This window comes from Mycobacterium sp. NPDC048908 (assembly GCF_043197955.1).
Taxonomy (GTDB): Bacteria; Actinomycetota; Actinomycetes; order Mycobacteriales; family Mycobacteriaceae; genus Mycobacterium.
Map to the genome: position 1 here is coordinate 57,672 of NZ_JBICUE010000002.1, position 57,671 is coordinate 115,342.

Below are 57,671 nucleotides of genomic sequence, written 5' to 3' on the forward strand. Positions count from 1 at the left end.
CTCATCGCTGTGGCGGTCGGTGACGAGAATCGGTTCCGCTCGATATGGAATTGGACGAAGACGCACCTGCGCCGCGCCGACGGATTGCTGGCGTGGCGGTGGGCCGATACCAAGATCACCGATGTCAACAGCGCCGCGGATGCCGACCTCGATGCGGCGCGGTCGCTGCTGTTGGCGGGCCGACGCTTTCAGGCGCCGCAGTTCACCGAGGACGGCAGACGACTGGGGGTTGCGATCGTCGAAACCGAGACGGTTGCCGTCGGCACCGGGACCGCCCCTTCCAGCGATGTGAACCCGCCTGGTACGTGGGTGGCCGGATCGGGGCGCACGCTGGTCGGCGGAAACTGGGCAACGACGCCCCCGTATCTCGTCAATCCGGGGTACTTCAGTCCTCGTGCCGAACGGGAACTCTTCCAGGCATCCAGCGACCGACGGTGGATCGACATCAAGCGCACCCAGCGGATCTTGGCGTGGCAGCTGATCGGGACCGGGATGCTGCCGCCGGACTGGACCACTGTCACTCATGTGGGCCATGCCGTGCCCGCCGCACCCCCCTCCGGGGGGCAGATCCGTTTCGGTCTCGACGCCGCGCGCCTACCGGTCCGGTTCGCTGAATCCTGCGATCACGAAGATCGAGTCGTCGCGGGTGCCATGCGTCCCATCCTGACAGCGCATGGTGACGTGCCCGCGTTGCGGAACCTCGATGGGTCGCCTGACGGCACTTGGCAACATCCCGTCGCCCTTGTCGCCACCGCGGCCACAGAACAGGGCGCAGGCGATGCCGACGGAGCCGTCAAGCGCCTTGACGCAGCGGCGCAAATGCAACAGCGGTCGCCGACTTATTACGGCGCCGCGTGGGTGGCGCTGGGGCGCATCATGCTGACCACGTCGCTGCTCGGCGACTGCTCAGGACCGGGCTGAGCAAGCCTCGAGGACTGGCGAACTAGTCACCTCCGTGGCCATGCCCGCCGCCGTGGCCACGCCGCGGCCCCTTCGGTCCTGGGTTGATGAAGGGCGGTGGTGGTTGCCACTGAGGCTGAATGATCGACGGTAGCCACTGGCTGATCAGCGGCGGAAGCACAACCAGCGGCGGTGGGGCCGGTGCGGGCGGTGGCGCGGCTGGGGCGGGCGCGGCTGGGCCCGGCGCGGCGGGAGCCGGGGCCGCGCTGTGCACCACAACTTCTGGCGGCGGGGCGGGCACTTCCATCAGGTGTGCCACCGTGGTGCGCGCAGGTGATTCTGCCGCGGCAGGGGGGACAGGCGCCGGCGCCGGCCGCGACGGGGTGGGTGGCGCAGGCCGCAACTGCGGAGCCGCGGCACCCGGATGCAGCGCCGCATTTTCCGAATCCTGCTCGGCCGTCGGCTGCACACTGACCACGATTGCGATGGTCAATGCCATCATTCCTGCTATGAAAATGGCAGCCAACGATGCGCCCACGAGCAGGAACGGCTTGCGGCGTTCGGGCACGTCGGCGTCCGATGCGACGCGCGCTGCGTCCGTGATCACGTCCGCGTGGCCAAGGAACGTGGTGGGCACATCGACCAGGCTCGTCGAGTGGACCCAGGTCTCGTCGGGATCGTTTGAGTAGGCCAGTCCGATGGTCGAGGTGTCGTAGCGCGGCGCACTCGCCGACGCCAGCGCGGCGCCGCGCGCCAACGCCAGTTGAGGTTCTTCAGCGGCGATGACCGGCACCGAGACAAGGTTCTGCAAATGTGCTTTGATCGCGCCGACGTCGACGGCGGAGACGACGACCATGCCCTCGACAACCGAATCGTGCGCCTGCAGGCCGGTGATCAATTCGGCCACGGCGACGATGCGATCGCCATCGTGCGCACTTCGGCTCAAAACCGTCACGACCGAACTGTCGACGGTGTCGACGATCGCCAGCGTGGCCTTGTCGCGCTCGACGAACATCAGTGCGGTCTTGTCATATCCCACCGCCCGCCCGATCCTCTGGGCGACGGCCGCGGCGGCCTGAAGTTCCGAGACCAGAAGCACATCGTCGACGTCGTGGGCAATCAACGCCTGCCGCAACTCGGCCGCTTCGGCCTGGTCCGTGCAGGTCAACCCAATCGATACCAGATGATGGCCGGCGGCGAATGCGCCCTCCTGGGTACCCAGGATCGCGGCGACCACGTGTTCGGCTGCGCTCGGAGATGCCGAGCCGTCGGCGGCAGCGATGTCGAAGACGTCCTGCTCGATGATGCGACCCTCGGCCTTGCCGCCCTCAACGAGTGCGATGCTGACCTTCGTGGGTGTCATCGACACACCGAGTACGATCTCCACCCGCCCCCCAGACGATTGCTAGGCGTGTTCAGCTGTCGAGGGGCGCTCTCTTAACGAGCCTGGTCGTCGCATTACCCGTCGTCGCCGACACTTTCGAGCGGGTCAATCCGGAGTGGACTCGCGCGCTGCCTCTATGCGAAACGGTACTCAGCTCAGTGCGCCCTGGCACGTGATCCCGCGAGAATTTTCAGTTCTGGCGAACGGTACGGAGCAGCGCAGTCGTTGAAGTCGCGGACCTGCCACCTACGGTGAAGCTGTCATCCTGAGTTTGCCTGCCGGGCAGGCTCTTCCGTGCGACCACACGAGTGCGGCGACGATTGACTTGTCAAGTTTTCAGCGCGCGAATAACGGCCGGTTACGGATCAAAGTCAAGTCTCGTCGGCGTACCGTTGACTCTGCCTACGCGGTGCCATGGAGCCAGTGGTCTCGGTGTTTTGGCGATCCGGACAAGAGTCCGCCTGCTGGTTTAGTAGCGGCCGCTGGCAATCGTTAGACCGTTGTAGCGCAGGCGTTTTGATCATGAAGGACTGACCGGATGTCTCTAACACATGGCTGGGTACCGGTGACGGTGCAGGTGATCACCGCGGTGGTGCTGGTGGTGGCGATCGGCTGGCGAAGTCGCCGGTGGCGCATGATCTTTGTTCCGGTGGCGCTTGTCGTCGGCGCTGCTGTGTCCCTAGCTGTGTTTTGGTTCATAAATGATCAAGGGCTCGCCGATGATTCGGCCCCGCTCGGCCTTTGGGTATGGATCACGTTGAGCGGGCTGGCCGCGGTGGCGGTCGTGCTGGGATGGCGCGGCGTCCCCTGGTGGCGCCGCGGTGTTTCCGCCGCGGCGGGTCTCCTGTGTGTGCTTTGCACGGCACTGACGGTGAATTCGTGGGTCGGCTACTTCCCCACGGTAAGTACGGCGTGGGACCGACTGACCGGCGCGCCGCTGCCCGGGCAAACGGACCAGACCACGGTCACTGCGCTACAGCAGCAGCACCGGGCGCCGGATTGGCGAACCATCGTGTCCGTGAGAATTCCCGATCATGGCTCGGGATTCAGACACCGCGACGAACTCGTCCTGCTACCGCCGGCGTGGTATGCGAGTACGCCACCACCGCCGTTGCCGGTGGTGATGATGATCGGTGGTGAGTTCGGCAATCCGGCCGCCTGGCTGTATGCCGGCGATGCCCAAAACACGATCGTCGATTTCGCGGCGAGGCACGGCGGCAATGCGCCGGTGCTGGTGTTCCCCGATCACAGCGGAACTTTTAGCAACGACACCGAGTGCGTGAACGGTGTACGTGGTAACGCCGCGGATCACCTCACCAAAGATGTAGTGCCGTACCTGATTTCCAACTTCGGGGTCAGCCGGCAGGCAGCCAACTGGGGTATCGTCGGCTGGTCGGCGGGCGGCACCTGTGCGCTGACATTGAGCGTGATGCATCCGGAGCTATTCGGCGCGTTTGTTGACATCGACGGCCAGCTGGGTCCCAATGCCGGCAGTAAGGAGCAGACCATTGCCCGGCTGTTCGACGGGGACGCGAGTGCCTGGGCTGCTTTCGATCCTCGGACTGTAATTGCCAAACACGGCACTTACAAAGGACTTTCGGGCTGGTTTGCGGTGTCGGCCGACACCCCTGCGGTTTACCGCGCACCCACGGACACCGGTCCGCTTCTCGTACCCGACGCGGACCCGAATTCCGAAAACCATGCCGCTATCGCCAACACTTTGTGCCAATTGGCCAGCAGTCACGGAATCGAGTGCGCAGTGGTGCCCAATCCCAGTAGGCACGACTTCTCATCCGCCGCGTCGGCGTTCGCCGCGTCGTTACCCTGGCTGGCCGGAAAGCTTGCCACACCCGGGGTCCCGCCGGTCGCAATGCCGGGCGCTTCTCCGCCCCGGTGATGTGGCCTCTGGTCAAGAATCACAACAACATTGAGCTTTCAACCCGTTTGGCACCCGAGTCGCGCAGCTGTGATCACGGATGTTGGCGAGGCGGCGGTTGCGGTGGCCATGGTCCTCGGGGCTGCGGTGGCTGCCGACGAAATTGAGGATCCTCACGTCGAGGCCATGCCTGTGCCGGTCGGTCCCCGCGTGTGTCATCGGTCTCCAACCGGTCATCGCGGACCGGGCGCCCAGCGAGTTGCTCCCGCCTGCCGAACAGGTACGGGTATGCAAGTCCGGCGATCGCACCGCCGACGAGCGGTGCGAGCCAGAACACCCAGAGCTGCGCGGGGGCGCCGTCACCATTGAAGAACGCGACGCCCGTCGACCGCGCCGGGTTGACCGACGTATTGGAGATGGGAAGCGAGACCAGGTGGATCGCGGTGAGGGTTAGGCCGATGGCGAGCCCCGCGAATCCCTTGGGGGCCCGGTCATCTGTGGATCCCAAAATGACGAGCAGGAACACAAACGTCAGGACGACTTCGGTGAGAATGACCGCCGGCAGTGAGTAGCCACCAGGAGAGTGCGCACCGAATCCGTTGGCCGCCATGCTCCCGGTCGCGGTGAAGCCTTGCTTGCCCTTGGCGATGAAGTAGATCACCAGACCGGCGAGTAATCCGCCGACCACTTGAACAGTCCAGTAGGCCGGCAGTGCTTTCCACTCGACCCGTTTGGCAAGCGCCGCGCCAAGCGTGACCGCGGGGTTGAAGTGTCCGCCGGAGATCGTCCCGAACGCGTAGACACCGGTGAGAACGGTCAGACCGAAAGCCAGCGCCACTCCGAGCAAACCAATCCCTACCGAAACACCCTCGGGTAGGAACACCGCGCTGGCGAACACGGCGCTGCCGCAACCGCCCAACACCAACCAGAAAGTGCCGAGCATCTCCGCTGCCAGTCGATGAAACATGGTTGGAGCAATCATGTGCGGTCGCCTTCGCTGTTGATTGGTGTCGCCGCTCGGCAGTGTGATCCGCACGCCGGTCGCCGCGTCGTACAGATAATCGGCCCGCCAGACCCCCGAACACCTAGCCGCCGTTACAGATTATCGACGAGACGCTCTCACCCGTGCGGGAATCCTGCTGTGGAAGAGCGACGATTTCGGGCATGGTCACTTTCGGTGAACGGGCGGCCCAGGTGCATCACGATCGCATTTCGCACCCTCGTTCTTGGGGTGGCGCACCATTGATGGTGATGGAATCGGTGGCGAAAGGCACCTCAAGAGCAGGGCGGGTAGCAAGATGACGCACGGCGGGTACGGCGGCGGTCAGCCCGACCCGTTCGGTCCTGACCCGGTCGGTGGTCCGCCGAGCACGCAGGGCTATCTGCCGCCGCTCACCCCGGGCGCTCCCCCCACGACGGGTCCGGTGTTCCCGGCCCCCGGTAGGCCAGCCGGTGAGGTCAACACATTCGCGACCTTGTCAATCGTGTTCGCGTTCGTGTTCGCCCCCGTCGGCGCGGTCCTTGGCCATGTCGCGCTCTCACAGATCAAACGACGCGGGCAGCGCGGCCGTGAACGCGCGATCATCGGCCTGACGATCTCCTACGTGCTGATCGTGCTGGCGGTGATTGCGCTGGTGATCTGGCTCCTCATGTCCGACGCCTCCAAGCCCCCTTCATCGCCCGGTCCGACGACGGCGACGACGACACCGCGCGCATCGCCGCCACCTCCACGGACCACTGTCTTCACCCCGCCGCCCGCGCAGCGGCCGACGGTCAGAGTGGAGCAGCTTCGGGTGGGCGACTGCGTCGAAGTCCAGCAGACGCAGCCCGACCCCACGAAAGGGCCCGACACCAACGTCATCCTCATTTTTCCGGTGCGCTGCGAGGTCCGGGACGGCGTATTTCGGGTAGACCAGATCTTGACGACCAGCGCATGCCCTGGCCAGACACTGTTCGACAGGGGAGAGACGGTATTCGCCTGTATCTCGGATTACCGAGGCTGATGATGATGAGGGTGTGTTCACTGACTGCCCATAGCCCGCCGCTGACGAGGTGCTCCCATGCGTCCCAGCGGTAATCCGTTCGAGCCGCCGTCGGCCGATCCGTTCGGGACACCGTACGGAGACGCAACCGTGCCACCGAGCACCACCCCACTCAGGCATGGGGCGCCGTACGGAGCACCGCCGTCCACCGACTACAACACCTTCGCGGTGCTGTCGCCGATCTTCGCGGTGGTGGTGCCGCCGGCCGGGGTCGTGTTGGGGCACCTGGCTCTGCCGCAGATCCGCCGCACCGGTGAGCGCGGACGCAACGCCGCGATCGTCGGACTGGTGATCGGCTATCTGATGTGCCTGGTGCTGATCGCCGCCCTCATCTGGTGGCTGACCAGTGATTCGAACCCTGGCCAGGGGGCCGCCCAGTCATCGACGAGCGCCACCCCTTATCAGGCCCCGCCGCGGCCATCGACCGTGACCTCCGTTGCCCCGCCGCCAACCATTCCGCGGATCAAGCTCGACCTCGCCACCGTGCCGGTCGGTACCTGCGTCGAGATCCAACTGCGCAGCGACGAAGGCAACGACGCTTTGGACCTGTTCAAGGTCGATTGCGCGCACAAGGAAGGGGTGTACACCGTCACCGCGCGGGTCTCCGCCAATTACGACTGCCGTTCCGTCTACGTCGCCGCGCCGCGCGACCACTCCTTCGCCCTGTGCCTGAACCCCTACTGATGCCGATGAGTCAACCGGATCCGTTCGATTTCAGCGACTTCGGCCCGTCCTCTGGCGGTCCGCCGCCACCCCGCACGGGTTCGCGTCCCGCCCCCGACTTCTCCACCGGCTTCGATCCATGGGCCAATCAGCCGAAGACCCGGGCGCGACATCAGGACGCCTCCGAGCGCGACGCCTTCGGCCAGACGATCGCGCCGGGGACGCTGGCGACCGCCGGGCCGCCGCTGAAGTGGTTCGGCGTGGCGCTGGTGATGGCCGCGGCCGGGGTGGTCCTCGCCGTGGTCAGCGCCACCGGCGGTGGCGGCGTCTTGGCACCCGCGCTGGCCGGGTGGCTGCTCGCGGGTCCGCTCGCAATCGGCGCGTTGGCGGTCTACACGCGAATTGACACCCGCCGGCGCAGCGAGTCGATCTATTCGGCCCCGCGCTGGGCGGCAAGGTTGTACTGGGCCGTGCTGGTCGTATGTCTGGTGGGCATCGCATTGGGTGCCTGGCAGATCGCGCTGTGGGCGGGCAGGCAGTAGATGTCTACGCGAATTCCATTGTCGCTCAGGCGGATTGGTCTGCTGTTCGCCGTTGCGTTGGCGATCGTGGCGCTGGCCGGCTGGTCGACTCCATCCGCGCATGCCGAGCCGTCCGGTGGCGGCGCGAAGCGGTTCGGTGCTTGTCTGGCGTCGCAGAAAGTCGGCGATCTGGTGCTGTTGTTCGACGAGTCCAGCAGCCTGCAGGGCAGCGACCCTCAGGCAGCCAGGGTGCAGGCGGCGCGCTACTTGATGCAGACGCTGGGCAGATACGCCGACCGTGTCGGCGCGAATCTCGAGGTTGCCACCGCGGGGTTCTCGGACACGTATACGCGAGAACAGGACTGGACGAAGCTGACCGCGTCCACCGCCGATCAGGTGAGTGCGCAGCTGTCGAGCATCGCCGGCAAGAACAGCGGCATCGACACCGATTACTGGCTGGCGCTCGACGGGGCCCGCCAGGAGTTGGCGTCACGCGGGCAGGGGCCCAACGGCGGACAGCGCTGCCAGGCGATCGCGTGGTTCTCCGACGGCAAGATCGACTTCACGTCGCGGGCAACATCCAAGCCTTACGCCGACGGCGTCACGCTGGACAGCCCGACCGGCGTGGAGGACACCACCAGGAGGGCCGTGGAGTCGATCTGCCGGCCGGGCGGCGTCGCCGACCAGTTGCGCAGCAGCGGCATCATCATGCTGGGAATCGGCCTGGGCGCCAATAAGACTCCCGGCGACTTCGACGTGATGTCGGCGATCAGCACGGCCCACGGACTCAACGGCATGGCGTGCGGGAACATCACTGACCCGATACCGGGCGACTTCTACCCCGTGTCCAACATCGACGACATGCTGTTCGGGTTCGACGCGCTCAACCCGGACCCGGCCACTACCGGGCAGGGCCCGGTCTGCCAATTGCGCGTGTGCCCGGAGGCGCGGCACAACTTCACGTTGGACCGCTCGATCAAGTCTGTGAACATCCTCGGTTCGGGCGGAGCGGCCGGTGTGGTGCCGTACCTGATCTCGCCATCCGGTAAGACGTTGGAACTGCCCAAGAAGGACGGCCGCAACACTGCCGACATCGACGGTGTGCCGGTGACATATGAGTGGCAATCCGATTCGGCGCAGACGATTTCGCTGCAGAACACCGGTGGCCCGCAGTGGCCGGGGCAATGGGCGGTCGTCTACGTCGACACCACGGGCCAGCACCCCGACGCGGTGTCGCGGGTCAGCATTCACATCACCACCGACATTTTTCCGGCGCTCACCAACGCCGACAAACGCCCGTGGCGCAGCGGGCAGGTGGTGAAGGGTCTTACGTTCGGTCTCGTCGACGGGCAGGGCAAGCCCATGCTTCCGACCGATCTTGCAGGCACCGCGACGATGTCGGCGGCGCTGGCGCCCGACGGCGCGGCACCCATCCCGCTGCTTGAATCCATCGCCAAAGACGACATCGCCAGGCCGGTGGACGCCGACCTGACGAAGGTGAATCCCGGGCGCGCGATGTTGCGGATGTCGCTGGTGATCACCACCGCGCCGGCCACCGACCCGTCCGGTGCTCAGATCGCCCCCGGCACCCAGCTGTCGCCCCAGGACGTCGAAGTCCCCGTGCAGATTCTGCCCAAGCTCGGCTTGCCTGTCCCGGGCGAGCGGATCGACTTCGGCACTGTGCAGGCGGCGAAGGGGGCGTCCGCGTCGCTCAACATCACCGGCCCGGGCTGCGCCTGGATGGCCGATACCGACGCCGCCAAAGTGGTGGCCGCGCCCGATGACATCGGTGCCGCGCGGCTGTCCTCCACCGCGAATTCCCCGCAGAATTGCGTGAAGGTGCAGGCCGGGCAGACCGGGCAGCTGCCGGTAGCGCTGCGCACCGACCGCGACGGGCGCGGCGGGCTGACTGGAACCGTGCCGATACACGTTGCGGCGCTTGACAACCCGGGTGATGCACAGGTCGTCGATGTTCCGTTCGTCGCATCGCTGATCAAGCCGTTGAACACCACAAACTTCGTGCTTGTGTTCTTGGCCGCGCTGCTGCTGGGTCCGGGTATTCCACTGGCACTGCTGTATGCGGCCAAGTGGTGGGTCAGCAAGATCCCCGACACGCCGATGCTGGCCGATCGGATCCCCGTCGAGGTGAACAACGACGTGGTGCTGCGTGACGGGCAACCGTTCGCGCTGGCCGACACCGACCTGATCCGGCCGGTGCCCGGGCTGGCCGGGGGCGCTCGCCGAGTCTCGCTACAGGGCGTCACGCTGACCACGACCATCGGCCGTAGCCCGTTCGGCCCCGGTTATGTCACCGTCGACGCCGAAGGTCTGGTCGGTGTCGGTTCGGCGCTGCCCGGAACCGACCGCACCGGACTGCGCGCTGTGCTACCACTGGCTGTGCACAACAACTGGGTGGTCCTGCACGATCCCCGCGGACCGGCCAACGTCGCCGATGTGCTGTTGCTGGTCGGCGGACGCACCGACGTCGCGGCACGCGAGCGGATCTACGAAGACGTCGGCCGTCGACTGCCCGAGCTGCTCAACGGGCTGCGGCTGCGGGCGGTTGAAGCCGGGCTGGCTGTCTCCGGTGACGAAGCGCGACAAGCGGTTTCGCCGTTCGGTGAACCCGCGAAGGGCGCGCAGGCCCATGACCAAGATCCGTTCGACCCGTTCAGGGAAGGAAACTGAATGCGACGATTCCTCATCGTGGGATGCGGTGGTTCCGGCGGTGCCACGCTGGCGTTCATCATGGATCAGCTGCGCTCCGAACTGCACTCCGCGGGCATCGAAAAGCTGCTGGGCGGTTGGCAATTCGTTCAGATCGACGTGCCGAGCGCGCCCGAGACGGGCCCTGAGGGGCTGGCCAACGTGCCGGAGCAGGGCGGCACCTACATCGGCTGCGGACCGCAGGGCAGCAGCTACGCCATCCTCGACGCGGCAGTGTCGCAGCGGCTGGCCGCCGAATCGGCGTTGGACACCACGGCCACCTGGGCGCCGCGCAACCCGCAGGAGGTTGCCATCCCGATCTCGGCCGGCGCTGGGCAATACCGGGCCATCGGGCGGATGATCACACTCAGCAAGGCCACCGAGATCCACACCCGCCTGCAGGCCTCGTGGGATGCCCTTTTCCGAGTCGAGACGATCTCTCAGATGTCCACCGCCGACGTGCCGGGCATGGGCAAGTTCGACCCCAACGAGCCGCCGCTGGTTCTGGTGGTGTCGTCGATGGCAGGCGGGGCGGGCGCGTCGATGGCGTTGGACGTGTGCCGGTTGCTGACCTTGGTGTCGGGTCTGGACCCGAAACTGATGGGCGTCTTCATGGTGACGCCCGACATCTTCGATTCGCTTCCACAGAGCTCCATCGTCGGGGTGCGCGCCAATTCGCTTGCCATGCTGGGGGAGATCGTGGCCAGTCAAGCGGGGTCGGCGCGGGAGCACGACGTGCGGCTGATGCGGGCGCTTGGCCATCAGCACGGCGAAGGCGAGCCGATCCCGTTCGCTCGGGTGTTCCCGGTGGGCCGGTTCATCGGCGCAGACCGCACCCTGTTCGGAGACGGCTCCCAGTGGGCCGTCTACCGTGGACTGGCACGCGGTCTCGCGGGGCTGATGATGAGCGGCGCGGCAAGCGACCAGTTCGTCTCCTACGATCTCGGCAACACGGCCTCGCCGGAGGGCGACCGCGACCTGCTGGGTTGGGGCATCTCCGCATGGGACGTATTGCCTTGGGGCACCTACGGTTTCGCCAGCTTGAGCATGGGCCGCGACCGCTACGCCGAGTACGCCGCGCAGCGGCTGGCGCGCAGCTGCGTGGACAAGCTGCTGTACGGGCATCTGCAGGCGGGCAACCCGGCGTCGAGCACCGAGCAACTCGATTCGCTGCTGAGCAGCCAGTGGCAGGCACACTGCGCCGAGCTGCAACTGCCGGCGAACCCGGGCGACGAGCAGACCAGGACCGGCATTCTCGGCCGCTGGATCGGCTCCGACGCCTTCGCCCCGGACACCGTCGCCGCTACCGTCAACGGGCTGATCGACCGGCAGCTGCGCGGGTATCTGCCCAACCCCGAGGGCATGACCGCCGAGCAGTGGGTGCCGATATTCCGTCAGGCCCTTCGTAACCGGGCCAGCGAACTCCTGCGGGCCTGCGACGACGCTGCCTACGCAATGGCGTTCAGCTGGCACCGCGAGTTCGCCGGGCGGGTCGAACAGGGAGTTGGCGGGACGATCGCGACGATGGGCCTGCCGTATGCCCGGGAACTGGTCGACCGGTTGCGCCGTCACATCGACGACGTGCTCGCCCCCGGGGTGGCGCAGCTGGGGACGATGGGCCCGCCTGACATCGTCGCGGTGCCGCCGCAGGTGGATGCCGCGCTGCGCTCGATGCGCGGGGTGATGACCAACGCCGATCAGGTGATAGCCACGGCGCTGGACGGGTTCCGGGCGGGAGTGCGACGCCAACTGTTCGCCGACGCCGCCGCGCGCATCGCCGATGTGATGAGAGTGATGGGCGCGGAGATGCTGCGGCCACTGCGCGACGCGCTCGGCGAAGCCATGGTGCTGCTGGAGCAGGCGCGCGCGGAAGTGCCGACCGATGTCGGGCTTGCGCGGCTGACCACCGACCAGTACGCGGCCTGGCCCGCCGATGCCGACGAGCTGGTGCCCGCACGGTTCGCCGAGGCCAACAACGAAGTGCTGCTGATCAGCTCGTCGGCGTTCAAGGGCCGCTACGAGCTCGATCTGCCCAAGGCCGTGGCAGGCGCCAATGCCATGGTGCCGCTGCGCACCGCGATCGACGACGCGACGACCCAGGTGATCCTGGGCCAGTGGCGTACCACCGGCGGGGTGTCCGCGCCAGGCGGCCTCATTGAACGCACCGCGACCTGGGTGACCCGCGCGTTGGGGACCGACCCGGAGACGAGTCGGCCCCGGGTGCCTTCGATGGCGCAGTTCGATGTGCACACCCGCCCCGCGGAGCTGTTGACCCGGGCCCGGCTGTACGTGGGTCGGCCCGGGGAGTCCTTCGACGAGTTCTGCAAGGTGTCGCTGCGCGACTTCGTGCAAGGCGCAGGCGCCGCGGAATCGGAATTGGTCGTGCGCCGCCGGGACATCACCACCAAGTTCGCCGAGGCGCTGTCGCTGGCTCGACCGCTGGCCAGCGTGAACGACGAAGCGCTGCAGCGGGTGCATCCCGGCCAGCAGACGGAGTACCGCTACAAGTTCTCCGAGGTGCCTTTCGCCGGCCAGCCCGTCGCCGAAGCGCTGTTCGACGTGCTGCGCACCAATCCGCGTATCGACCAGGCCACCAAGGACAACTACCACCGGTCGCTGTCGGACGAGGACAGCGTGACCCGGGTGGACATCTTCGGGTCCTACCCCAACTACTCGCCGCTGGCGTTCGACTCGGTGCTCAAGCCCGCTGCCCAGCAGTGGGCCCGGATCGCGGGGCCGGGCCGGGGGACGTTCTGGCGCTATCGGCGCGCACGACCCCTGCCGGCGTCGCTGCCGATGACCGACGACGAGCGCCGCGCGATGACCGCGGGATGGTTGCTCGGGCAGATCGTCGGCCGGATCCACATCCCCGAGTCGCCGTACACCGACGCGGTGCGCATCTACGACGCGGATGCCGGGCACTGGCTGAATTTTCCCAACCCGCTGCTGACCCCGCCGTCGGCTTTCATCGCCACCTACGACTGGCTGCCCGCAGTGCTGGAGAGCATCCTGCTCGCGATCGCGCAATCGCACGAGCCGCCGGTGATGCATACGCTGCGGCCCTACGGCGTGCTGCGAGAACTCTACGACGCCCATTCGCAGGACCCGGCCAGCGGCATCGTCGAGTTGTCGGCCAGTGACGTGCTGCGCGACTTCCTCACCGGCAGCTCTGCCGCGCCCGGCGTGACGCCGCGAATCGAGACGATCGCCGCGGCCCGCAGTCCCGAGGAGCGCGCCGCGGCGGCGCAGGAGTGGTTGACGAATGTGCGCGACGTCGCCGCACAGTATCTGCCGGGGGACATGCCTGGTGCGGCCCCAGGCGGAGTGTTCACGTCGATCCCGACACGGTCGACGGCGTCGAAGACGCCGATCTTCCGCGACCTCGCACCTGACGTGTTCTGGGCCACCGAAGCGCTCGCCCGGTTGTTGCAGCGCGAGGCCGCGGCGCTGGAGCGGGGCGCGGCGACCGCCGGGACCGGCCATCTCGACGACGGGCCTGTGGTGATCCCGGAGGGCGGCACGTTCTGACCATGTCGATGCCGAGCAGTTCGCAGCAGGCGCTGACGGTGTTGGTCGCTCCGCACGCCGGAACGGAGGAGATTTTCGCCGTCTTGGCCGATTACTCCGCTGTCGAACTGCTTGCCGTGTTCGCGTGGGTCGATGCCGCCGACGTCGGGGGCGCGTCCACCCCGGCCACCGTGTTGCGCGACGGCCGCGCCGAACCGGCGGTGTTGCAACAATTGCTCACCGCCGAGCGCTACCCGCGGATCCGCGTGGTCATCCTGGTGCCCGTCGAGGCGCGGTCCGTTGACCGCGTGCCCCTCGCGGTCGAACAGACGGTGGAGCAGATTGTGCGCAGCAGTTCGATGGGCGCGCGCATCAGCCTGCTGCGTGTCCTGCTGACCCGTGGAGACGCCGCAGGGGCGGACCCGGATTCGACGATGGTGCTCGAGGGATGGCACAACCTGCTTGTCGCACCCGAGGATTCGGCGGCACCCGGCCTGGGCGCGGTGCCGAGCGGCCCCCTCACCGATCCCCTCGAATTCGCGCAACGCGCCGCACCGGTGATCGCCGGGATCGCCGGCTTGTGGGCGGGATTGGAGCAGACCCCGTTCGACACGTTGGAGATCCTGCCCGGGCAGACTGTGCGCGCGGTGCGGGCGTTCTACCGGCGACTGGACAGCAGCGAGGTCGAAGAGCGCCTGCGCGCCGAGCTGTTCGACCCCTCGGGACGGCTTCCGCTGCCCCGCGGCGGCGAGGTGCCCGTCGTCTACGTGGAGAACGTCGTCGGCGCCACGCAGACCATGGCCAGGGCGTTGTGGACCAAGCACCGCGACCTGCTCCGCGGTCCGCGGCTGTCGGTGGGTGATGTTGGTGCTCAAGCAATTTCGATCTGGGCCGCATTGCGGATGTTCTTGAAGTTCATGGGCGCGGCACTGCGGCAGGCGCCGGGCGCGTGGTGGTCGGCGGTGACGGGTTCGGTGTCGTCGGTGTTGGCCAGCACGGTGCAGGGCACGGTGTTCGGCGGCAGAGACTCCGCTTTCGCGGTGGTGACCAATACCGAGGTGGCCAACTGGCAGCACGTGGGTCGAAGCGCCGACACGCTGAACACCGCGCTGGGCGGGGAGCCGCCGCAACATCTTGCGCAGCGCGACCTGAGCGCGCTGTGGATGGATTTCGTTGCCGGGGCGCTGACGCTGGCCGACGGCGGCCGTCGCGCTGCGGGGTTGGAGCCGGTGCCGGTGGGTTCGGGCGTGGGGGTGCTCGCCGCCGCCTCTGACGTGGTTCCCAGTGCCACTGAATCGTTTTCGTCGATCCCCACGTCGCTGTCCGCCGTCATCGGGCTCAGCTCGGTGGAACCCGCCGATGTGCTCGGCGTCGCCGACCTGCGGGAGCGGCTGCAGCGCGCCTATTCCGACCCCGCGGCCGGGGTCGAGGCGCGTACTGCGGGCACCGCGTTGGAAGACTGGCACCGGTTCGTGTCGAAAAGCTATGCCTGGCAGGTCGGTTCCATCCTTGCGGACTTTCTCCACCGGGCCCGCGGTGAGGTCGCCCAATTGGCGGGTGAGATCCAGCGGGCCGCCACCCGGGTGTCGGCCGACGAGCGACTGCAGGCTCGCCAGCGGGCGATCGGCGTCATCCTCAAGACATGCTTCTGGGCACTCGTTCTGGTGTTCCTCGTGCTCGCCGGGATCACCGCCGCGGGATGGGTGCGCTGGCCGTTCGCGCTGTGGACGGGCGGCGTGATGCTCGGCTTGTACATCCTGTCGTCGCTGGCGTTGTTCTTGTTCTCGCAGCGGGATCTGTTCGCCGAGACGCACTTACGACAGTCTCAGCTGGGTGAGCTGGAGACCATGCAGGCCAACCTGCGGGCGGCGCTGCAGGATGTCAGCAGGTTGTCTACCGCGTATGGACAGCTGCTGTCGTGGTGCCGGGTGCTGGGCGCGGTGCTGCGGGCGCCGTTCGGGCCCGCGCCGGCGGCGCGGCCGTCACCCGGCCGGATCTTCGACGGCCTGCCCCGCTCGACGCAACTCGGTGTCGCCGACCCCGACGAGCGGCAGGCCGCCGACGCCGCGCATGCGATTCAGCGGCGCCTCTACGCATTTGGCTGGCTGACCCAGCCGTGGCAGGACATGATCAACGAAGTGGCCGCACGGCTGCGTGAGGAACCGGAGATGCTGTTCCGGATGCCGGGCATCGGCACGCATTCCGGGCTGGACCAATGGTCGTATGCGGTCGCTTCCGGGCAAGTCCAGCCCACCGGCGCCGACGCACTGTGGGGGCGAGTCGAGCAGATGTTCGCCGACGGGCGCGGCGACGTCGCTGGCGCGCTCACCGGCACGGTCCTGTTACCGGGCGACGACCGGCATGTGCCTGCTCGGCAATTCGGCGCGGGCATCACGGAGCACGGCGACGGGCGGGCGGCCCCGTTCGACGCGGCGCTGTTCACCCACACCGCCACGACAGCGGGCCGCTCGAGCGTCGCGGTCGACGAGGCCGCGGTGGCGCGCTCCGGCTTGGGATATCGCGCCGTGGTGGTGCAGGCCAGTGATGGATTGCCTCCCTACGACTTTGCGCTGTTTGCACCCGGTGTCACCGCGGCATCCGACGGTGAAAAGGACGCGACAGTGCCCAGCGCGCGGGAGCGCCGTGACGTCCCGCCGCGTCAGGACATGGTGTTCTAGCGATGCCCGACCCGCAGCACATCGACGCGGCCGACGATCCGCGGCTGCCGGCACTGATGGCGTGGCGACAGCGGCTCATCGACGCCGGTGCGGTGTCGCGCACCAGCTTCAAGGAAGCCCATCTGCGTCTGGTGCTGCGCTCGGGCCGCACCGAGGTCGCGCAGATCCGGGCCATGCTGCCGCCCTCGGTGGCCGAGCACGCCGAAGAGATGGCCCGACTGCTGGCCGAGCTCGAAAACCGAAGGGACGGTGGCGGATCAGAAGTCGTTGCCGCCGACGCGCCTCGTACCGATGCCCTCTTCGAGGAACTCCATTATCAAGCAGGTGATTTCGCGCCGTTCCAGTTGGGTGAGCAGCGCAGTGACGTGCACCCGATTGGGTTGCGACGGCGGCGCGACGACGCGCAGTCCGGTGCCCTCGAGTTGACGTGGCCCCCGGCTGGCTCTGACACCGTCGTCATCTACCGGATCGTCAGCGATGAGGACGACCCGCCGTACTCACCGGATCGGGCGTATCTGCTCGGCGCCACTACGGCTACGTCGGCGCTCGACGAACGGCCGCCGGACGGCGCCGTGCGCCACTACCAGGTGTGGGTCAACAGTGGACCCACCCGCGCTCAGGCGTTGTCCACTCAACCGGTCAAGCACGCCGAGGCGGCGTTGGTGAGTCCCGTGCGCGACTTCGCAATTCGAGAGGACAGCGGCCAGGTCATCGGCAGATGGAACGTCCCCTCGGCGGTGAGCGAGGTATTCATCTACCGCATACCGGCCGAGGAGGCCGGTCGTGAGAGACCCGAGCACCGCATCCTGAGGGGAACTGACACCCGTCGCGGGTTCGTCGACACCGAGGCGTCGCGCGGACAGCGCTACACCTACCGCGTGCGCTGCGCGGTCACCGTCGGCGGTGTCATCCGGTTGTCGGAGGCCACCGAAGCCACCGTCGAAGTGTCGGCGGTGCTCGCGCCGGTGACCGATCTGTCGCTGGGCGCCTACAGCCAGGACGGGTCGCGGTTCCAGCTGACGTGGACGCCGCCGCCGACCGGCACAGTGGTCATCTATCGCAGCCAAAGCGCGCCCAACGCGGGCGCAGAAACTGTCGAATTGCCCGAGACCACGCTCGAGCAGATCGGCCTGCACCCCGTCCATCGACTGACACAGCCGGTGTCGCAGGGCCGCGACGAGCACGGCCGTGACCGTGCGGTGATGGCGGGGGTGTCGTGGCCGGACAGCTGGAGCAGGGCCTACTTCACCCCCGTGACGGTGTTGGCTGGGCGTGCGCTGCCGGGCACCACGGTGTCCTCGGTGCGCACGGGAGGCATCCGCGACGTCAACCTGGCCGAATACTGCAACAAGCAGGTGCTGACCTTCGACTGGCCTGCCGGTGCCGCGGCAGTGGTCACGCACCTGGCCCCCAAAGGCTACGATCCCCGAAATGGGTTGACCGGCAAAACATTCGAGATCTCCCTCGAGGAGTACGAGAAGTACGGCGGTTTGCAGCTTTCGCAGCAGGAGTTGCCTGCTGCCGGATGCTCGCTGCACCTGGCCCCCGTGGCGTTTTCGGCGGGGCGCCGCGTCGTCGGCGCGATCCGCAGCGTCGAGTACGCCGGGCTGCTGCGCCTGCAATACGCGGTGCGGATCACCCGGGACCCCGACGGCAGGCCCGGCTACGCCACGGTCGCGTTGCGATCCCAGTACGACCTCCCCGGCTCTCCCGCGTTCGTCTTGATCAACAATGCGCAACGCATCCCGCTGTCGATGCACGACGGGCAGGCCGTCGATGCCGCGCCGGTCAATGAACACGGTCAGGTCGTCGGGGAGGCGTCGAAAGAACTGCGGTGGTCGGCGCTGACCACCCACGGCACTGGCGAGATGTGGACCGCCAACGTGCATGGTCTACACGGCTGGATCCGGCTGTTCGTGAACACGCCCTCGCCGGCGCGACTGCGCACGATCGCGCTGCTGGACCCCCCGGTCGAAAATCTGCGGCTCTCCACGGTGACACCGTGACCGCCCGCTACGGCCAACTGGCGTACACGTCGTTCGACCCGCCCGGGTCGGCAGGCGGCTGGCAGATCAAGCAGGTCGCAGGCGGTTTGACTCCGGCAGAAACGCAAACGCTTCTTGCCGGAATGCGTACCGCGTTCCACGCCGTCGAACCGCTGCCCGCCTATCCGACACCCGAACAGCTCGAGCGCGGCCCCCGGCGGCTGGCTTATCGACGCATCGATGCCCGAAGCGCCGGTTACTGGCATACGGCTCCCGCCGGACCGGACAGCACCGGCCGACCCGGCAACGTGTTCGCCCATGCGGTGCTCGACCGCGCTGCGGACGCGCAGCTACAGCAGCGGCCGATTCAGTGGTGGCGGTCGCCGCGATGGGTGTGTCCGTACGGGGCAGCCGCGGTGGCGCGCGCCGTCCTGCCCGACGAAGTACCCGGCCCGGCGGCCGCGGTGACCAAGGACAGCGTGCTGAGGTTCGCATTGGACACCAGCACATGGCGGCTGGCCACCTTGTTCGGCCTGCTCGACGCGGTCGCCGCCGCGCTCGACGGCGGCCCGCCGGTGGTGCTGGGTGTCGAGTCCGTTGATGTCGCCGCCCAGTGGATCGGCCTGGTGAGTTTCCTGATGTCGCCCGGCACGGCCGCGCGGCTGAACTTCTCCACCTTTGATCGCGCCGACCAGGTGGCGGCCGCGCTGCAGAACCAGCAGCACCTGACCGCGGTGCCGGTCGTCGACGTCACCGAGGTTCCCGCCGGGGTGGTGGTGATCGATGAGACCGCGACCTTGTCGCTGGGCGAACTCGGGGGAGAACCACATCGCACGTCGGCCGGGCAGCCCATCGCGGTGACGCCGTGGTCGGCCATGGCGCAGGTGGTGCTGCTCGAGCCAGGCCCGGCGCGCGCGGTGCTCGATGACATCGACGGCTATGCCGCCCAGGTCGACGACACCGTCGTGGCACCGGCCTGGCCGATGGCGATGGCGGTGGCGAGCACGGAGACCTTCGCCGACGCTCACCCCGAAGCCCGCAGCGTCATCGCGGCGCACACCCCCGGCGGGGTAGACCTCGGCACGGCGGTCGGTGCCACCGTTTCAGCAGTCATGACGCAATTGGTCGGCACCAAGACCGCCGACGCCTGGGAGGCGGTGCAGCACGCGCCTGCCGGTCTGGCGGCAGAGCATGCCGACCTGACGTACGCGTGCCGCGCGATCACCGACGACACATGGTTGAGTCAGCTGGGGCCAATCCCCGTCAGCTCCAGGGCATTTCGCGGCAACGCGGTGCCCGCGCAACTGTCCGCGGCGATCGGGCCTGCGCTGGAGCGGGCGGGTGACGTCGGCCCCGAGCAGGTGCTGCGGTTGGTCGATTTCTTGATGCGTGCGGGTGTCGATGACGACCGGTTGTCGGCGGCGCTGCGCCGCGACGTGGCGCCGTCCCTGACCGACTCGCAATACGGCCCACGGCTGGTGCATCGGCTGGGTCAGCGCACCGGCACGCAGGCTCGGCTGGTGCTGGCGGCCGAAGCGCTAAGGGCAGCAAGCGATGACACGCAGCTGGACGAAGACGTGCTCGGTTGGCTCGCCGAGGGAATCACTGCGCCAGCTCCGTCCGAGCTGGTGCACGCGTGCCGGTGGGACGACGCGTGGACCCGTGCGGCGCTTCGCGGCGCGCGCGCCCAACGCGCCGGGGCGGCCGACACCGCCGACCGCTGGCTGCTGCTGTGGTGGTTGCGCGTCTGTGGGTCACCGGTTTTCGAGCAGATGGCCGCGGCCCAAGTGTGGGAACCGGCAGCTCTGCTGGCGGCCGCCGGTGGCGCCCCGCCCGGGCAGTCGGCGCTGCCGACCCTGGTGGGCGCACCGGACTCGGCGGCTCTCCGAGAGCTGGCCGACGCGGTGATGGAGGCCAAAACGGACGATACCGCTGTGGCGTGCGCGGCGGTGCGGTTGCTGGAACCGTGGATGTGGGTCGAGGAAGGCCGCACGGAGACGTACCTGTCCACCTGCAGCACGCATTGGGACACCGCACTTTCCATGGTTGCGCCCGATCGGTTGCATCCGGACTTCACAGTGCGCCTGTTGGCGTTGGCGGTGCTCGCGACGATCACTGGCCAGCCGTATCCGGCGCGATGCGAGGCGCTGGCCGAGGACCCCGCTCTGGCTGCCCAGGCGGCATCGCAGGTGCTGGCGTTGACCGAGCATCACGCCTTCTTGGTCCCGGTGGTATTGGCGGCCGGTCTCGTGCGTGCCGCCCGCGGTGTCGACCATGTGTTGGCGCAAGCCGCCCAACAGCTCGCCGCCACCAGAGTCTTCACCGACCAGGAGATCGAGGACACGGCGGTGTTGATGGCGAAGATGTCGGGCGCTGAACCGGACGGCTCGGCGCTGCGCCGAAACCGAAAGCTGCTGACCCGACTGCAAGTGCGGCCGTGCTGATGCCGATTTTCGTTGTGGGAGAGCGCAATCAGCGCGTCAGCATTCCGAATGAGGCGCTGGCGGTGTCGATCACCGGTTCGCTGGCCGAAGCCGAGTTGGATGTGCGCGCCGGTGCGCAACAGCTGGTGGTGCGCCCGACTGCCCATCGCGCGGTGTTGCCGGAGATCGCAGGCGAAGTCACGGTCGGTGTGCGGCCGGTCGGTGCGGGGAGATTCGGCGCAGGGACCGTCGTTCATCTCGAAATCGCGCACGACAACCCCTCCGAGGTCGACCCGGTGCAGGTGCAGTTCGATCCGGTCGACGTGAGCGGCGAGTCGGCCGTGGTGCTCGCAGCGCTGCGCCCACTCGGATCTCACGTCGAGGTGGGCGTCATCGCGGTGGCCGATGTGCCGCTGAGCCCGTTGGGGTCCGCGGCGCGCAGTTCAGCCCGACAGCTGATCGGCCGCACGCCCGCGCGCTCCGACGAGTCGGTTGTGGTGGCCCTGGACGTGTCGGCGTCGATGCGGCCGTGGTTCGCCGACGGCAGCGCCGCCGCGGCCACCGACGTCGTGGTCGGCGTCGCGGCCGCGGCCGGCATTCGCAGCGTGTCGGCGATGCTCGTGGGAGCGGAGGTCACGCCGGTGGTTGTCGGCGGGCGCCACAGCGCGGACCTGGCCGACGCGGTTCGACAAGCCCGGCCGCGGTGGTCCGCCGGTGCGCGCTGGTCGAAACTTGCACCCGGCGCCCGCACCATCGCCTGCGCCGACTTCCCTACTTCACCTGTGCAACAACGCTTTCCGCTCATCATCTTGTCCAATGACCGCAGGTTCGATGCGGTGGGAGCGCGGTTGCCGTCACCCCGGCAGGGCCGCGACGCATCAGCCGAATTGCTGGCGCACCCGCACGTGCTGGAAAGGATGACGGCCGCTCTGGTGGGGGCACTGACGTGACGAAGTGCCCGCGGTGTTTCTCCGTGCTGACCTCCCGGCAGCACCTGTGGATGGTGCCTCCGCAGGCCGCGTCCGCCCGCTACTTCGACGAGGTCGCGTCGGCGTTCAATGGCGCGCCCGCCGAGAGCGGGCCGTTCTACAAGTGGGACCGCCCGGCGGGCTACCGCGGCCCGCCACCGCCGGCGGCCGACGCCAGCAGCGCGCTGCAAGGCCCGGTGGTCGAAGTGTGCCCGCTGTGTCACTACCCGTTGCCGGAGGGCTGGCGCGACGGGCATGCCGTCTGCATCGCGATGGCCGGCGCCCGCGCCACCGGCAAGAGCCTCTACATCGCCGTGCTGGTGAAGCAACTTGAGCTGCTGTGCGAAAACCTCGGCTTCTCGATGGAACCCGCGACCCGAGCCACTGCTACGGCGTATGCCACCCACTATGAGACGCCACTCTTTGTGCAGCGCGGACTGATCCCGCCGACGCCGACTGTGCACACGCAGGCGTCGCTGCAGCGGCAGCCGTTGATTTTCAGCATCGGCATCTGGCACGGCGTCCGGCGCTACCTGGTGTTGCGTGATGTGGCGGGAGAGGACCTCGAGGCTGGCGACCTGAGCGCGCCGCCGTTCCGATTCTTCGCCAACGCCGACGCCGTCTTCTTCATGTTCGATCCGCTGCGGGTCAAGTCAATTCGTGATCAGCTGCAGGATCTGCTGCCCGCGCAGACCGTCAGCGGAGGCGAGCCGCGCAGCGTGCTGAACAACGTGCTGCTGGCGACCGGGCACGGCCACCCGAAGCTGGCGGTGATCCTGTCGAAATTCGACGCACTGCGGATACTGCGCGATGTCGAGGACTCTGAATGGAGCCTGATCATGTCGAACGCCGGCGCGGCGTATCTGCGTGACACGTCCGACTGGCCGCGCTACGACGAGGCGGGCGGGCAGTTGCTACACGAAGAAGTGCGCAGCCTGCTGACGCGGCTGAATGCGGGCACGATGGTGGCGGCCGTCGAAAACCCCTCCAGCGGAAAGCGGTTGACGCACCGCTATTTCGTGGTGTCCTCACTCGGGCAGCCGCCCAGCGGTAATCGCCTGCATCCGCGCGGTATCGCCCCGTTCCGCTGCGCGGACCCCGTACGTTGGATCACATCGGGGTCCGGCGTGCTGTGAGGGGACGGGGATGACGCACGGCTACCGCGGCGAACGTCCGTCGAGCGGAGACCCGTTCGGTGCCGATCCGTTCGATCCCTTCGGCGCAAGTCCTCCTGATGCTCAGGAGACGCCGGCAGCACCGCAGCAGGAGACCCATACGCTTGCCACGTTGTCGGTGGTGTTTGCGTTCGTGTTCGCGCCGGCGGGGCTGATCCTCGGCCACCTCGCGCTGTCGCAGATCCACCAAACCGGGGAGCGCGGGCGGGACCGGGCGTTGGTCGGCGTGACGCTGTCGTACGTGTTCATCACCGCCGCCGTGGTGGCGTTGCTCGTAGCGGCGGCCGGCGTTCACGTCAGATAACCCGCGGTAGCCCTACAAGGGCCGCTAATGTCGAGGCGAGGTGCGCTGCAGATGAACCACGGCGGGTATGGCGGCTCGGCTGGCCGCGACGATGACGAGTTGTTCGGCGCCGATCCCTATCCCGCGCCTCCTGTCATATCGGCGCCGCCACCGCAGCCTCGTCGGCAGACCAACACCTTCGCGACTCTGTCGGTGGTGTTCGCGTTCCTGTTCGCCCCCGTCGGTGCGGTGCTGGGTCACCTCGGTCTGTCGCAGATCCGGCGCACCGGGCAACGCGGCCACGACCGTGCGCTGGTCGGGTTGACGCTGTCCTACGCATTCATCGTCATTGCGGTGGTCGCGGTGGTCGGCTGGCTGGTGGTCCGTACCGATCAGGGTCGGCCGTCGACAGTTGCGTCGCCGCCTCCAACTGCGACGAGTCCAGCCGCACCGGACGAGCGGCTCGTCAAGGCCGCCCAGCTGCCGCAGCTTCTGCTGGGCCTCGACGAAGTCAAGCAGGCGGTCAACGCTTCGGTTCTCGGGAAGGTCGAGGAAGGGCCGGGTCTCAGCAGTGACAAAAGCATCAACGTCACGCCGCGGGAGTGCGTGAGCGCATTGTTCGGCGGGGGTGCCTCGGCATACGAGCGCGGCTCTTCTCGCGCGTCCTTCACGCGTGCGCTTTCCGGCGACGGGGATAGCGGCATGATCTTGCTGAACGAAACAGCCTCGACGTTCGAAAGTACAGCCGCCGCAACAAATCTCGTTTCAAGAACAGTTGGCCAGTGGCGTGGCTGCGCGGGCAAGTCGGTGACGCTGATCGTCGACGGCAACCCGCTCGTGCTGGACGTCGGGGAGCCGATGCAAGACGGCACGGTGATGGTGTTGCGAAACACGCTGCGCGGCAGCAAATCCGGGTTCAGCACCGACCGGGCCATCACTTCCCAGGCCAATGTCGTCATCGACCTGGACGCCCAGGGCTTCGACCTCGGCGACAGCGTGCAGACGATAGCGAAACGCATCCTGGACAGGGTGCCCAGCTGAGCCCTGCCGGATCGGGCACTCAGCGGGCTGACGACGGCGGCGGCGCGGTCACGACATGCACGCGACGGCGTTTAGTCACGGCGACGATCAACCAGATCCATGCCCAGCCGCCGCAGGCCCAGAAGCTCAGCAATGTCAACACGGCGTGCAGCGTGTGGTTGGGTCCGGTGATCACAACGCTGGTCTGCATGGGCAGTGGATGCGGCGCAGGTGGAGCCATGGGCTGTGGTGGGACGGCCCGATGGTGTGCCGTCCAGACACGCCCGTCGAAGTAACGTTGTCCGGGTGCGCCGCTCGGATTGGCATACCAGCCGGCAGGCGGCAGGGAATTCATGTCCTCCCTTTCTGTCACCGCGCTACATTGCGGCAAGTCAATTGAGTTGACCATTGCAACGCTAGCTGTACCCACCTCGGCAATGCAGTAGCTGTGCCGCTCGCCCCTGAGGCCACCGGTGCTCGTAATCCGCCTCAGACTCGTCGGCCGAAATTTCCGAGTACCAAACGGTGGTTCAAGTCTCGTTAGTTCTCGAGCATTCTCGAGATGCTCGCATCATCATCCTGTAGGTGGAGCTCACTTATCTCCGAGCCCTCTCAGCGCATGCCGCCCTAGTTTCCTGGATCGGGGGCTAGTCGAGGTCGACATTCTTCTGGTCGGGAGCATCGCCAGCGGAGCCAATGAAGGGCGCAAGCCGACGTGCGGCAATACCTATCAAGACACGATTCACCGACGAGTAAAACGCGCGCATAACAACCGACGGTCCTGAGGAATCAACGGCCAACGACCACGTCAACTCGGTGGAATCATGGCCCACTGCTCGCACCGACCACCGTTCTGCCATGCCCCTGACAGCTGGCCACGCGCACCGGTCCACACGGAAGGCGAACGCATCGTCGACATTCCAAGCCAACACGGTCTCTTCGAATGAAGATCCGAACGCCCGCATCGTGCGCCGGCTCCCGACGCCGTGAGGTGGTGCCGACACCCATTCGCTCGCCGTAGAGAAGCCCGGAAGCCAGTGTCCCCAGCCGCTAGGGTCAGATGTGATCGCGGTGAAGGTAGCTCCGACAGGAGCGCGGACAGTCTTCGTGAGGTGGACCCGAATCGGGGCGCTGTCTATGAAATCAAGGTCGACTGCGCTGAGTTCCCTCATAATCAGCCTCCGTTGGGATAACCGTTCGATGGCGGTTCACGGTTCAGACCTCGCGGGCCAGGGCCGCCTACGGTGGAGCCTAGTAGGCGGCCTCGTACTCGTTGGGGCGCACGTAGTTGAGCAGACAGTGCAAGCGGCAATTGTTGTACCAGTCGACGGCAACCTCGGCTCTTCTTCGGGAGACAACGAAAGTTGGCATAGGAAAGATGCAATCTGACGGCGTACTCGATTTGCACCGACCGCAGATTCTTCCCGGGCAGTCCTAAGTCCATCGCGCCCAGGCTTTCGGTATTGGGAACGGATCGTCGGGGTGGCGAGGTATTTTGTGTTAGCGCGTGTGCGGGCTTGCTATGCAGAAATACGCCGATCACTCAATAACCAGCTACGAGCACGATAACCCCCGTAGCCGGCTTCTCAGCGACTGATTAGCGAGCGACCCGGTAGCGGAGGTGAGCCACGCCGGGGGCTTCGAGCACGCGAACGATGTCCATCTTCGGTATGCCGGGCTGAAAGCCGTCGAACAACCGCTCGCCCGACCCGAGGATCACCGCCGACACCTGCAGGTCGATCTCGTCGACCAAGCCCGCCTGGATCGCCTGGCGTGCGCACGACGCGCCACCGGCGATCGAGATGTCCTTCCCGCCGGCGGCGGCCTCAGCCTGCGCGAAGGCGGATTCAATGCCGTCGGTCACGAAATGAAAGGTGGTGCTGCCCTTCATCTCGATCGGGTCGTGGGCGTAGTGAGTGAGCACGAAGACAGGGCAGTGATACGGCGGGGTGTCGCCCCACCAGCCTCGCCAGTCCGAGTCGCCCCATTCGCCCCGAACAGGTCCATACATGTTGCGGCCCATGATGGTTGCGCCCATGCCGTCCAACATGTCGGCCATGACTTGCCGGTTGACGGGGTGATCCTTGTTGGGGCCGATGTGCCAATCGTGCACCGCGAGGCCACCGACCCCTAGCGGATTCTGCTCGCTCTGGTTGGGCCCTGCGACGTAGCCGTCCGCGGAGATCGACATCGAGAGGTTGGTACGCGCCATGTTGATAAGACTGCCTCACCGCTAGAAACTCATCGCGTCGGTGTTACCGCGCGCCCGAGCACGCAAGGCCAAGCAGGCCCGACGCGACGCGCGGCGCTCACTGGCGAAGATCCGGCCGACTGGACGCTCAGGGACGCCATACGCCGTGCCCTGGCCGGCGCACATCCTCTCGCCCTGCTCAGCGTGGCGTGCGTCGTGGTCAACGCGGCGAAACCCGGCCACTCCGATGAAAGCTATGGGAACCGAATCCTTGACGCTGCTAGCCCGGTGGCGAACGCCGGTCACCAGGCGCGGCCACGGTGTGCAACGAAAAGGTGTGCGACAAGTTCTTCGCGACCGACTCCGCAGCGCCATTCACCGACCCCGACCATCGCGAACTGCTGCTCGGGCTTCTCGAGACTGATTCCGTTGACCCTCTGCGGGGGAGTGCCACACGCGTCGAACACGCGATTGGTCGTACGCCCTATAAGGAGCACAGCATGCCGTTGGAGGTCGCGCTCCACGCACCGGATCTGCTCCGCGCCCACGTCCCATACGCACACGGGCAGAGCGGCTTTCGAGACGAACTGACGTCTCGAACGCTCGCGAGAATCGACGCGTTGCGGTTGCGCTACAAGCGGTTGCTGCTACGGGAGTACGACGACGGGTATCTCGACGACGCTGTCTGATTTTTGTCGGACCCGGGTGTCATGATCCTGTTATGTCCTCGACCTCGGCGTCTCCGGTGGGTACTACCACCAGTGATCGTCTTGAGGTGTTGTTTGAGGAGTTGGCGGAGTTGGCGGGGCAGCGCAACGCCATTGACGGGCGGATTGTGGAGATCGCGGCGCAGATCGACCGCGACCAGTTGTGGGGCGCGACCGGGGCACGGTCGCTGGCGGCGTTGATGGGCTGGCGGCTGGGGTTGTCGACGGGCACCGCGCACACCATCACCGCCATCGCCGACCGACTCGAGGAATTCCCCCGCTGTACGCAGGCGATGCGCGAGGGCCGGTTGTCGTTGGATCAGGTGGGGGTGATCGCCGCCCGCGCCGGCGAGGGCTCCGATGAGCACTACGCACAGTTGGCGTCGGTGGCCACGGTCAGCCAGTTGCGCACCGCGGTGAAGTTGGAACCGCGCCCGAAGCCTGATTCCAAGGCTTCGCCGGAGGCGTCGTTCAGCAAGACGGCCGATGACAAGTGCACGAAGTATCGGATTACCCTGCCCTCCGATCAGGCCGCCACCTTCGACGCGGCACTGGCCTCGCATAGGGATGCGTTGTTCGCCGAGTGGAAGCAGGCCCACGGCGACAGCAAGTCGGAGCAGCGGCCGCCGTTGCCATCCGCCCCGCAGGCATTCATGCGGTTGGTGGAGACAGGCTGGGATGTCGAGGCGGCGCGGCGCCCGCACGGGCAGCGCACCACCGTGGTGGTCCACGTCGATATCGAACAGCGCATCGCCAACCTGCATCTGGGCCCGCTGCTCTCCGACGCCGACCGGCAGTATCTGACGTGTGATGCGACCTGCGAGACGTGGTTCGAGCGTCACGGACAGGTGATCGGCTCCGGGCGAACCACCCGCACAATCAATCGGCGGCTGCGTCGGGCGTTGGAGCATCGTCACCCCACCTGCGCGGTGCCCGGCTGTGGGGCCACAACAGGTTTGCATGCTCATCACATCATCCATTGGGAAGACGGCGGGCTGACGGAGTTGGACAACCTGGTGCTGCTGTGTCCGTATCACCACCGCATGCACCACAACGGCGGCATCACCATCACCGGACCCGCCGACCGATTAATCATCACCGACAGCGACGGCCGAAGACTGACCTCCGCCTCACTGGCGCGCCCGCCCACCGGACCCCCACCCGACGTCGCACCGTGGACCGGGCCATTGGGTGAACGCGCCGACTGGTGGTGGTATGACCCGTACGAGCCCGAATTGCCAGGCACGAACTGAGCCCAAACGCGTAGACCGACAAAGCATTCAGCGACATTGTCGCCAAGAGCTGGGCACTTTTGAGTGCTCACCCCGCCTTCCCGCTTAGCGGCGAGCTTCGACGACTCGGTGCAGCCGGCGCCGTGACTGCAATGGATTCAAGCGACGTGGCTGGCCCTCAGCCCATGCAACCGAATCACGAAATCCGCCAGCGATGCGAAAAGCCGCCCGCCATGCATGCCAAAACCTAGGCCTGCAAAGCATTTAGCGACAGAGTCGCTCAGAGATGGGCATTTTGGAAATGCACCTCCGGCTCACGCCATCGAGAACTGCTCCTGCATCACAACGACGCTCGCCACGCGCTGCAGACTGCCTTCCACTGCGATGCGCTGATCGTTCGGGACATCGAGCAACCCGTCGAGCGCCGTCGACACCTTCTTCATGTCGTAGATCGGCTGATCCTTCGCCGCCTGCGAGGCGAACGTGTCCCGGTAGAACTCGAGCATCGGATCGTCGGGGTTCCGTGTGGGAGGCGTCGTGAACGGATGCTTCTGCCGGTCATACACCTCCGGGATCAACACATCTTTCGTCGCCTCACGCAGAACGTGCTTCTCCCGAATGCCTTTCACCTTCATGCTCACCGGAACCCTGGCCGCGGTCTCGGCGACACGATGATCCAGGAACGGCACGCGCCCCTCGATGGAGTGCGCCATCTCCATCCGGTCGGCCAGATAGTTCAGGATGAAATTCGGCAGCATCGTTCTGGCGTTGACGTACAACATCTGATTCAGCCGGTCGCGCCCAGCGACCCGTTGCGCCAGCGGTAACCGATCCAGCGCCGACGCCAGCGGCTGAAACGCACGGACCGACGGCGGCAGGTCATCCCGGAACAACGGTGCCACGCTATTGGCCTGCCCCGCAGCCATATTCAGCGTTGCCGGCAGCCAGCCGAGCCTGCGCTCCACCGCCTGCATCTCCGGACTATCGATCTGCTCCGGCATCAGCACCGCGCGGGTCGCCGCATTTGCACCGAACATCTCATCGAGAAGCGCCGCCTTCTCACCGGCACTCAACGTCGGATCGTTGTTCAGCGCATCGATCCGGAAATACGGATAGCCGCCGAGCATTTCGTCGGCGCCCTCGCCGGTGAACACCACCTTGATGCCCGCGTTGCGCACCGCACGGCTGAGCAGAAACTTCGCCACACCGTGGCCGTTGAACATCTGCGTCTCGGAATGCCAGACCGCATCCGCGAACGACTCGGCAATCTCGCGTCCCGTGATCGGAATCGGCTGATAGATCGCGCCGACGTGCTTGGCCTGAGCCTCGGCGATGCGCGCCTCGTCATACAGCGCGTCGTCGAAGGTCAGGGTGAATGCGCGGATCGGCCGCGCCATCTCCTGCTGCGCGAGCCCGAGCACGGCGCACGAGTCGATGCCGCCACTCAGATACGACGCCACCTCAACGTCGGCCACCAAGCGTTCCCGCACCGCGTCGGCCAACGCCTCGCGGAACTCTTCGACGACCTCCGCCTCGCTCCGGGCGTCCGTCCGCATCTGCTCCGCCGTCGGTATCTCCCAATCCCAGTACGGATAGATGCGGACGACGCCATCCCTTGCGATCGCATAGCATCCCGGCGGCACCGTGCTGATCCCAGCGAATTCCGTCTTCTCGTGCGATCGGCCCAGCCCTCCTATGGCCCCCTCCAGGTCCCATGCGGCAGGCACACCCAGCGCCAGCAGCGCCTTGATCTCCGAGGCGAAGAACACCTCACCGTTGACCACCGCGTAGTACAGCGGCTTCACCCCGAACCGATCGCGGATGGCGTACATCGCCCGCTGCCGTTCGTCGGCGATGATCACCGCGAACTCACCCCGCAGCAATGTCGCGGCCTGCATACCGCGCTCCCGATAGAGGTGCAAGGCGATCTCGCTGTCGCTGTCGGTGGAGAAGCGATAGCCCGCCGCGCGCAGCCGCTCGCGCAGATCGCGGTAACCGTAGAATTCGCCGTTGACCACCACATGCACCGCGCCGTCCGGGCTGGTCATGGGTTGACTGCCGTTATTCAACCCGATGATCGACAACCGCGTGTGTCCGAGCGTCCACTGCCCGTGAGGCGACGTCCACAGTCCGGTGCCGTCCGGGCCGCGATGCTCCAACAGTTTCAGCGCCGCATCGCAGCGGTCACTGGAAATGCGGTCGCGTGTCATCGCAGCGAATATGCCGCACATCCTTGCGCCCTCCAGCGGTCGATGGTCGTCGCGCAAACGCGCCACCGAACCAGCGGCGCTGCCTAATCGCCCTAACGCGCGCCTATAGCGGACTATTTCTTGGGAACGGCTGCCATTTCGTCGAATCCGCGCCCGGCACGGCCTTACGCTCGACCTATCAGGGGAGGTGCGACATGGCGATTACGAGCCCCGAACCGCAGGAGTCGATTGCCGAACGCGTCGCGGGTGGCATGCTCCCGCGCGTCCTCAATACCTTCGACATGGTCGCGATCTTCGTGTCGATCGTTCTGTTCATCACCAACGCCGCCGTCATCCAGAGCGCGGGGCCAGCGGCCTTCGGTTGGTGGATCATCGGCTTTGTTGCCTTCCTGATCCCGGGCGCCATCGTCACCGGCCAACTGGGCCGGATGTTTCCCGGCGAAGGCTCGATCTATCTGTGGACCCAGAAGGCGTTCGGCCCGTTCTGGGGCTTCTTCGCCGGCTTCTGCGCCTGGTGGCCCGGCGTGCTGGTGATGGTCGCGACCGGCACCGTCGTGTTGAGCTACCTCGGCTACGTCTTCCCGGGCACCGTCGGCGCCGCCAGCGTCCAACTGCAAGGCGTCATCATCACCGCCTTCATCGTGTTGTCGGCCGTGCTTGCCACTCAACGCTTCCGGCTGACACAGAACGTCGTCAACGTCGTGTGCATCCTCTACGCCGTGGCGATCGGCTTGGTGGTGATCGCGGGCATCGTGCATCTCGCCGGAGGCGCTGCGGCCCAGACCAATCCGACCGACTGGTCGTCGTGGTCGCCGTCGGCGGAAACCGGTATCAACCTTGCCAATTGGAGTTTCTTCGGCGTCGTGGTGCTCGCATTGCTCGGCGTGGAGGTGCCCCTGAACATGGGCGTGGAAATCAAAGAGGAGCGTTCCATCACCCGGTACCTGGTGTGGGGGTCGCTGGCGGTGATGGCCGCCTATGTGCTCGCCACGTGGGCGGTGATGGTGACCGTGCCCGCCGGCGACGGCCAGTCGGCTCAAGTGACGGCGTTGGCCACCGCCGCTGGGACCGCGTTGGCGGGCTGGGTCGGCAAGATCGTCGCGATTCTGTTGGCCGCGTTCTTCCTGTTCATCACCGTCGTGTACAACTTCTCGTTCGCGCGACTGGTTTTCGTCTCCGGGCTGGATCGAAAGCTACCGTCGGCGATGGCGAAGGTGAACAAGCACAAGGTGCCCAGCAATGCGGTGTGGGCTCAGACCGTGATCGCATCGGTGTTCGCGTTGGTGGCCTTCGTGGTGTTGCCGTCGATCGGTTTCGGTGGCGGCAAACCGATCGACATCCAGACCAAGGTCTATGACGTGCTGCAAGCCGCGGTCACGGTCATCTGGTGCATCTCGATGGTGGTGTTGTTCGTCGACGTGGTGATCATCATCAGACGCTTCCTGCCGCGGTATGAGGAGACCAAACTGGCCCGCCCCGCTGTCTTCTACACGTGCGCGGTGATCGGCGGGGTGTCAGCGTTGGTCGCGGTGATCGCCACACTGAGCGGATCGTGGACGCCGTTGATCGCCAACGACTCTGGCAGCGTGTCGATCGGCGGTGCGCACATCGCCTACGGCGTCTGGTTCTACCTCGTCGCCGGCATCGCCGCGCTCTCCCTGCTGGTGGCCGTCGGCATCTACTTTCTCGGTAGAGCGACGTCGGCTAGTCGAGAATAGCTGCGCGCCGCGCGTCGACTCGGTGACCGAGCGTTGGCGCGGTAGATCAAGCTACGACCCGTCGGGGGATCTCTACCGCCGTCTCGAGCATTTGTTGAGTGCTGGTGAACCAGTCCTGCAGATTCAGGTCGATGATGAGCTCGTCCGCGCCGGCCTCGGCGGCGGTTTGGATGTCATCGAGAATTTGGTCGAGCGTGCCGACGAACGCGGGTCGATCCGGTCCTGCCGGACGCTCGGTGAAGGTGACGTTGCCGACCACGATCAACTCCATCCTGCTTGTGTCCCGGCCGTACTCGGCGGCCAGTTCCTTGATGCGGCGCCAGCTTTCGCGCAGTTCGTTGGCTCCGGCCGGTCCCGGCGTTGGCAAGATCGGTAGCCAGCCATCAGCGCGTTTGGCAGTGCGCTGTAAGGCTTTTGAGCCACCGCCGCCGAGCATCACGGGGATTTTCGTGACGGGCTTGGGCAGGACGAAGGCGCTGTCGATGACGACGCGGGGGCTGCGGAACGTCACGGGGTCCGGTCCCCACACGGCGTCGAAGACATCGAGCGTCTCGTCGAGGAAGCGGCCGCGATCGGCTTTGGTGGCACCCGTCGCATGGAATTCGTCGGTGGACCAGCCGGTGCCCAACCCGGCGATCATGCGGCCGCCGCTGATCTGGTCGATGGTGGCCAGCGCCTTCGCCAGCTGTACGGGTGTGTGTAGCGCGGCAACCAGAAGGGAAATACCGAGGCGCACCTTTTCGGTCGCCACCGCCGCCGCGGTGAGGACCGCCAGAGGGTCGGCGATCTGCCGCTGGCTTTCCGGCCACGCTAGGTCGCTCCCGACATAGCCTTCGGCGGGATGCTGCGGGAAGAGCAGCCGTTCGAACGTCCACAAGCTGGTATATCCGGCCGCTTCGGCGGTTCTAGCTGCTTCGACGATGTCGTGTTGGAGGTTGACCCCGAGTCGTTGGGGAAGGCGCAGTCCGAGTTTCATGTCCACCCAGCGAGTGTCCAACCATCACATTGATGTGAAGGTCAAATGTAAGCTTGAGCACATGAGGATCGGAGAGCTCGCGGATCGCACCGGCATCTCCCGCCGACTGCTGCGCTACTACGAAGAGCAGGGCCTGCTCACGCCCAGCCGCGGCGACAACGGTTACCGCTACTACAGCGAGCCGACCGTCGACGTGGTGTTGCAGATCAAGGGGCTGCTCGACGCCGGGTTGCCGACCCGCATCATTCAGCAGCTACTGCCGTGCCTGGATCAGCCGCAGACCATCTACGTTCCCGACGTGACACCGGAGATGATCGCCACGCTGCGACGCGAACAAGCCCGACTGACCGAGCGCATCGAGAACCTCACCCGCAACCGCGACGCGGTCGCCGACTATCTCGATAAGGTTCTCAGCGTCAAGGCGGCGAACGCGTCGCGCACGGGCTGAATCCCAATTGCCTTGACGTTCATCACCATTCAGTCGTGTTTCGCCTCGTAGCGCAGCAGGACCGTGCCACCCGGGAAGGTGCGATTCTCCAATAGCCGCAGCGAGATCCACGACGGCAGGGTCGGGAAGAACGGGGTGCCGCCGCCCACGGCGGTGGGCGCGACGACGATCCGATACTCATCCACCAGCCCGGCCTGCACGATCGGTGCGGCCAACGTCGCGCCGGCCACCTCCAGGCTGCCGTCGGTCTCGGCCTTCAGCTTCGTCACCACCTCGACCGGGTCACCGCGTTCCAGGCGGGAATTCCAGTCGACGGACTCCAGGGTGCGCGAGAACACGACCTTGGGCATGTCGCGCCAGATGTGGGCGAAGTCGATAATCAATGGCGTGGCGTCCGGTGCCTTGTCGGCGGTCGGCCAGTAGTCCGACATCAGTTCGTAGAGGCGCCGACCGTAGAACGACAGCGCGGTCTCCCGCTCGAAGTCGTTCCAGTACTGGTGCAGTTCGTCGCTCGGCTCGGACCAGTCGATGTTGCCTTGTGCGTCGGCGATGTACCCGTCCAGCGACACATTGAAGCCATAAATGAGCTTGCCCATGCAGATCAGACTCCACCCAAAGGCAAAACTCGTCGCGACGCCACACGGATACTGCTACGCCTAATCCCCGTGGCTGGGCTCGGTGAGTTCCGGCGTCTTCTCGCGGGTCGCCATCCCGCCCTCGCGGCCGTGATCGACTGGGCCCGGCGGCGGATCGACCTTCGCCGATTCGTCGTTCTGCTTGTCGGATTCCTTGCTCATGCCTGCGGAATACCCCACGCCGCGGCGTCTAGAACAACGCCAGCTGCCGGTCCTGGCCGAACTTCACCGGGACCGGCCGTTGCCGGACCCGCACCGGCCACCAGAACCATCGGCCCAGCAGTGCGGCGATCGAGGGCGTCATGAACGACCGCACGATCAGCGTGTCGAACAGCAGACCCAGCGCGATCGTGGTGCCGATCTGGCCCAGCACCCGCAGATCGCTGAAGATGAACGACGCCATGGTGAACGCGAACACCAAGCCTGCCGCGGTCACCACCGAACCGCTGCCCGCCATCGACCGGATGATGCCGGTGTTGATGCCGGCGTGAATCTCCTCTTTGAACCGGGACACCAGCAGCAGGTTGTAGTCCGACCCGACCGCCAACAGCAGAATCACCGCCAAAGGCAAAATCACCCAATACAACTCGACGCCCAACAGATGTTGCCAGACCAACACCGAGACGCCGACCGACGCACCTAATGACAACGCCACCGTGCCGACGATGACGAATGCGGCGACCAGGCTTCGGGTGATGAACAACATGATCAGCAGGATCAGGCTCAGCGAGGCGATGCCGGCGATGATCAAGTCGTAATGGGCCATCTCGGCGATGTCTTTGTAGGTCGACGCGGTCCCGCCGAGGTAGATCTTCGAGCCCGCCAGCGGGGTGCCCTTGATCGCCTCGGCCGCGGCATGCCGGATCGAATCGATGTGCGAAATACCCTCCGCGGTGGCGGGATCCACGTCGTGGGTGATGATCATCCGCGCCGCCTTGCCGTCCGGGGACAAGAACAGCTTGAGCCCGCGCAGGAACTCCGGGTTGCTGAACGCCTCGGGCGGCAGGTAGAACGAATCGTCGGTCTTCGAGGCGTTGTAGGCCGCACCCAACTGGGTGGAGTTCTGCAGCGCCGCGGCGCTCTGATCGTTGATCCCGGCCGTGGTGGCGTGATTGGTCATGGTCAGGTCGCGGTTGGTTTCCTGGTTGGCGATCTGCGGCGGGATCAACGCCAACAGCTTGGGCTGCAAGGCATCGAGCTTGGCGATGCTGCCCGAGACGTTGGCCAACTGGTCGGTCAACTCGTTGATGCCATCGAGTGCATCGAACAGCGACCGCAACGCCCAGCACACCGGGATGTCGTAGCAGTGCGGCTCCCAATAGAAATAGTTGCGCAGCGGGCGGAAGAAGTCGTCGAAGTCGGCGATCTTGTCGCGCAGGTTCTGCGCGGTGGCCACCGTGTCGGCAAACGCCTGACTCTGCTCGTGGGTGATCGCACTGGACTGCTGCTGCAACGCGTACTGCTGGCGCAACACGTCGATCGAGTCGTTGATGACCTGAACCTGCTTCAACAGATCGGCCGCCCGATCCTGTTGAAACGGCAGATTGTTGATCTGCGATGCGCTGTTGGCGCTGAGCTGAAACGGGATCGAGGTGTTGTCCAGCGGGGTGCCCAGCGGCCGGGTGATCGACTGCACCTGCGCGATCCCGTCGGTGTGAAACACCGCCTTGGCCACCCGCTCCAACAGGATCATGTCGGTCGGATTGCGCAGATCGTGATCGGCTTGGATCATCAACAGTTCCGGATTCAACCGCGCCTTGGAGAAATGCCGCTCGGCGGCCGCATAACCGACATTCGACGGCGCACTCGCAGGCATGTACGGGCCGACGTCGTAGCTGACCTTGTAACCCGACAGCGCCGCCAACCCGATGAACGCCAACGCCAACGTCGCGATCAGGATCGGGCCCGGCCACCGCACGATCGCCGTCCCGATCCGCCGCCAACCCCGTTTGGCCGTCTTGCGTTTCGGCTCCAACAGCCCGAACCTGCTGCCGATCACCAATACCGCGGGCGCCAGCGTCAGCGACGCCACCAACGCCACCAGCACACCGATCGCCGCCGGGATGCCCAGGCTCTGGAAGTAGGGCAACCGGGTGAAATACAGGCACGCCACCGCACCCGCGATGGTCAACCCCGACCCCAGGATGACGTGCGACGTTCCGCGATACATGTCGTAGAACGACGCCTCCCGGTCGAGACCGTCGTTGCGTCTTTCCTGATAGCGGCCGAGCAGGAAGATCACGTAATCGGTGCCCGCGGCGATGACCAACAGGGTGAGGATGTTCGTCGAATACGTGGACAGCCCAATGAGTCCCACGTCCGCCAGGAACGACACGATCCCGCGGGCCGCGGCCATCTCGACCAGCACCGTGAGCAGCGCCAGGATCATCGTGATCGGCGACCGGTAGACGATCAACAGCATGACCGCGATGACTGCGACGGTCAGGATCGTGACGAAGGTGGTGCTCTCGTTGCCCACTTCGAACTGGTCGGCGATCTGGGCCGCCGAGCCGGCGACATAGGCGTGAATGCCCGGTGGTGCGGGCGTTTTCGCGATGATGCCGCGCAGCGCGTCGACCGACTCCAGCGACAACGCCTCACCCTGATTACCCGCCAAGAACACCTGCACGTAGGCGGCCTTGCCGTCCGGACTCTGCGAGCCCGCCGCGGTCAGCGGATCACCCCAGAAATCCTGCACATGCTGCACATGCTTGGTGTCTTCGTTGAACCGCTTGACCAACTCGTCGTAATAGCGGTGCGCCTGCGCACCCAGCGGCTGATCACCCTCGAGCACCACCATCGCCGCGCTGTCGGAGTCGAACTCACCAAACACCGTGCCGATGCGCTGAAACGCCTGCAGCGACGGCGAACTCGGCGAGCTCAGCGCCACATTGTGCTCCTCGCCGACCTTCTCCAACTGCGGCACGAACACATTCGTCACCGCCGCCACCGCCAGCCAGAACAACACGATCGGCACACACAACCGGCGCACCCAGGTAGCCACCCGATGCGTCGTCGCCGGCCGCTCGGCCAGGTGCAGGCTCATCCCGACTTGTCCAGACAGTAGGTGAAGGCGTTCAACGCAGTGACCGTTCTCTCGTCCTTGACCACGTCATCGATGGTGATCCGACAACCCAACGAGTCGCTGTCGCCCTGGGCGGAGACGTTGACAAAGACCGCGGGTTGAGTGGTCGTCGTGTCATAGGCCCACGGCAGTGCGGCGGCATCGACGCGCTGCGGTTGGGCGTTGACGTCCATGTAGGTGATGGTCGCGACCGTGCCCGGCGGCCCGAACACCTCCATCACCACATGCTTGGGGTTGAACGGATGAATCTCATTGGCAGCCCCACTCGGAGTCGACGTGACGTCCTTGGACCCGAAGATGCCGTTGAGCCGATACACCGAAAAACCCGCGATCACCACCACGAACACCGCCACCAGCAGCATCCAATGCCGCAGCACTCGGTGTCCAACCGGAACCCGCGACATCCGTGACCCTTTCACGCGCACCGGCGCGTCGACGACAGGTGGACCCTCGCTGAGTGGATATCAACCAGATTGACAGTACGGTACGGGACCGGACCGCACAACACGCAACTCATGGGTTGTGCCGAGTCAGGCTCGGGATGAGCACGTTGTCGACCAGTTCGCCCACGGTGCGGCCCGTTGCCTGCCGCCCAATGAGAACGGACCGGTAGATGAGGTAGCCGGGCAACACGTCCCACAAGTCCTCGGTGATGGCCGACGCGTCGATCTCCCCACGCTCGACGGCCCGCCTCAGCACGTCACCCATCAGCGCTTGCTTCTGGGCGAGGAACTGCTCTTGCATGACGGTTGCCAGGTCGGCGTTGCGGGAGACCTCGACGAGCACCGCGCGGATGGTGCCGGCGTGGGTGCTGACGTGAGCGAGGATCTGCTCGCCCAGTGCCAGCAGGTCGCCGCGCAGCGTGCCGGTGTTCGGGTCGACCGCGACCTGCCGAGTCCCCTCGATGAACGCCGCCAACACGAGTTCGGCCTTGGTGGGCCATCGTCGGTAGAGCGTGGCCTTGCTCGCATGCGCCTTGCTGGCCACCGCCTCCAGCGCCAACCGGTCATAGCCGTGTTCCTGCAGCAGCTCGAGCGTCACCGCGAGCAGCTCGGCTTCCCGCGGCGACCACGGGCAGTCCGGGTCGGCATCCGGAATCCGGACCACAGGAACCTCCAAGGAACGAGTCGGCGCGTGCCAACGAGTATCGGCCAATAATGCTGCACGCTTCGAGAAACCGCGCCGATGTCGGCTAACCGGCCATGCTGCTGCCGCGGATGATCAACTCCGGTTCGAGGAGCACAGATTCAGGGCGCCGGCCCGCCAGCACTTCCAGCAGCAGCCGCACGCCCTGCCTGCCCATTTCGTGCATCGGCGACCGGATCGTGGTCAGTGGAACCGCCCCACCTTCGGCCAGTGGCGTGTCGTTGTACCCGACCAATGCGACATCGTCGGGGACTCGAATGCCCTTGTCGCGCAACACCCCGAAGGCACCGATCGCCGCAAAGTCGTTGGTGGCGAAGATCGCGTCGGGAATCGAACCGTGCGCCAGAATCCGTTCTGCGGCCGCGCGACCACCAGCAGGATCGAAGCCGGTGTACACCACCCGATCGGGCGGAACGTGAATTCCATTGTCCGCCAAGGCCGCCAGACAGCCGCTGGTCCGGTTGCGTGCTGTCGACGCGAATTCCAGCCCGGCGACGACCGCGACATCGCGCCGCCCGGTGTCGGCCAGATGTTGTCCGACGAGCCGACCGCCCTTCTCGTCGTCACAGGTGGCCGACGGATAGTCGCCCGCCGTGCGCGAGACCAACGCGAACTTGATGCCCTCCGCGTGGACCTGGTCGAGAAATTCGTGATCGAGGTGCGCGTCGCCGTAGATCAGCCCGTCGACACGCCGATCGATCATCATCCGCGTGCGCGCCCGCTGGTTCTCGTCGATGTCGAGCGAGTTGGTGACGAATGTCGAAAGGCCGGCTTCCGATGCGGCCTCCTCGATGCCTTCGTAGATCGTGGCCAGCACGTAGTCCTGCAGTCGGGGCACGAGGACACCGATCAGCCCCGACCGTCGGGTGCGCAGGCTGGACGCCTGCGGATTGGGGGAGTATCCGTGTTCCTTCGCGAAGGCGCGGATCCGGGCGACGGTCTCCGGTGAGCCCCACCGCAACGCCTCGCCGCCCGGCGTGGCCAGCACGCGGGACACGGTCGACGGGCTGACGCCCAGCTCGTCCGCGATCTTGCGCAGCGTCATGGGCCCCTGTTGTGACGCCATCAGCGAACTGTCCTCCCTGACTGTGGCGATCACCTTACAAGACGTCGCGCCTTGCCAAACCTTTACACAAACGTTTGGCGGAAGTAACACAAACGATTGCGTCAAACGTTTGTGTTGTGCTTCACTCCAACGATGCGCGACTTCGAGACGGCCGTCACTGCCGACGGCTACCCCCTCCACAGCGCACCGGCGGTCCGATGACCCGCGTCGCGGTGATCGCCACCGGCGGCACCATCGCGTCGACCGCCTCGGACGGCGGCGTCGTCGCAACCCGGTCGGCCGCCGACCTGCTCGAGGCCGCACACGTGACCGGCATCGAGGTGGAGTCGATCGACCTCATGACGGTGGGGTCCTACTGCATGAGGCTCGAACACATCCGGGCCATCAGCGACGCCGTTGCCGCGCTGCTCGACCGCCGCGACGATCCGGTCGACGGCATCGTGATCACCCACGGGACCGACACCATGGAGGAGACGGCGATCCTGCTGGACCTCGTCCATGACGACCCACGGCCGGTGGTGTTGACCGGCGCCCAGCGAGCCAGCGACGCCCTCGACGCCGACGGGCCGCAGAATCTCGCCGACGCGGTCGCCGTCGCGGGCTCTGCCGAAGCGCGGGACATCGGGGTGTTGGTGGTGTTCGCCGGCCAGATCCTGCCGGCCCGCGCGACTCGCAAGCTGCACACGACAGCGCTGGCGGCGTTCGGATCGGTATCGGGCGTACGGATCGGTCAGGTCACCGACGGGGCCGTAACGATCAGCGCGATACCCAAGCGCCCAAGACCCCTTGCCCGGCCGGCCGCAGAGTTCGACCGCACGCGCGTCGATCTGGTCGAGATGTATCCCGGCGCCGACGACACGCTGATGCGTGCCGCAGTCGCGGCAGGGGCCCGGGGAATTGTGCTGGCAGGCACCGGCATCGGCAACGCCAATCCGCAGGTTGTCGACGCCGCCCGTGACCTGATTGCCGACGGGGTGGCCGTCGTGCTGTCGACCCGCGTGCCCGAGGGGCCGGTTGCCGCCGTGTACGGCAACGGTGGCGGGGCCGACCTCATCGCTGCTGGCGTCCCGGCCGCACCCGCGCTGCCGGCAACGCAAGTTCGAATGCTTCTGGCGCTGTGGCTTTCTCAACATGGTGGCGACGCGTGGGGAGTCGACTCGATGATCGCGCTCTACGCAGACAACAAGGAGGACTGAGCAAATGGCCAAAGAGATCTTCGTAGCCTTCGGCATCGACGTCGACGCGGTCGGCGGGTGGCTGGGCTCGTATGGCGGCGAGAACTCGCCCGGCGACATCTCGCGCGGCGTGTTCGCAGGCGAGGTCGGTGTGCCTCGCCTCAACACCCTGCTCGAGCGGTACAACCTCCCGGCCACCTGGTTCTGGCCGGGCCACTCGATCGAGACCTTCCCTGAGCAGTTCGACGCCGTCGTCGCCTCGGGCCACGAGATCGGTGTGCACGGCTACAGCCACGAGAATCCGATCGCCATGACGCGCGAGCAGGAATCCGAAATTCTGGATTACTGCATCGATCTCATCGACTCGCGCACAGGCAAGCGGCCGACCGGCTATGTGGCGCCGTGGTGGGAGTTCAGTAGGGTCACCAACGAGTTGCTCGTCGAACGCGGCATCAAATACGACCACTCGCTGATGCACCGCGACTTCGAGCCCTACTACGTCCGCGTCGGCGACTCGTGGACGCCGATCAACTATGACAAGCCGGCCGCCGAGTGGATGAAACCCCTCGTGCGGGGCGAGGAAACCGACCTCGTCGAGATCCCGGCCAGCTGGTACCTCGACGACCTGCCGCCGATGATGTTCATCAAGGGCAGTCCGAACAGCCACGGCTTTGTCAGCCCGCGACACCTCGAAGAGATGTGGCGTGATCAATTCGACTGGGTGTACCGCGAAAGTGATTACGCGGTCTTCACATTCACCATCCACCCGGATGTGTCGGGCCGTCCGCAGGTGTTGCTCATGCTGGAACGTCTCATCGAGCACATCAACTCGCATGACGGCATCACCTGGGCCAACTTCGACACCATCGCCGACGACTTCAAGAAGCGGCGACCCCGCGCCTGACCGATCCATTCCGACAAAAGGAACGGCCAATGTCATCAACGAACGACTCCCTTGGCCTTGGGCTGCGGCGCGTATCCGGTAAGGAGACTCGGCGCGCATCGGGGATCGCTTTCATCGCCTGGACCATCGCGGTATACGACTTCATTCTCTTCGGCACGTTGCTGCCGCGTATCTCCGAATCGTTCGGGTGGTCCACCAGTCACGCCCTTCTCGTCTCGACTCTGGTCAGCGTCGGCACCGCGGCGGTGGTGCTCCTGGTCGGGCCGATGGTGGACAGACTCGGACGGCGTCGCGGCATGATCATCGCGGTCGGCGGCACCGCCGCATCGTCGGCGGCCACCGCGGCGACGTTCGGCGCGGCATCGCTGATCGGTGTTCGATCGATCAGCGGCCTCGGCCTGGCCGAACAGTCCGTGAACGCCACCTACCTCAATGAGCTCTACGAGCTCACCGAGGACGAGACAATCAAGAAGCGCCGCGGTTTCGTCTATTCGATGGTGCAAACCGGCTGGCCCACAGGGGCATTGCTGGCGGCGGGGTTCGTCGCGGTGGTGACTTCGATCTTCGGTGAGGGTGCCTGGCGCATCGTTTTTCTGCTGGCGACCGTTCCCGCCGTACTGGTCGCACTGCTGTGCCGCACCTTGAAGGAGAGCCCGCAGTTCGAGGCGCAACACACGGTCCGCAAGCTGCGTCGCGACGGCAAGCACGACGAAGCCGCGGCCCTGGCCGCGGCCACCGCGACCGTCGAGCAGACCGCCGCTCCGTACAAGCGGATCTTCACCGGCAGGCATCTGCGCAACACGGTGGTGCTGTCGCTGGCGTGGCTGCTCAACTGGTTTGGTATTCAGACGTTTTCGGTGCTCGGCACCACCGTGCTGGAACAGGGTAAAGGTATCGACGCGTCGAGCACCCTGATCCTGGTCGTGTTGTCGAACGTGGTCGGCATCATGGGCTACCTCGCGCACGGCTGGGCCGGCGACCGGTTCGGCAGGCGAAACACCATCGCCGTCGGTTGGCTGCTGGCCGGCGGGTTCTTCGCGGCCATGCTGCTCGGACCGTCGAACGCGGGCTATGTTCTGGTCACCTACATGATGGGCCTGTTCTTCCTACTCGGCCCCTACGCGGCGATCATGTTCTTCCAGGCCGAATGCTTCGACACCGACTGCCGCGCAACGGGTAGTGCGTTCATCGGGGCGATGTCGCAGCCCGGCGCCATCATCTCGGGCTTCATCCTCACCGGCCTCACCGCCGCATCCGTGGGCTACTCGGCCGCGGCGTTCTGGGTGGGAGCGGTCGGCACCGTCATCTCGGGCATCGTCGTCCTCGGGGCCCACAAGGTGGCGCCGCCGACAGCGGCCGCGGCGCGGCACCTGGACCAACCCATTACAGAGGTGCAGTCGTGAGCGACCAGCCCGTTGCGTTGATCACCGGTGCCGCGTCGGGCATCGGCGCCGCGACCGCGGTGTGTTTCGCCGAACGCGGTATTCGCGTCGGGATCGGAACGTTTGCCGGCGACCCCCACGATCCGGAGACCACGCTGCGCGATGTGCATGACGCCGGTGGCGAAGGCAAGATCGTCGAGGTCGACGTGCGGTCAACCGAATCCGTCGATGCATTCGCCGAAACTCTGCTGTCCGAATGGCGCCGCATCGACATCGCAATCGCAAACGCGGGCATTCTGCGGGAAACGGCGTTCGACACGATCTCCGATGAGCAATGGCATGACATGCTCGACGTCGATCTGCACGGTGTGATGCGCACGGCCAGAGCCGGGCTCCGCCACATGGGCGAGGGCGGGTCAGTCACCGCGATCTCCTCGATCGCAGGCGGGGTGTACGGCTGGCATAACCATGCGCATTACGCCACCGCCAAGGCTGGTGTCATCGGGCTGATCCGCAGCCTCGCAGTCGAATACGGCCCGCGCGGCATCCGCGCCAATGCCGTCATACCCGGATTGATCCGGACGCCGCAGTCAACTGACGCGGTCAATTCGCTCGGCCCGGAGGGCCTTGACCGTGCCGGCGGCTACATCCCGTGGGGCCGCGTGGGACGGCCCCGCGAAGTGGCCGAGGTCATCGCGTTTCTGTCCAGCCCCCAGTCGTCCTACGTGAGCGGTCAGGCGATCGTGGTCGACGGCGCGCTGACCGTCGCGATGCGCGACTGAGGGTGACGGTGTATGACCAAACCTCTTGACGGCAAACGAGCGCTCGTGACCGGCGCCGCGTCCGGAATCGGGCACGCGATCGCTACCGCTTTCGTCGAGGCCGGTGCCATAGTCACTGCCGCCGACCGTAATCCGGCAGTCGCCGAACTCGCGACGACGATGGGAGCCCGGCGCGCCCGAACCGTTGACGTCAGTGCGGAATCGGCCGTCGACGCGCTGGTTTCCGACATCGTCGCCGACGATGGGGGACTCGACATCCTCGTCTGCTCGCACGGCATCCTGACCCAGTCCCCGGCGGTGGACATGTCGACCGAACGATGGCAGGAAACGATCGACGTGGACCTCACCGGGGTATTTCTTCTCAACCGTGCGGCGTTGCGCCCGATGCTGCAACAACGAAGTGGGCGGATAATCAACATCGCGTCGCAGTTGGCCATCAAAGGCGGTGTTTCGCTGGCGCATTACGCCGCGGCCAAGGCAGGCGTGATAGCTCTGACGAAATCGATCGCCCTGGAGGCGGCCGACCAGGGAGTGCTCGCGAACGCGATCGCACCGGGGCCCATCGATACCCGGATGGTCGCAGGAATCGACGAACAGTGGAAGCGCGACAAGCGTGCCGAACTGCCGCTCGGGCGATTCGGCACACCTGACGAGGTCGCCCCGACGGCGGTCCTTCTGGCTTCTGATCCGGGCGGCAACCTCTACGTCGGACAGGTTCTTGGCCCCAACTCGGGCGACGTGATGCCCTGATGTGCGGCGGATGCAACGGTGCGCCACCAGATTGGGCGGCTGACTTGGTCAGTGGACCGCGACGCCGGACCGCGGTGGCACAACGCCTGACGGCGTTGATGAAGCACGGCCAGATCCGCGCAATAACGTCGGGATGGGTGGTCAGCGACCCTACGGGCCTGTCGGTGGTCTGCCGCACCTACGACGATTTGGTGGACGCGGTGAGCGAGCGAACCGATATTGATCGCCGGTGCGTCAGCGCCGCGGGGCTTGGGAGATCCACTGCAGGAATTCGTCGGCCGTGAACACCGGCTTGCCGTACTCCTGCGCCTTGCGCGCCTTGCCCGATTGGGTGCCTGCCTCCGCGATGACCAGCACCTCGCAGCGCGTCTTCGTCACCGACTTGACCGGTTTCAACCCGGCCGCCTCCGCGAGGTCCTCCATCTCCCACCGTTCCACGATCCGGCCAGCGCTGTCCTGTGCGGTGCCCGTGAAGCAGATGCGCGCCCCCGGTGTCAGCACCGCGCCGATGTCATCACGCTCCAAAAACGTTGACTCAGCGACGATCTCGCTGCCCAACAACTGTGACGCTTTCTGCAGGCGGTCCACCACCACCGCAGGCAACTGCACCCGCGACACGGCCGCCCGCAGCTGATCGGCCACCGACTGCCGCGCGGCCGCATCCCATGACGAATCCAGCTGGCGGGCTGGTTCGGTGCCCAACAACACCGCCCCGACATCCCGGCTGACCCGCAGCAGCGCCGACAGTCCCGGTAGATGATCGGCGGCAGGCGTTGGCACCGCATGATCGCGGCTGACCAACAGCCCCGAAATCGATTCCGCGGGTTCGGGTTCCTCGAATGCCGACGATCCCCGTTCGGAGTCCGACCCGCCGTGCGCGGCCAACGCCGACTGTGCGCGCTCCAGCGCTGTGCGGCCCGACACCCGCGCGCCGCGCAGTGCGTCGCCCAGTTCGACGCCAAGTGGCATCGCCGTCACGTATCCCAGCCGCTTCAACTCGAAGTCGATCAAACCCAGCGTGTCGTCGATCCCGGCGCCGACAGGGGTGCAACCGGCCAGCATCGGCGCGATCACGGCCCACGCCTCCCGCAACGTGGGCGCCAGCAACACGTCGGACACGTTGATGCCGAACGCCGTTCGGGCATCGGCGAGATCCCGCTGCGGGTTGATCAACGTGGTGACCGCCGTGCCGTCGTCGAATGCGACCGCCAACTCCACCGGCCGTGGCCGCGACATCCGGCCTTCGTCGCCGACCGTCAGCATCCCGATGGCGCAGTACCGCCTGGCGCTACTCTCGTCGACCGCGCTGCGGAGGAACCGCGCGATCCGACGGTCGGTCTTCAGATCCTTCGGCAGCACCGGCCTTTTCAGCACCAGCCCCGCCAGCGACGTGCACCGGCTCAACGCCACGTACAGCTGCCCGGTGGAGAACATGCCGCCGGACAGGTCGACCACCAACCGCTCCAGCGTCTGACCCTGCGCCTTGTGGATCGTGATCGCCCAGGCCAGCTTGAACGGCAATTGCGTGTACGCGCCGATCACCTCGCGGCTCAGCGAGCCGCCGGACACCACCGGCCGGGTCGCCTCCCAGGTATACGGCGTCACGTCTGCGCAAGTGCCGTCGGCGAACTCGACCTCGACCACGGCGCCGTAGCGGTCGTAGTCGACGCCGATCACCCGGCCGATGGTGCCGTTGACCCAGCGATCGCTCTGGTCGTTATTCAGCATCATGATCTGCGCGCCGACCTTGAATCGCAGCGTCTCCTCGACCGGCGGATCGAACAGCGACAAGTCACCCGACGCTTTCGCGTGGTGGACCAATTCGTCGCCGGGCAGCCGTTCCAACTGCTGCCGGTTGCGCGCGGTCACCAGCCGGTTCGTCGGCGCCAGCGTCATCCAGAACTCGTCGTCGGGCGGGACGAACTCCCTGTCGGCGCGGGCGTTGAGCTGTTCCTGCGCATGGCCAAGCAGCACACCTTCGCGGATCTCGTTGAGAATGGCGGTCATTCGGTCGTCGCCGAGCTGACGGAACACCGTCGTCAACGACACGGTGGGGAAGTCGTCGCGGTGAAAACTGCGCGCGGAGAAGAAGTATGGCGTCTCGTACGCGGTCGAGAAGCACGCCGAGAAAAACTCAGACTCGCCCTCGCCGACCACCGGCGGCAGCTGATACAGGTCGCCCACCAACACGATCTGCACACCGCCGAACGGCTCGCCGGGGGAGGGGCCGAAGCGCTCGAGCGCCGCGGCCAGCATGTCGAAGACATCGGCGCGCACCATGGACGCCTCGTCGATGATCAGCGTCTGCAGCGACGCCAGTGTCTTGGTGAATCGCCCAGGTCGGTACGCGCCGCCGCGGACATCGTCCAACGTCGTCGTGGTGCGGAAGCCGAACAGTCGGTGAATGGTGTAGCCCTCGACGTTGAGCGCCGCGATACCCGTGGGGGCGACCACCACCACCGCCCGATCCGTCTGCGCCATGAACCGGCGGATCAACGTCGACTTGCCGGTGCCCGCCTTGCCGGTCAGGAACAGGTGCCTGCCGCCTGCCAGCAGATCGAGGGCATGGCGGAATTCGTCGGTGAGCACGAAGCCCTGGCTGTTGCCCGCCACGACAGCCCACGTTAGCGCGGGTCAACAGGTTTGCGATCACCCACCGGCGGGAAAGCGATGTTCACTGTTTGTCTTGTTCGCAAGGGAGGCCGTCATGGCGGCGCCAACTGAGGCACCAGGCGTGATCCGCAGCATCATCCCGGCACGAATCGACCGGCTGCCGTGGTCGCCGTTCCACACCAGGATGGTCGTCGCGCTCGGCGTGGCCTGGATCCTCGACGGGCTGGAGATCACCGTGGCCAGCGCGGTGGCCGACACCCTCACCCAGCCCGAGACGCTCGGGTTGTCGTCGGCGGCGGTCGGCTTCATCGCCACCGTCTACCTGGCAGGCGAGGTGGTCGGCGCGCTGTTCTTCGGCCGACTGTCCGACAAGCTCGGCAGGCGCAATCTGTTCATGATCACGCTGGGCGTCTACCTGATCGGCAGCGGCCTCACCGCGCTCACGTTGGGCAACGGCACCGGTTGGATCGTCTTCCTGTACATCACCCGGTTCATCGCGGGCATGGGTATCGGCGGCGAATACGCCGCGATCAACTCCGCGATCGACGAGTTGATCCCGGCCCGTTACCGTGGCCGCGTCGACATCGCTGTCAACGGAACATATTGGGGCGGTGCGATTCTCGGCACGTTGGGCACGTTCATCTTCCTCAAGGCCATCGACCTGAGCCTCGGCTGGCGGCTGGCCTTCCTGCTCGGCCCGGTGTTGGGCCTGGTGATTTTGTTCGTGCGGCGGCATCTGCCAGAGAGCCCACGCTGGCAGGTGATGAACGGCCGCGTCGGCGCCGCCGAAGAGTCGATCTCCTACATCGAGAAGGAGGTCGAGGCGACCGGTGCCACCCTGCCCCCTGTCGACGAGAGCAGGGCCATCGAGCTGCGGCCGACCGAGAAGATCGGCTATCTGGCGCTGACCAGAGTGCTGTTCCGCGACTACCCGCAACGGGCGATCCTCGGCGCGTCGCTGATGATCAGCCAGTCGTTCCTCTACAACGCCATCTTCTTCACCTACACGTTGGTGCTCGGCAAGTTCTACGGGGTGGCGTCGGAGTCCGCACCGCTGTATCTGATCGCGTTCGCGGTCGGAAACCTGACCGGTCCGTTGACCATCGGGCACTTCTTCGACACCATCGGCCGCAGGAAGATGATCGCGGGCACCTATCTGCTGTCCGGGCTTCTGCTGGCCATCAGCGCGGTGTTGTTCAACGCCGGGGTGCTCAACGCGATCACCCAGACCATCGCATGGTGCGTGATCTTCTACTTCGCGTCGGCGGGCGCCAGCGCCGCGTATCTGACTGTAAGCGAGATCTTCCCGCTCGAGGTGCGCGCAAAGGCCATCGCGGTGTTCTTCGCGATCGCCCAATGCTTCGGCGCGCTGGGCCCGGTGATCTACGGCGCGCTGATCGGCGACGGCTCGGAACCCTTCAAGTTGTTCCTCGGCTATCTGCTTGGCGCGGCAGTGATGATGGCGGGCGGCCTGGTCGCCTGGTTCCTCGCGGTGGACGCCGAAGGAAAGTCGTTGGAAGACATCGCTACTCCGCTTTCCGCCGAAGGCGTCAGCCGGCGAAGGGGCTCGGTGCGAGCGGAGGGTGCCACCCGGCCGTACTCGCCTTAACCGACGGCCGATTCCGATGGTGGTGCCGAGCCGCCCTGCGGCTCCTCGGCTGTCATCAATCGGATGATCTCGTCGCGGTCGGCGGCCGACGGCAGGCCCATGCCCGGCGTATACCCGTAGACGTCGTGCAGCGGCGTCGAGGCGGTCCTGCCGTCGAGGATGTCGACCGACTCGGTGGTGATCAGGCCGGGATGCTCGACGCCGCACGCCTCGGCCACCTTCACCAGGTCGCGGCGCAGCGTGCGGATGTAGTTGGCCACCCGCACGGCCTTGACGTCGGGCACCAACCCGCGTGCCAGCCAGGCGTTCTGGGTGGCGACTCCGGTGGGGCAATTGTCGGTGTGACACCTCTGCGCCTGAATGCACCCGATCGCCAGCATGGCCTCCCGTGCGACGTTGACCATGTCGCAGCCGAGCGCGAACGCGATCACCGCGTTGTCCGGCAGGCCGAGCTTGCCGCCGCCGACGAACGCCACCTGCTCGTGCAGGCCCCGCTCCGCGAAGATCCGATACACCTGAGCGAAGCCCAGTTGAAACGGCAGCGACACGGTGTCGGTGAAGATCAGCGGCGCCGCGCCGGTGCCGCCCTCGCCGCCGTCGATGGTGACGAAGTCGACGCCGCGCCCCGTGCCCTGCATGAGATCGGTGAGTTCAAACCAGAACTCGAGGTCACCCACCGCTGACTTGATGCCGACGGGCAGGCCGGTCTCGGCGGCGAGCAGTTCCACCCAGTCCAGCAGGCTGTCGGTGTCGCTGAATTCGGCATGCCGCGACGGGCTGATACAGTCGCGGCCCTCCGGAATGCCGCGGGCCGAGGCGATCTCGGCCGACACCTTCGGCGCGGGCAGCAACCCGCCGAGGCTCGGCTTGGCTCCCTGGCTCAGCTTGATCTCCAGCGCGCGCACCGGCGCGCCCGCCACCACATCCTTGAGCTTGTCGAGGTCGAAGCGGCCCTCGGCATCGCGGCATCCGAAGTAGGCGGTGCCGATCTGGAAGATCAGCTCACCGTCGTGCCTGTGGTAACGCGAGATGCCGCCTTCGCCGGTGTTGTGCAGACAGTCCGCCAGCGCCGCGCCGCGGTTGAGCGCCTCGACCGCGTTGCCGGACAGCGATCCGAAACTCATGGCGGAGATGTTGACCACGGACGCCGGCCGGAACGCGTTGAGCCTGCCGCGCGCACCGCCGATGATCTTGGCGCACGGCACCTCGACATGATGTGCGGTTTTCGGCGCCGACGGTGGCACCGCCCGACTGAATGTGCGGTGCTTGATCACCGGATAGCCGACGGTGTACTCCAGATCGTTGTCCGTGCCGAAACCGAAGTAGTTGTTCTCCTTCTTCGACGACGCGTACACCCAACGGCGCTGGTCACGGGTGAACGGGCGCTCCTCGTCATTGGCCGCGACGATGTACTGCCGCAGTTCGGGTCCGACGGCTTCGATCAGGTACCGCGCGTGGCCGAGCACCGGAAAGTTGCGCAGCAGCGCGTGCCTGCGTTGGAAGAGATCACGGGCGGCGACCACCCCCAGCGCCGAGGCGGTCGCGGCCGCGACAGCGCGAGCAGTCCTCATGGCAGCAGGGTTTCCGCTCGGCCTGAACACGAAACTCCCGCACCCCGCGCCGAGAAGCAGGGAAGCCAAGAATCCGCCAAGGACCGCGCTGGATCCTGTCGGCATGAAGCTGATCGCGTTGCCGCTGCTTGCGGTTGCTCTGCTGGCCGGCTGTGCGGCTGAGCGGCCGGCGCCCGCGCCGGTGACTGTCACCGTGACCTCCACACCCCAGGCGCCGACACCCGAGGCGGTCGGGCCGTGCACCGACGACGACCTCGGAGTCACCAACGGGACGGTGGAGTCCGCCGACACTCAGCGCCACGTGATGCTGTCCTTTAAGAACACGTCGTCGCACACCTGCACGCTGGTCGGCTATCCCGGAGCAGACCTCGTGACACCGGCAGGCGGTGTGCTGATCCACGTCCCTCGGCGGCCCGCCAACGCGGCACCGCACCTGACCCTGAAACCGCGTCAAGTCGCCACCGCGGACGTCACCGCCTATGCCATCGACACCGAGACCGGAAACACCTGCCCGCGGTGGGGCAACCTGGTCGTGACGCCGCCCAACGGATTCGTCTCACATCCGATGACCGTCGACATGCCGATCTGCACCGCGAGCATCAGCGCGGTCACCTAGGCCAGCTGCGCTACTCCGTGCTGACGAACGAAGCGTCCACGAGCGTCTTCAGATCGAGGTTCTTGACCGCGGGGTTCGTCGGGGCCAGTTCGGTCACCGAGGTCTGCAGCTGTTCGACGGTCGGTACGGGCACGTCCGGCAGCACCTTGGTGTAGTACACCCACGTCTCGTGTAACGCCTTGGGATCGGTCACATTCAGGTGCTTGGACAGCACGCTGACGGCATACGGCTCGTCGGTCTTCTCCCGCTTGATGGCCTGTTGCACGGCGGTCATGAATCGCCGGATCTGGTCGCCGTGCGACTGCACGTAGGTGTCGGTCGCGGCGATGCCCACGTTCGAGGTCGGGATGTTCTGCGACGCGAGGTCCAGCATCGAGTGGTATCCCGCCGCCTCCAACTGAGTGGTCGTCGGGGGATGCGACATCGCGGCGTCGATGGTGCCCGCCACCAGCGCGTTGTTGACGTTGGTCACCGATCCCAGCGGGGTCAGCGCGACGTCGCTGGGCTGCAGACCCAACTGCTTGAGTGCCTCCACCGTGGCGATGTAGAGCGAACCGCTCGTCGACGTGATGCCGACCCGCTTGCCCTTGAGTTCCTGGGGCGTATTGACTTTCGAGAACAACTCGTAGGTGAACACCGGCGTCAGCGTCGCCAGGTAACTCACCTGGCCGCCCGACGCGGCACCCGACACCATCTCCGGCGCCCCGATCGACGCCAGTTGCGTCTGGCCGGAGATCAGCGCGGGGAAGCCGTCGGAGCTACTGAGATTGGTCAGCTTGACATCCAGGCCCTGCGCCTTGAACAGGCCCGCCTCGTCGGCGATCCAGAACGGCAACTCGTCGGCGACCACCTGGCTGTAGCTCAGCGTGATCGAGTTCGCGTCGCCCGACGCCTGCGGTCCTGCGCTGTTGCCGCACGCGGTCATCGCCATGGCGGCGGCCGCTGCGAGGATCCAGATTCGCTTCATCGTTCTCAATGTCCTTCTCCGTCAATGAGATTCGGGCCGCCAGGCGGCGAAACGTCCTTCGATGGCACGCAACAATCCGGTCAGCACCACGCCGGTGAGCGCGAAGATGAACAACCCGGCGAAGACCACCGATGTCTGGAACTGCTGGCCCGCGTTGTTCATCAGCATGCCGACGCCATGGGTGGCGCCGCTCAACTCCGCCACGAACACACCAATCAGCGCCTGGCCCACCGCCAGTCGCAGGCCGCTGATGATGAACGGCACCGAGCCCGGCAGCGCGATGGTGCGGAAGATCTGCAGATCGCTCGCACCGAAACAACGCGCCACCCGCAGCACCGCCGGATCGAGGTTCTGCACGCCGCTGGCGGTGTTGATCAGGATCGGGAAGATCGCCATCAGGAAGACGATCGCGATCTTCGACGTCTGCCCGATGCCGAGCCAGATGATCAGCAGCGGCGTCAGCGCGATACGCGGGGTGGCGTAGAGGAAATTGATCAACGGGCTTGCCGCCCAAGACAATCGGCGATACCAGCCGATCAGCAGTCCCAGCGGCAGCCCGACCAGGGTGGCAAGCACCAAGCCGTACAGCAGTTCCTTGCCGCTGGTCGCGAGGTCGGTCCAGATGGTGGCGCTGGCGAACAGCTGCCGGAACGCCAGGATGACATCCGAGGGCCCCGGCAGGATGATCGCCGGTTTGATGCGCAGCATCGCGATGATCTGCCAACCGAGCAGCACCGCCACCACCGCGCCGGCACCGTAGACGTACTTGGGGTTCAACCGGCGGCGCGGTCGCGGTCTGTCGGGTTTGCGGCCTGCGGCCACTGGCCGCGTCGCGGTCACCGTCATCAGCGCACACCTCCTGCGGCCGCGGTGCTGACCGCGTCGGGGCTGTAGAGCAACTCGGAGATCTCCTCCACCAGCGCGAGATACTCCGGCGACCGGCGGATGCTCTGCGTGCGTGGGCGTTCGAACGGCACATGGACCTCGCGGATGATGCGGCCGGGCCGCGGACCGAAGACACACACCCGGTCGGCCAGCAGCACCGCCTCGCTGATGTCGTGGGTGACGAACAGCGCGGTGACGCGCTGCGCGGCGCAGATGCGGAGCAACTCGACCTGCATGACTTCGCGGGTCTGCGCGTCGATGGAGGCGAACGGTTCGTCGAGCAACAGCAGTTGCGGCTGCACGGCCAGCGCGCGGGCCAGGTTGACCCGCTGCTGCATGCCGCCCGACAGCTGGGCCGGATAGCGGTCGGCAAAACCCGCGAGGCCGACCAGTTCGAGCAGTTCGTTGGCGCGGTCGCGGGCCTGGCGTCGCTTGAGTTGCTTGCCCAGTTCCAGACCGTAAGTCACGTTGTCGATCACCTTGCGCCACGGCAGCAGGCTGGGCTGCTGAAACACCATGGCGCGATCAGGGCCGGGGCCGGGGATGTCGCGGCCGTCGAGACGCAACACCCCGCTCTCGATCGGGGTGAAGCCCGCGACGGCGTTGAGGAAGGTGGTCTTACCGCAGCCCGACGGGCCGACGATGCAGACGAAGTCGTTACGTGCGAGGGTCAGGCTGACGTCGGCGACGGCCAGCGTGGGCAACGTGCGCCCGTCCGGATTGCGGTACTCGATCCGGACCCCGTCGGCTTCGAGATGCGCGGGCTGCGATCCAGGCATGTGAGCTACGTTACGGTCTGATGTCAGGCTTAATCAAGGCCAGACCATAAGGCCATTACGGTTGATCGAGGCGCCGGGCGACGGCGCCGTACTTTTCGAACCGGTCGGCATCGCCGAGCGCGTTGTACAGCACGATGCGGGTCGCGATCTCGCCGTACTTCTTCGTCAGCGCGTCGGCCAGGCCGTCCCACGTCGACTCGGTGGCGAACGTCGCGATGTGGTCGTCGGTGATCTGCTGGGCCATGCCCTTCATGTCGCCGGCCTTCTGCTTTTCCCGGATCCGCGCGGTTGTCCCTTCGAACCCAGCCTCGTCCCAGATGAACGAATAGTTCGGTGTGCTGCCGTAGAAGCTCATGCTCGCGCGCACCAGGTCGCGCTCGTTGTGCCGTTCCTCGTCGGTGTCGCCGACGATCGTCATCACCGGCACGATCACCGCGATGTCGGTGACCGGCCTGCCCGACTTCGCGGCTCCCTGCGCAACATTGGGCACGACGTGGCGCGCCAGATACCCCGGCTCGCCGAGCGGATGCACATGCACACCGTCGGCGACCTCGCCCGCCATTCGCACCATCCACGGGTTGACCGCTGCCACATCGACTTTCGGATCCGGCGCGTCGATCGGTCCCGCGCTCCACTGCGGCGTGATGAAGTCGAGGTCGTAGAACTCGCCGTGGTGATCCAGCTTTCCGGTCCGGAACGCGGCAAAGCACGCCTTCACCGCCCGCACGTAATCCCTCAGTCGAGGGCCGGGGCGCTCGAACTCCATTCCGTAGCGCCGCACCACATGCGTGCGCACCTGAGTGCCGAGTCCGAGGCGGAACTTGCCGCCGGTGGCCTCCTGCAACTCCCACGCCGTCGCGGCGGTGACGAACGGGCTGCGGGGGAACGCCACCGCCACGCCTGTCGACAACTCCAGACCCGGCGCCGCCTGCGAGGCGACCGCCGCGTTGAGATACGCCGTCCGACCGGTTTCGGTGAACAGCATCCCGTCGAAACCCGCATTCTGCGTCCGGCGAGCCAAGTCGCCGATCCTGTCCAGCGGCTGGGGGACCGTCATCACGTCGACCTGCACGGTCGAACAGTACGCCGCTAGCCCACGTTGACGAACGGGCTGATCGCGTCCCGCGCGAACTGCGCGACGTTGGTGCCCGGGCTGCCGTCGGGAAAGCTGACCGTGGCGAGGATGTTGCCGCCCGCGTCGGCGAAGTCGCCGTCGGCGCGGCCCTGATGGGTCGTCGAGGTCACAAGGATGATGCCCGACGTGCCCGCTTGCTTGGCCAGCGGCACCGAGAACCGAGCGTTCTGCACGGTGCTATTCGCCTTGTCCTCCACGATGATTCGGTTCGCGGGGAAGCCCAGCAGCATGAGCATGTTGCGCATCTGGCCCGCTTCGGTCTTGCCGTTCTGCGGATTGCCGCCCGTCACGATGACCGGCGACTGCGGAAAGAACTGCGCGACGATCAGCCCCGTCATCACCCGGCGACGCAGGATCGCGCGCATGGACCCATCGGGCGTGAGGCCGTAGCCGAGGATGACGATCGCCGGCTTCGTGAAGTCCTTTCCCGCCACGGGGGCCGGTTCGGCTTGTGAGATCGCCGGGGACACACCGCCCAGTGCGACCGCGATTGAAAGGGCGAGCGTACCTACAGCGGCTCTCCATCGGCGACGCATGCGCCCTCCGCAACGGTTGAGGCTTGTGGGGTTGATGTTACTAACGATGTCATCGTGTCGATGCGTCCCCGCGTTACCGGTGACACGACGCGACCAAGATCAATGCAATTTGCGTTTCCTTTGCGGTCCAGCGGGGTAACGTTCCCGCAGGTCGAAGCGTCGTCACACGAGGGGAGTCACGGTGAAGGTCACGAAGTTGGCGGGAGTCGTCGCCGCCGCAGCAATCACGTTCAGCTTTGGTGCAGTCACTGCCGCGCCCGCCGGGGCGGCCAACAACATCAAGACCTACGGTCAGCCCGAGGCGCTCGAGGATGCCTGGGGCAACCCGATGATCACGTACATCGTGCACGGGCTGAATCCGAGTTCGGACGCTGTACCCCACAGCGGCCGGTTGTACGAAGCCAACGTGACCAACGAGGGCGGCGTCCCGATCGCCGCGCTGTTCAACGCCCGCGCCGAGAACGGGCAGAACTACCGGATCATCGGCGGCGGCATCCCCGGCAAGATCTACTTCGACGTCGTGGGCGACACCCCCAACAGCGTCGTCTACAACGACGGTGTTCAGGATCTGATGGTGTGGGTGTCGCCGACCCCGATCAGCAGTGGCGCACCGGACGTCGCGGGCGAGTCCACCGAGGGCACGGGTGGGGGCGCCGCCGAGGGCACGGGTGGGGGCGCCACCGATGGCGGCGGCACAACGGGCGGAAACGACGTTGCGCCGCCCGTCGAAGCGCCGGGGCCTTTCCAGCTCACCGAACCCGAGGTCGCTGAGCCAGGGTTCAACAACGGCGGGCGTCGCTGATAGGTCCGTCGTAGCCGAACGGGTGGCTGACGCCGCGCCGAAGGCACAGTGGCGCAACGTTTCTCGGCGACAGATCGTCGCCGGGCGCGCGCCAACCGGTCGATACAGGCCTGAGCTTCGGCCACATCCTGCTCGAGGTCGATGACCGGCCGAGTGGTTGGGTACTCACAACTGATGTCGGATTCGATGCATCAAGACGGTGGTGAACTTCCCGACGCCGACGCCGCACTGCCGCCGGATTACCGGTTGCTGGCCAGGGAGTGGCGCACTGTCGGTGAGTACGTGGCCGCAAGGCGCTCGGTGCGTCAGATCTCTGCGTGGCCCGTCGGCGACGGGCATCCCGTCCTGGTGCTGCCCGGATTCCTTGCGGGCGCGGCGTCGACGCAATTCCTGCGGCAGGCGTTGCGCAGGCTCGGTTACCGCTCCTATGACTGGCGGCTCGGGACCAATCTCGGCATCCGGCCGGGCCTGCTCAAGCAATTGCCCACCCGGTTGGACGACATCCGGGCGCGCAACGACGGCCGCAAGGTCACCCTCATCGGCTGGAGCGCGGGCGGCATCTACGCCCGCGAACTCGCAAGGGCCCAACCCGATGACGTCCGGATGGTGATCACACTCGGTTCACCGATCCGCGGCAACCAGCAAGCCACCCACGCCTGGCGGATGTGGCGGCTGCTCAACCGCAAAACCCAAGCCCGGCAAGTGGTTTCAGATGCGGCCCGGATCGCCCGCGAAGAGCCGCTGCCCGTTCCGACCACATGCATCTACAGCAAGACCGACGGCATCGTGGCGTGGCAGTGCTGTCTGAGCCGGCCTGCGGCGGAGACCGAGAACGTCGAAGTGCACTGCAGCCACCTCGGCTACGGACACAACCTCGAGACCCTCCGCGTGATCGCCGACCGGCTGGCGCAGCCGGAAGGGCAGTGGCGGCCCTATGTGCCCAGCGTGCGCTGAATGTCGCCCTTCATCGCGTTGAGCTCAGCGCCCCAGTACCCCCAGCCGTGAGTGCCGTTGGGTGGGAAGTTGAACGTGCCGTTGCGACCGCCCGCGGCTTGGTACTGCCGTTGGAAGTTCTTGTTGCTGTCCAGCGTGATGCTCTCCAGCACCTGAGCCGGAACGTCGGCGCCGCCCAACTCGCCCGGCGTGCCGTTGCCGCAGTACACCCAGATGCGGGTGCCGTTGGCGGCCAGTTGACCCACGTTGACCGTCGGGTCGTTGCGCTTCCATGCCGGCCCGCCGCCCGGGCCCCACATCGCGGTGGCGTCAAAGCCGCCCGAATCGCGCATCGCGAAGCCGACCAGCGTCGGCCAGATGCCGTCGGACAGGTTCAAGAAGCCGGACAGTGATCCGGCGAACCGGAACTGCCCCGGGTGGTAGGTCGCCAGGATCAGCGCTGAGCTGCCCGACATCGACAAGCCCACCACCGCGTTGCCGCTCGGCGAGATGCCCTTGTTGGCCGAAAGGTAGGCAGGCAACTCCGAGGTCAGGAACGTCTCCCACTGGTAGGTGTACGTCGAGCCGTTGCCGACCGCGGGGGACTGCCAGTTGGTGTAGAAGCTGGACATGCCGCCGACGGGCATCACCACAGACACACCGGACTGGTAGTAGTTCTCGAACGCG

Annotated in this window: 48 protein-coding genes (2 of these 48 cut by a window edge); 27 read left to right on the plus strand and 21 right to left on the minus strand. The window is 66.4% G+C overall.

From position 1 onward, the window contains the following. Nucleotides 1–921, plus strand: partial view of a glycosyl hydrolase family 8 gene (locus tag ACGFK1_RS04880; RefSeq protein ID WP_393426498.1) — the 3' portion only. Its footprint begins 234 nt before the window's first position; the window shows 921 of its 1,155 coding nt (coding positions 235–1,155); its start codon lies off the left edge, out of view; it ends in the stop codon at nucleotides 919–921. Between the two features lie 22 nt (nucleotides 922–943). Here the strand turns inward: ACGFK1_RS04880 and ACGFK1_RS04885 are convergent, their stop codons facing one another. Next, entirely contained in the window at nucleotides 944–2,263 is a 1,320-nt protein-coding gene (locus tag ACGFK1_RS04885; protein WP_393426501.1) for a hypothetical protein, read from the minus strand. Nucleotides 2,264–2,822: 559 nt separating this feature from the next. On the opposite strand from ACGFK1_RS04885, the gene ACGFK1_RS04890 reads away from it, so the two are divergent. Further along, on the plus strand, nucleotides 2,823–4,181 hold the full coding sequence (locus ACGFK1_RS04890; RefSeq protein WP_393426504.1) for an alpha/beta hydrolase-fold protein: 1,359 nt from the start codon (nucleotides 2,823–2,825) through the stop codon (nucleotides 4,179–4,181). A gap of 73 nt (nucleotides 4,182–4,254) precedes the next feature. Here the strand turns inward: ACGFK1_RS04890 and aqpZ are convergent, their stop codons facing one another. Next, complete coding sequence (gene aqpZ / locus ACGFK1_RS04895; protein WP_393426507.1) at nucleotides 4,255–5,142, minus strand: aquaporin Z; 888 nt, start codon at nucleotides 5,140–5,142, stop codon at nucleotides 4,255–4,257. A 316-nt stretch (nucleotides 5,143–5,458) separates the two neighbouring features. Here aqpZ and ACGFK1_RS04900 point away from each other — a divergent pair, with 316 nt between their 5' ends. From ACGFK1_RS04900 to ACGFK1_RS04955, 12 genes are read left to right on the plus strand one after another with little or no spacing between them, the layout of a single operon-like run. Beyond that, nucleotides 5,459–6,163, plus strand: a complete 705-nt coding sequence (locus tag ACGFK1_RS04900; RefSeq protein WP_393426510.1) for a DUF4190 domain-containing protein — start codon at nucleotides 5,459–5,461, stop codon at nucleotides 6,161–6,163. Nucleotides 6,164–6,220: 57 nt separating this feature from the next. Continuing rightward, nucleotides 6,221–6,886: a DUF4190 domain-containing protein gene (locus ACGFK1_RS04905; protein WP_393426513.1), complete on the plus strand. Its 666-nt coding sequence runs from the start codon at nucleotides 6,221–6,223 to the stop codon at nucleotides 6,884–6,886. Between the two features lie 5 nt (nucleotides 6,887–6,891). Then, nucleotides 6,892–7,407 carry a hypothetical protein gene (locus ACGFK1_RS04910; RefSeq protein ID WP_393426516.1) on the plus strand — a complete coding sequence of 172 codons (516 nt, stop codon included), beginning with the start codon at nucleotides 6,892–6,894 and terminating at the stop codon, nucleotides 7,405–7,407. Further along, on the plus strand, nucleotides 7,408–10,074 hold the full coding sequence (locus ACGFK1_RS04915) for a VWA domain-containing protein (RefSeq protein WP_393426519.1): 2,667 nt from the start codon (nucleotides 7,408–7,410) through the stop codon (nucleotides 10,072–10,074). Further along, nucleotides 10,075–13,620: a tubulin-like doman-containing protein gene (locus tag ACGFK1_RS04920; protein ID WP_393426522.1), complete on the plus strand. Its 3,546-nt coding sequence runs from the start codon at nucleotides 10,075–10,077 to the stop codon at nucleotides 13,618–13,620. It abuts the gene before it with no gap. 2 nt (nucleotides 13,621–13,622) lie between these two features. Further along, nucleotides 13,623–16,277: a hypothetical protein gene (locus tag ACGFK1_RS04925; RefSeq protein ID WP_393426525.1), complete on the plus strand. Its 2,655-nt coding sequence runs from the start codon at nucleotides 13,623–13,625 to the stop codon at nucleotides 16,275–16,277. A 2-nt stretch (nucleotides 16,278–16,279) separates the two neighbouring features. Then, nucleotides 16,280–18,283 carry a hypothetical protein gene (locus ACGFK1_RS04930; RefSeq protein ID WP_393426528.1) on the plus strand — a complete coding sequence of 668 codons (2,004 nt, stop codon included), beginning with the start codon at nucleotides 16,280–16,282 and terminating at the stop codon, nucleotides 18,281–18,283. Continuing rightward, nucleotides 18,280–20,706, plus strand: coding sequence for a hypothetical protein (locus ACGFK1_RS04935; protein WP_393426531.1), 2,427 nt, complete (start codon nucleotides 18,280–18,282; stop codon nucleotides 20,704–20,706). The genes ACGFK1_RS04930 and ACGFK1_RS04935 overlap by 4 nt, the downstream gene beginning before the upstream one ends. Further along, entirely contained in the window at nucleotides 20,706–21,635 is a 930-nt protein-coding gene (locus ACGFK1_RS04940; RefSeq protein WP_393427850.1) for a hypothetical protein, read from the plus strand. Before ACGFK1_RS04935 ends, ACGFK1_RS04940 begins: the two co-directional genes overlap by 1 nt. Next, nucleotides 21,632–22,789: a hypothetical protein gene (locus ACGFK1_RS04945; RefSeq protein WP_393426534.1), complete on the plus strand. Its 1,158-nt coding sequence runs from the start codon at nucleotides 21,632–21,634 to the stop codon at nucleotides 22,787–22,789. The genes ACGFK1_RS04940 and ACGFK1_RS04945 overlap by 4 nt, the downstream gene beginning before the upstream one ends. A 10-nt stretch (nucleotides 22,790–22,799) precedes the next feature. Beyond that, entirely contained in the window at nucleotides 22,800–23,132 is a 333-nt protein-coding gene (locus ACGFK1_RS04950; protein ID WP_393426537.1) for a DUF4190 domain-containing protein, read from the plus strand. A 27-nt stretch (nucleotides 23,133–23,159) separates the two neighbouring features. Continuing rightward, nucleotides 23,160–24,152: a sensor domain-containing protein gene (locus ACGFK1_RS04955; RefSeq protein WP_393426540.1), complete on the plus strand. Its 993-nt coding sequence runs from the start codon at nucleotides 23,160–23,162 to the stop codon at nucleotides 24,150–24,152. 19 nt (nucleotides 24,153–24,171) lie between these two features. On the opposite strand, the gene ACGFK1_RS04960 is transcribed toward ACGFK1_RS04955, so the two are convergent. From ACGFK1_RS04960 to ACGFK1_RS04970, 3 genes are all read right to left on the minus strand, one after another. After that, nucleotides 24,172–24,504: a DUF2510 domain-containing protein gene (locus ACGFK1_RS04960; RefSeq protein ID WP_393426543.1), complete on the minus strand. Its 333-nt coding sequence runs from the start codon at nucleotides 24,502–24,504 to the stop codon at nucleotides 24,172–24,174. 274 nt (nucleotides 24,505–24,778) lie between these two features. Next, nucleotides 24,779–25,303, minus strand: a complete 525-nt coding sequence (locus ACGFK1_RS04965; RefSeq protein ID WP_393426546.1) for an SRPBCC family protein — start codon at nucleotides 25,301–25,303, stop codon at nucleotides 24,779–24,781. 425 nt (nucleotides 25,304–25,728) lie between these two features. Continuing rightward, nucleotides 25,729–26,343, minus strand: coding sequence for a dihydrofolate reductase family protein (locus tag ACGFK1_RS04970; protein WP_393426549.1), 615 nt, complete (start codon nucleotides 26,341–26,343; stop codon nucleotides 25,729–25,731). 479 nt (nucleotides 26,344–26,822) lie between these two features. Between ACGFK1_RS04970 and ACGFK1_RS04975 the strand changes: the two genes are divergently transcribed. Together ACGFK1_RS04975 and ACGFK1_RS04980 are read left to right on the plus strand one after the other, a co-directional pair. Beyond that, complete coding sequence (locus ACGFK1_RS04975; RefSeq protein WP_393426552.1) at nucleotides 26,823–27,011, plus strand: hypothetical protein; 189 nt, start codon at nucleotides 26,823–26,825, stop codon at nucleotides 27,009–27,011. A gap of 32 nt (nucleotides 27,012–27,043) precedes the next feature. After that, nucleotides 27,044–28,282 carry an HNH endonuclease signature motif containing protein gene (locus ACGFK1_RS04980; protein ID WP_393426555.1) on the plus strand — a complete coding sequence of 413 codons (1,239 nt, stop codon included), beginning with the start codon at nucleotides 27,044–27,046 and terminating at the stop codon, nucleotides 28,280–28,282. Between the two features lie 293 nt (nucleotides 28,283–28,575). On the opposite strand, the gene asnB is transcribed toward ACGFK1_RS04980, so the two are convergent. Then, a complete protein-coding gene (gene asnB, locus ACGFK1_RS04985) occupies nucleotides 28,576–30,492 on the minus strand; it encodes an asparagine synthase (glutamine-hydrolyzing) (RefSeq protein WP_393427851.1) in 1,917 nt (638 codons plus the stop codon). A 173-nt stretch (nucleotides 30,493–30,665) separates the two neighbouring features. On the opposite strand from asnB, the gene ACGFK1_RS04990 reads away from it, so the two are divergent. Continuing rightward, on the plus strand, nucleotides 30,666–32,189 hold the full coding sequence (locus tag ACGFK1_RS04990) for an APC family permease (RefSeq protein WP_393426558.1): 1,524 nt from the start codon (nucleotides 30,666–30,668) through the stop codon (nucleotides 32,187–32,189). 46 nt (nucleotides 32,190–32,235) lie between these two features. Here the strand turns inward: ACGFK1_RS04990 and ACGFK1_RS04995 are convergent, their stop codons facing one another. Next, a complete protein-coding gene (locus ACGFK1_RS04995; protein ID WP_393427852.1) occupies nucleotides 32,236–33,165 on the minus strand; it encodes a TIGR03619 family F420-dependent LLM class oxidoreductase in 930 nt (309 codons plus the stop codon). Between the two features lie 61 nt (nucleotides 33,166–33,226). Here ACGFK1_RS04995 and ACGFK1_RS05000 point away from each other — a divergent pair, with 61 nt between their 5' ends. Then, nucleotides 33,227–33,613 carry a MerR family transcriptional regulator gene (locus tag ACGFK1_RS05000; RefSeq protein WP_393426561.1) on the plus strand — a complete coding sequence of 129 codons (387 nt, stop codon included), beginning with the start codon at nucleotides 33,227–33,229 and terminating at the stop codon, nucleotides 33,611–33,613. Between the two features lie 29 nt (nucleotides 33,614–33,642). Here ACGFK1_RS05000 and ACGFK1_RS05005 read toward each other — a convergent pair whose 3' ends face one another. The 6 genes from ACGFK1_RS05005 to ACGFK1_RS05030 form a co-directional block, all read right to left on the minus strand. Next, nucleotides 33,643–34,209, minus strand: coding sequence for a dihydrofolate reductase family protein (locus tag ACGFK1_RS05005; RefSeq protein WP_393426564.1), 567 nt, complete (start codon nucleotides 34,207–34,209; stop codon nucleotides 33,643–33,645). Between the two features lie 60 nt (nucleotides 34,210–34,269). After that, nucleotides 34,270–34,410, minus strand: coding sequence for a hypothetical protein (locus ACGFK1_RS05010; protein ID WP_393426567.1), 141 nt, complete (start codon nucleotides 34,408–34,410; stop codon nucleotides 34,270–34,272). A gap of 28 nt (nucleotides 34,411–34,438) precedes the next feature. After that, nucleotides 34,439–37,294 (minus strand): RND family transporter, encoded by a 2,856-nt coding sequence (locus ACGFK1_RS05015; protein WP_393426570.1) that lies wholly within the window; start codon nucleotides 37,292–37,294, stop codon nucleotides 34,439–34,441. After that, nucleotides 37,291–37,737, minus strand: coding sequence for an MmpS family transport accessory protein (locus tag ACGFK1_RS05020; protein ID WP_393426573.1), 447 nt, complete (start codon nucleotides 37,735–37,737; stop codon nucleotides 37,291–37,293). The genes ACGFK1_RS05015 and ACGFK1_RS05020 overlap by 4 nt, the downstream gene beginning before the upstream one ends. A 109-nt stretch (nucleotides 37,738–37,846) precedes the next feature. Further along, nucleotides 37,847–38,440 (minus strand): TetR/AcrR family transcriptional regulator, encoded by a 594-nt coding sequence (locus tag ACGFK1_RS05025; protein ID WP_393426576.1) that lies wholly within the window; start codon nucleotides 38,438–38,440, stop codon nucleotides 37,847–37,849. Nucleotides 38,441–38,525: 85 nt separating this feature from the next. Next, the gene (locus ACGFK1_RS05030) at nucleotides 38,526–39,545 is read right to left on the minus strand and encodes a LacI family DNA-binding transcriptional regulator (protein WP_393426579.1); all 1,020 of its coding nucleotides are present in this window, start codon (nucleotides 39,543–39,545) and stop codon (nucleotides 38,526–38,528) included. Between the two features lie 197 nt (nucleotides 39,546–39,742). Here ACGFK1_RS05030 and ACGFK1_RS05035 point away from each other — a divergent pair, with 197 nt between their 5' ends. From ACGFK1_RS05035 to ACGFK1_RS05055, 5 genes are read left to right on the plus strand one after another with little or no spacing between them, the layout of a single operon-like run. Then, nucleotides 39,743–40,741: an asparaginase gene (locus ACGFK1_RS05035; RefSeq protein WP_393426582.1), complete on the plus strand. Its 999-nt coding sequence runs from the start codon at nucleotides 39,743–39,745 to the stop codon at nucleotides 40,739–40,741. A 4-nt stretch (nucleotides 40,742–40,745) separates the two neighbouring features. Further along, nucleotides 40,746–41,624 (plus strand): polysaccharide deacetylase, encoded by an 879-nt coding sequence (locus tag ACGFK1_RS05040; protein ID WP_393426585.1) that lies wholly within the window; start codon nucleotides 40,746–40,748, stop codon nucleotides 41,622–41,624. Between the two features lie 29 nt (nucleotides 41,625–41,653). Continuing rightward, nucleotides 41,654–43,027 (plus strand): MFS transporter, encoded by a 1,374-nt coding sequence (locus ACGFK1_RS05045; RefSeq protein WP_393426587.1) that lies wholly within the window; start codon nucleotides 41,654–41,656, stop codon nucleotides 43,025–43,027. After that, a complete protein-coding gene (locus ACGFK1_RS05050; RefSeq protein WP_393426590.1) occupies nucleotides 43,024–43,788 on the plus strand; it encodes an SDR family NAD(P)-dependent oxidoreductase in 765 nt (254 codons plus the stop codon). Before ACGFK1_RS05045 ends, ACGFK1_RS05050 begins: the two co-directional genes overlap by 4 nt. 12 nt (nucleotides 43,789–43,800) lie before the next feature. After that, the gene (locus tag ACGFK1_RS05055; protein ID WP_393426593.1) at nucleotides 43,801–44,538 is read left to right on the plus strand and encodes an SDR family NAD(P)-dependent oxidoreductase; all 738 of its coding nucleotides are present in this window, start codon (nucleotides 43,801–43,803) and stop codon (nucleotides 44,536–44,538) included. A 234-nt stretch (nucleotides 44,539–44,772) separates the two neighbouring features. Here the strand turns inward: ACGFK1_RS05055 and ACGFK1_RS05060 are convergent, their stop codons facing one another. Beyond that, nucleotides 44,773–47,151, minus strand: a complete 2,379-nt coding sequence (locus ACGFK1_RS05060; RefSeq protein WP_393426596.1) for an AAA family ATPase — start codon at nucleotides 47,149–47,151, stop codon at nucleotides 44,773–44,775. 94 nt (nucleotides 47,152–47,245) lie between these two features. On the opposite strand from ACGFK1_RS05060, the gene ACGFK1_RS05065 reads away from it, so the two are divergent. Beyond that, nucleotides 47,246–48,760, plus strand: coding sequence for an MFS transporter (locus ACGFK1_RS05065; RefSeq protein ID WP_393426599.1), 1,515 nt, complete (start codon nucleotides 47,246–47,248; stop codon nucleotides 48,758–48,760). Here ACGFK1_RS05065 and ACGFK1_RS05070 read toward each other — a convergent pair. Further along, nucleotides 48,757–50,331: an FMN-binding glutamate synthase family protein gene (locus ACGFK1_RS05070; protein ID WP_393426602.1), complete on the minus strand. Its 1,575-nt coding sequence runs from the start codon at nucleotides 50,329–50,331 to the stop codon at nucleotides 48,757–48,759. The genes ACGFK1_RS05065 and ACGFK1_RS05070 overlap by 4 nt on opposite strands. On the opposite strand from ACGFK1_RS05070, the gene ACGFK1_RS05075 reads away from it, so the two are divergent. Next, nucleotides 50,330–50,947 (plus strand): DUF4232 domain-containing protein, encoded by a 618-nt coding sequence (locus ACGFK1_RS05075; RefSeq protein WP_393426605.1) that lies wholly within the window; start codon nucleotides 50,330–50,332, stop codon nucleotides 50,945–50,947. The genes ACGFK1_RS05070 and ACGFK1_RS05075 overlap by 2 nt on opposite strands. Nucleotides 50,948–50,957: 10 nt before the next feature. Here ACGFK1_RS05075 and ACGFK1_RS05080 read toward each other — a convergent pair whose 3' ends face one another. From ACGFK1_RS05080 to ACGFK1_RS05100, 5 genes are read right to left on the minus strand one after another with little or no spacing between them, the layout of a single operon-like run. After that, nucleotides 50,958–51,914 carry an ABC transporter substrate-binding protein gene (locus ACGFK1_RS05080; RefSeq protein WP_393426608.1) on the minus strand — a complete coding sequence of 319 codons (957 nt, stop codon included), beginning with the start codon at nucleotides 51,912–51,914 and terminating at the stop codon, nucleotides 50,958–50,960. A gap of 21 nt (nucleotides 51,915–51,935) precedes the next feature. Continuing rightward, nucleotides 51,936–52,760, minus strand: a complete 825-nt coding sequence (locus tag ACGFK1_RS05085) for an ABC transporter permease (protein WP_393426611.1) — start codon at nucleotides 52,758–52,760, stop codon at nucleotides 51,936–51,938. Further along, entirely contained in the window at nucleotides 52,760–53,578 is an 819-nt protein-coding gene (locus ACGFK1_RS05090; protein ID WP_393426614.1) for an ABC transporter ATP-binding protein, read from the minus strand. Before ACGFK1_RS05090 ends, ACGFK1_RS05085 begins: the two co-directional genes overlap by 1 nt. 55 nt (nucleotides 53,579–53,633) lie before the next feature. Continuing rightward, nucleotides 53,634–54,650 (minus strand): TIGR03617 family F420-dependent LLM class oxidoreductase, encoded by a 1,017-nt coding sequence (locus tag ACGFK1_RS05095; protein ID WP_393426617.1) that lies wholly within the window; start codon nucleotides 54,648–54,650, stop codon nucleotides 53,634–53,636. Between the two features lie 17 nt (nucleotides 54,651–54,667). Continuing rightward, complete coding sequence (locus ACGFK1_RS05100) at nucleotides 54,668–55,249, minus strand: ElyC/SanA/YdcF family protein (protein WP_393426620.1); 582 nt, start codon at nucleotides 55,247–55,249, stop codon at nucleotides 54,668–54,670. Nucleotides 55,250–55,430: 181 nt separating this feature from the next. On the opposite strand from ACGFK1_RS05100, the gene ACGFK1_RS05105 reads away from it, so the two are divergent. Together ACGFK1_RS05105 and ACGFK1_RS05110 are read left to right on the plus strand one after the other, a co-directional pair. Continuing rightward, entirely contained in the window at nucleotides 55,431–56,051 is a 621-nt protein-coding gene (locus ACGFK1_RS05105) for a DUF1942 domain-containing protein (RefSeq protein WP_393426623.1), read from the plus strand. Between the two features lie 174 nt (nucleotides 56,052–56,225). Next, on the plus strand, nucleotides 56,226–57,005 hold the full coding sequence (locus ACGFK1_RS05110; protein ID WP_393426626.1) for an esterase/lipase family protein: 780 nt from the start codon (nucleotides 56,226–56,228) through the stop codon (nucleotides 57,003–57,005). On the opposite strand, the gene ACGFK1_RS05115 is transcribed toward ACGFK1_RS05110, so the two are convergent. After that, a protein-coding gene (locus tag ACGFK1_RS05115; protein WP_393427853.1) for an esterase family protein crosses the window boundary here: on the minus strand, nucleotides 56,984–57,671 show its 3' portion. Its footprint extends 197 nt past the window's final position; 688 of the gene's 885 nt are visible here — the last part of the coding sequence; its start codon lies beyond the right edge, outside the window — the gene reads right to left on this strand; it ends in the stop codon at nucleotides 56,984–56,986. The genes ACGFK1_RS05110 and ACGFK1_RS05115 overlap by 22 nt on opposite strands.

Excerpts from the sequence above, each read along its gene's own strand:
- ACGFK1_RS04885 (WP_393426501.1), bottom strand. The coding sequence starts at position 2,263 with ATGACACCCACGAAGGTCAGCATCGCACTCGTTGAGGGCGGCAAGGCC.
- ACGFK1_RS04890 (WP_393426504.1), top strand. The coding sequence starts at position 2,823 with ATGTCTCTAACACATGGCTGGGTACCGGTGACGGTGCAGGTGATCACC.
- aqpZ (WP_393426507.1), bottom strand. The coding sequence starts at position 5,142 with ATGATTGCTCCAACCATGTTTCATCGACTGGCAGCGGAGATGCTCGGC.
- ACGFK1_RS04900 (WP_393426510.1), top strand. The coding sequence starts at position 5,459 with ATGACGCACGGCGGGTACGGCGGCGGTCAGCCCGACCCGTTCGGTCCT.
- ACGFK1_RS04905 (WP_393426513.1), top strand. The coding sequence starts at position 6,221 with ATGCGTCCCAGCGGTAATCCGTTCGAGCCGCCGTCGGCCGATCCGTTC.
- ACGFK1_RS04910 (WP_393426516.1), top strand. The coding sequence starts at position 6,892 with ATGAGTCAACCGGATCCGTTCGATTTCAGCGACTTCGGCCCGTCCTCT.
- ACGFK1_RS04915 (WP_393426519.1), top strand. The coding sequence starts at position 7,408 with ATGTCTACGCGAATTCCATTGTCGCTCAGGCGGATTGGTCTGCTGTTC.
- ACGFK1_RS04920 (WP_393426522.1), top strand. The coding sequence starts at position 10,075 with ATGCGACGATTCCTCATCGTGGGATGCGGTGGTTCCGGCGGTGCCACG.
- ACGFK1_RS04925 (WP_393426525.1), top strand. The coding sequence starts at position 13,623 with ATGTCGATGCCGAGCAGTTCGCAGCAGGCGCTGACGGTGTTGGTCGCT.
- ACGFK1_RS04930 (WP_393426528.1), top strand. The coding sequence starts at position 16,280 with ATGCCCGACCCGCAGCACATCGACGCGGCCGACGATCCGCGGCTGCCG.
- ACGFK1_RS04940 (WP_393427850.1), top strand. The coding sequence starts at position 20,706 with ATGCCGATTTTCGTTGTGGGAGAGCGCAATCAGCGCGTCAGCATTCCG.
- ACGFK1_RS04950 (WP_393426537.1), top strand. The coding sequence starts at position 22,800 with ATGACGCACGGCTACCGCGGCGAACGTCCGTCGAGCGGAGACCCGTTC.
- ACGFK1_RS04955 (WP_393426540.1), top strand. The coding sequence starts at position 23,160 with ATGTCGAGGCGAGGTGCGCTGCAGATGAACCACGGCGGGTATGGCGGC.
- ACGFK1_RS04965 (WP_393426546.1), bottom strand. The coding sequence starts at position 25,303 with ATGAGGGAACTCAGCGCAGTCGACCTTGATTTCATAGACAGCGCCCCG.
- ACGFK1_RS04970 (WP_393426549.1), bottom strand. The coding sequence starts at position 26,343 with ATGGCGCGTACCAACCTCTCGATGTCGATCTCCGCGGACGGCTACGTC.
- ACGFK1_RS04975 (WP_393426552.1), top strand. The coding sequence starts at position 26,823 with ATGCCGTTGGAGGTCGCGCTCCACGCACCGGATCTGCTCCGCGCCCAC.
- ACGFK1_RS04980 (WP_393426555.1), top strand. The coding sequence starts at position 27,044 with ATGTCCTCGACCTCGGCGTCTCCGGTGGGTACTACCACCAGTGATCGT.
- asnB (WP_393427851.1), bottom strand. The coding sequence starts at position 30,492 with ATGTGCGGCATATTCGCTGCGATGACACGCGACCGCATTTCCAGTGAC.
- ACGFK1_RS04990 (WP_393426558.1), top strand. The coding sequence starts at position 30,666 with ATGGCGATTACGAGCCCCGAACCGCAGGAGTCGATTGCCGAACGCGTC.
- ACGFK1_RS04995 (WP_393427852.1), bottom strand. The coding sequence starts at position 33,165 with ATGAAACTCGGACTGCGCCTTCCCCAACGACTCGGGGTCAACCTCCAA.
- ACGFK1_RS05000 (WP_393426561.1), top strand. The coding sequence starts at position 33,227 with ATGAGGATCGGAGAGCTCGCGGATCGCACCGGCATCTCCCGCCGACTG.
- ACGFK1_RS05005 (WP_393426564.1), bottom strand. The coding sequence starts at position 34,209 with ATGGGCAAGCTCATTTATGGCTTCAATGTGTCGCTGGACGGGTACATC.
- ACGFK1_RS05010 (WP_393426567.1), bottom strand. The coding sequence starts at position 34,410 with ATGAGCAAGGAATCCGACAAGCAGAACGACGAATCGGCGAAGGTCGAT.
- ACGFK1_RS05015 (WP_393426570.1), bottom strand. The coding sequence starts at position 37,294 with ATGAGCCTGCACCTGGCCGAGCGGCCGGCGACGACGCATCGGGTGGCT.
- ACGFK1_RS05020 (WP_393426573.1), bottom strand. The coding sequence starts at position 37,737 with ATGTCGCGGGTTCCGGTTGGACACCGAGTGCTGCGGCATTGGATGCTG.
- ACGFK1_RS05030 (WP_393426579.1), bottom strand. The coding sequence starts at position 39,545 with ATGGCGTCACAACAGGGGCCCATGACGCTGCGCAAGATCGCGGACGAG.
- ACGFK1_RS05035 (WP_393426582.1), top strand. The coding sequence starts at position 39,743 with ATGACCCGCGTCGCGGTGATCGCCACCGGCGGCACCATCGCGTCGACC.
- ACGFK1_RS05040 (WP_393426585.1), top strand. The coding sequence starts at position 40,746 with ATGGCCAAAGAGATCTTCGTAGCCTTCGGCATCGACGTCGACGCGGTC.
- ACGFK1_RS05045 (WP_393426587.1), top strand. The coding sequence starts at position 41,654 with ATGTCATCAACGAACGACTCCCTTGGCCTTGGGCTGCGGCGCGTATCC.
- ACGFK1_RS05055 (WP_393426593.1), top strand. The coding sequence starts at position 43,801 with ATGACCAAACCTCTTGACGGCAAACGAGCGCTCGTGACCGGCGCCGCG.
- ACGFK1_RS05065 (WP_393426599.1), top strand. The coding sequence starts at position 47,246 with ATGGCGGCGCCAACTGAGGCACCAGGCGTGATCCGCAGCATCATCCCG.
- ACGFK1_RS05075 (WP_393426605.1), top strand. The coding sequence starts at position 50,330 with ATGGCAGCAGGGTTTCCGCTCGGCCTGAACACGAAACTCCCGCACCCC.
- ACGFK1_RS05070 (WP_393426602.1), bottom strand. The coding sequence starts at position 50,331 with ATGAGGACTGCTCGCGCTGTCGCGGCCGCGACCGCCTCGGCGCTGGGG.
- ACGFK1_RS05080 (WP_393426608.1), bottom strand. The coding sequence starts at position 51,914 with ATGAAGCGAATCTGGATCCTCGCAGCGGCCGCCGCCATGGCGATGACC.
- ACGFK1_RS05085 (WP_393426611.1), bottom strand. The coding sequence starts at position 52,760 with ATGACGGTGACCGCGACGCGGCCAGTGGCCGCAGGCCGCAAACCCGAC.
- ACGFK1_RS05090 (WP_393426614.1), bottom strand. The coding sequence starts at position 53,578 with ATGCCTGGATCGCAGCCCGCGCATCTCGAAGCCGACGGGGTCCGGATC.
- ACGFK1_RS05100 (WP_393426620.1), bottom strand. The coding sequence starts at position 55,249 with ATGCGTCGCCGATGGAGAGCCGCTGTAGGTACGCTCGCCCTTTCAATC.
- ACGFK1_RS05110 (WP_393426626.1), top strand. The coding sequence starts at position 56,226 with ATGTCGGATTCGATGCATCAAGACGGTGGTGAACTTCCCGACGCCGAC.